This is a genomic window from Avibacterium sp. 20-129, assembly GCF_026226845.1.
Classification (GTDB): domain Bacteria; phylum Pseudomonadota; class Gammaproteobacteria; order Enterobacterales; family Pasteurellaceae; genus Avibacterium.
The window spans coordinates 1,153,432-1,211,102 of the sequence record NZ_JAKKOE010000001.1; the positions used below are offsets into that span (position 1 = coordinate 1,153,432).

Annotated in this window: 59 protein-coding genes and 1 pseudogene (1 of these 60 running past the window's edge); 16 read left to right on the plus strand and 44 right to left on the minus strand. The window is 41.5% G+C overall.

The annotated features are described in order from the left end of the window. Window positions 1–11: 11 nt before the first annotated feature. Window positions 12–767, minus strand: a complete 756-nt coding sequence (locus tag L5B90_RS05475; RefSeq protein WP_265762345.1) for a glycosyltransferase family 2 protein — start codon at window positions 765–767, stop codon at window positions 12–14. Window positions 768–850: 83 nt separating this feature from the next. Beyond that, on the minus strand, window positions 851–1,501 hold the full coding sequence (gene yczE, locus L5B90_RS05480) for a membrane protein YczE (RefSeq protein ID WP_250351016.1): 651 nt from the start codon (window positions 1,499–1,501) through the stop codon (window positions 851–853). Window positions 1,502–1,742: 241 nt separating this feature from the next. Here yczE and L5B90_RS05485 point away from each other — a divergent pair, with 241 nt between their 5' ends. From L5B90_RS05485 to dusA, 5 genes are all read left to right on the plus strand, one after another. After that, window positions 1,743–3,005: a NupC/NupG family nucleoside CNT transporter gene (locus L5B90_RS05485; RefSeq protein ID WP_250364006.1), complete on the plus strand. Its 1,263-nt coding sequence runs from the start codon at window positions 1,743–1,745 to the stop codon at window positions 3,003–3,005. 208 nt (window positions 3,006–3,213) lie between these two features. Next, the gene (gene deoB / locus L5B90_RS05490) at window positions 3,214–4,452 is read left to right on the plus strand and encodes a phosphopentomutase (protein WP_265762346.1); all 1,239 of its coding nucleotides are present in this window, start codon (window positions 3,214–3,216) and stop codon (window positions 4,450–4,452) included. Window positions 4,453–4,473: 21 nt separating this feature from the next. Further along, window positions 4,474–5,190, plus strand: a complete 717-nt coding sequence (gene deoD / locus L5B90_RS05495; protein WP_265762347.1) for a purine-nucleoside phosphorylase — start codon at window positions 4,474–4,476, stop codon at window positions 5,188–5,190. Between the two features lie 141 nt (window positions 5,191–5,331). Then, window positions 5,332–6,738, plus strand: a complete 1,407-nt coding sequence (locus L5B90_RS05500) for a chloride channel protein (protein ID WP_250364004.1) — start codon at window positions 5,332–5,334, stop codon at window positions 6,736–6,738. Beyond that, on the plus strand, window positions 6,738–7,736 hold the full coding sequence (gene dusA / locus L5B90_RS05505) for a tRNA dihydrouridine(20/20a) synthase DusA (RefSeq protein ID WP_265762348.1): 999 nt from the start codon (window positions 6,738–6,740) through the stop codon (window positions 7,734–7,736). Before L5B90_RS05500 ends, dusA begins: the two co-directional genes overlap by 1 nt. Before the next feature lie 99 nt (window positions 7,737–7,835). Here dusA and L5B90_RS05510 read toward each other — a convergent pair whose 3' ends face one another. From L5B90_RS05510 to L5B90_RS05640, 27 genes and pseudogenes are all read right to left on the minus strand, one after another. After that, window positions 7,836–8,735, minus strand: coding sequence for a pirin family protein (locus L5B90_RS05510; protein WP_265762349.1), 900 nt, complete (start codon window positions 8,733–8,735; stop codon window positions 7,836–7,838). A gap of 39 nt (window positions 8,736–8,774) precedes the next feature. After that, a complete protein-coding gene (locus L5B90_RS05515; RefSeq protein WP_250364001.1) occupies window positions 8,775–9,311 on the minus strand; it encodes an NADPH-dependent FMN reductase in 537 nt (178 codons plus the stop codon). Window positions 9,312–9,459: 148 nt separating this feature from the next. Next, window positions 9,460–13,353: a phosphoribosylformylglycinamidine synthase gene (gene purL, locus L5B90_RS05520; RefSeq protein WP_250364000.1), complete on the minus strand. Its 3,894-nt coding sequence runs from the start codon at window positions 13,351–13,353 to the stop codon at window positions 9,460–9,462. Window positions 13,354–13,558: 205 nt separating this feature from the next. Next, window positions 13,559–14,515 (minus strand): ABC transporter permease, encoded by a 957-nt coding sequence (locus tag L5B90_RS05525; protein ID WP_250351025.1) that lies wholly within the window; start codon window positions 14,513–14,515, stop codon window positions 13,559–13,561. A gap of 69 nt (window positions 14,516–14,584) precedes the next feature. Next, complete coding sequence (locus L5B90_RS05530; RefSeq protein ID WP_265762350.1) at window positions 14,585–16,093, minus strand: sugar ABC transporter ATP-binding protein; 1,509 nt, start codon at window positions 16,091–16,093, stop codon at window positions 14,585–14,587. Window positions 16,094–16,126: 33 nt separating this feature from the next. Further along, a pseudogene (locus tag L5B90_RS11610) lies at window positions 16,127–16,219 on the minus strand (ATPase); the annotation flags it as partial. Between the two features lie 223 nt (window positions 16,220–16,442). Then, window positions 16,443–17,378, minus strand: coding sequence for a substrate-binding domain-containing protein (locus L5B90_RS05540; RefSeq protein WP_250351028.1), 936 nt, complete (start codon window positions 17,376–17,378; stop codon window positions 16,443–16,445). Window positions 17,379–18,293: 915 nt separating this feature from the next. Further along, window positions 18,294–19,532 carry a beta-ketoacyl-ACP synthase gene (locus L5B90_RS05545; protein ID WP_265762351.1) on the minus strand — a complete coding sequence of 413 codons (1,239 nt, stop codon included), beginning with the start codon at window positions 19,530–19,532 and terminating at the stop codon, window positions 18,294–18,296. Between the two features lie 10 nt (window positions 19,533–19,542). After that, entirely contained in the window at window positions 19,543–20,271 is a 729-nt protein-coding gene (gene fabG, locus L5B90_RS05550) for a 3-oxoacyl-ACP reductase FabG (protein WP_250363995.1), read from the minus strand. Further along, complete coding sequence (locus L5B90_RS05555) at window positions 20,268–20,723, minus strand: ApeP family dehydratase (RefSeq protein WP_265762352.1); 456 nt, start codon at window positions 20,721–20,723, stop codon at window positions 20,268–20,270. Before L5B90_RS05555 ends, fabG begins: the two co-directional genes overlap by 4 nt. Then, on the minus strand, window positions 20,716–21,936 hold the full coding sequence (locus L5B90_RS05560; protein ID WP_265762353.1) for a beta-ketoacyl-ACP synthase: 1,221 nt from the start codon (window positions 21,934–21,936) through the stop codon (window positions 20,716–20,718). The genes L5B90_RS05555 and L5B90_RS05560 overlap by 8 nt, the downstream gene beginning before the upstream one ends. Before the next feature lie 8 nt (window positions 21,937–21,944). After that, window positions 21,945–22,493 carry a hypothetical protein gene (locus L5B90_RS05565; protein ID WP_265762354.1) on the minus strand — a complete coding sequence of 183 codons (549 nt, stop codon included), beginning with the start codon at window positions 22,491–22,493 and terminating at the stop codon, window positions 21,945–21,947. A 66-nt stretch (window positions 22,494–22,559) separates the two neighbouring features. After that, on the minus strand, window positions 22,560–23,798 hold the full coding sequence (locus tag L5B90_RS05570; protein ID WP_265762355.1) for an NAD(P)/FAD-dependent oxidoreductase: 1,239 nt from the start codon (window positions 23,796–23,798) through the stop codon (window positions 22,560–22,562). A 27-nt stretch (window positions 23,799–23,825) separates the two neighbouring features. Continuing rightward, the gene (locus tag L5B90_RS05575) at window positions 23,826–26,153 is read right to left on the minus strand and encodes an MMPL family transporter (protein ID WP_265762356.1); all 2,328 of its coding nucleotides are present in this window, start codon (window positions 26,151–26,153) and stop codon (window positions 23,826–23,828) included. A gap of 17 nt (window positions 26,154–26,170) precedes the next feature. After that, window positions 26,171–26,755, minus strand: coding sequence for an outer membrane lipoprotein carrier protein LolA (locus tag L5B90_RS05580; RefSeq protein ID WP_265762357.1), 585 nt, complete (start codon window positions 26,753–26,755; stop codon window positions 26,171–26,173). Window positions 26,756–26,769: 14 nt separating this feature from the next. After that, complete coding sequence (locus tag L5B90_RS05585) at window positions 26,770–27,216, minus strand: acyl-CoA thioesterase (RefSeq protein ID WP_250351037.1); 447 nt, start codon at window positions 27,214–27,216, stop codon at window positions 26,770–26,772. Beyond that, on the minus strand, window positions 27,213–28,145 hold the full coding sequence (locus tag L5B90_RS05590) for an LpxL/LpxP family acyltransferase (protein ID WP_265762358.1): 933 nt from the start codon (window positions 28,143–28,145) through the stop codon (window positions 27,213–27,215). The genes L5B90_RS05585 and L5B90_RS05590 overlap by 4 nt, the downstream gene beginning before the upstream one ends. After that, the gene (locus L5B90_RS05595; protein ID WP_265762359.1) at window positions 28,142–28,867 is read right to left on the minus strand and encodes a glycosyltransferase family 2 protein; all 726 of its coding nucleotides are present in this window, start codon (window positions 28,865–28,867) and stop codon (window positions 28,142–28,144) included. The genes L5B90_RS05590 and L5B90_RS05595 overlap by 4 nt, the downstream gene beginning before the upstream one ends. Beyond that, window positions 28,860–30,185, minus strand: coding sequence for an AMP-binding protein (locus tag L5B90_RS05600; protein ID WP_265762360.1), 1,326 nt, complete (start codon window positions 30,183–30,185; stop codon window positions 28,860–28,862). The genes L5B90_RS05595 and L5B90_RS05600 overlap by 8 nt, the downstream gene beginning before the upstream one ends. Continuing rightward, the gene (locus L5B90_RS05605) at window positions 30,175–30,738 is read right to left on the minus strand and encodes a hypothetical protein (protein WP_265762361.1); all 564 of its coding nucleotides are present in this window, start codon (window positions 30,736–30,738) and stop codon (window positions 30,175–30,177) included. The genes L5B90_RS05600 and L5B90_RS05605 overlap by 11 nt, the downstream gene beginning before the upstream one ends. A 4-nt stretch (window positions 30,739–30,742) precedes the next feature. Further along, complete coding sequence (locus L5B90_RS05610) at window positions 30,743–32,404, minus strand: AMP-binding protein (RefSeq protein WP_265762362.1); 1,662 nt, start codon at window positions 32,402–32,404, stop codon at window positions 30,743–30,745. After that, entirely contained in the window at window positions 32,397–32,675 is a 279-nt protein-coding gene (locus L5B90_RS05615; RefSeq protein ID WP_250351608.1) for an acyl carrier protein, read from the minus strand. The genes L5B90_RS05610 and L5B90_RS05615 overlap by 8 nt, the downstream gene beginning before the upstream one ends. A gap of 8 nt (window positions 32,676–32,683) precedes the next feature. Then, window positions 32,684–32,941: a phosphopantetheine-binding protein gene (locus tag L5B90_RS05620; protein WP_250351043.1), complete on the minus strand. Its 258-nt coding sequence runs from the start codon at window positions 32,939–32,941 to the stop codon at window positions 32,684–32,686. A gap of 13 nt (window positions 32,942–32,954) precedes the next feature. After that, entirely contained in the window at window positions 32,955–33,707 is a 753-nt protein-coding gene (locus L5B90_RS05625; RefSeq protein WP_250363984.1) for a lysophospholipid acyltransferase family protein, read from the minus strand. After that, window positions 33,692–34,444 carry a beta-ketoacyl synthase chain length factor gene (locus L5B90_RS05630; protein ID WP_250363983.1) on the minus strand — a complete coding sequence of 251 codons (753 nt, stop codon included), beginning with the start codon at window positions 34,442–34,444 and terminating at the stop codon, window positions 33,692–33,694. The genes L5B90_RS05625 and L5B90_RS05630 overlap by 16 nt, the downstream gene beginning before the upstream one ends. Before the next feature lie 6 nt (window positions 34,445–34,450). Beyond that, on the minus strand, window positions 34,451–34,846 hold the full coding sequence (locus L5B90_RS05635) for a hypothetical protein (RefSeq protein WP_250363982.1): 396 nt from the start codon (window positions 34,844–34,846) through the stop codon (window positions 34,451–34,453). Between the two features lie 63 nt (window positions 34,847–34,909). Next, complete coding sequence (locus L5B90_RS05640; RefSeq protein WP_250363981.1) at window positions 34,910–35,323, minus strand: hypothetical protein; 414 nt, start codon at window positions 35,321–35,323, stop codon at window positions 34,910–34,912. A 140-nt stretch (window positions 35,324–35,463) separates the two neighbouring features. Here L5B90_RS05640 and L5B90_RS05645 point away from each other — a divergent pair, with 140 nt between their 5' ends. The 4 genes from L5B90_RS05645 (at window position 35,464) to L5B90_RS05660 (ending at window position 38,507) form a co-directional block, all read left to right on the plus strand. Further along, window positions 35,464–35,889, plus strand: coding sequence for an excinuclease ABC subunit A (locus L5B90_RS05645; protein ID WP_250351047.1), 426 nt, complete (start codon window positions 35,464–35,466; stop codon window positions 35,887–35,889). A 137-nt stretch (window positions 35,890–36,026) separates the two neighbouring features. Further along, window positions 36,027–36,953, plus strand: coding sequence for a dialkylrecorsinol condensing enzyme (locus L5B90_RS05650; RefSeq protein ID WP_265762363.1), 927 nt, complete (start codon window positions 36,027–36,029; stop codon window positions 36,951–36,953). A 2-nt stretch (window positions 36,954–36,955) separates the two neighbouring features. Further along, window positions 36,956–38,119, plus strand: a complete 1,164-nt coding sequence (locus tag L5B90_RS05655; protein WP_265762553.1) for a beta-ketoacyl-ACP synthase III — start codon at window positions 36,956–36,958, stop codon at window positions 38,117–38,119. Then, a complete protein-coding gene (locus L5B90_RS05660) occupies window positions 38,106–38,507 on the plus strand; it encodes a hypothetical protein (RefSeq protein ID WP_250363979.1) in 402 nt (133 codons plus the stop codon). Before L5B90_RS05655 ends, L5B90_RS05660 begins: the two co-directional genes overlap by 14 nt. Before the next feature lie 20 nt (window positions 38,508–38,527). On the opposite strand, the gene L5B90_RS05665 is transcribed toward L5B90_RS05660, so the two are convergent. Continuing rightward, a complete protein-coding gene (locus L5B90_RS05665; protein ID WP_250363978.1) occupies window positions 38,528–39,064 on the minus strand; it encodes a hypothetical protein in 537 nt (178 codons plus the stop codon). Between the two features lie 97 nt (window positions 39,065–39,161). Between L5B90_RS05665 and L5B90_RS05670 the strand changes: the two genes are divergently transcribed. Genes L5B90_RS05670 through L5B90_RS05695 form a run of 6 tightly spaced genes read left to right on the plus strand, consistent with a single transcriptional unit; the run spans window position 39,162 to window position 44,111 of the window. After that, window positions 39,162–40,163, plus strand: a complete 1,002-nt coding sequence (locus tag L5B90_RS05670) for a BtrH N-terminal domain-containing protein (protein ID WP_250363977.1) — start codon at window positions 39,162–39,164, stop codon at window positions 40,161–40,163. A 7-nt stretch (window positions 40,164–40,170) separates the two neighbouring features. Continuing rightward, window positions 40,171–40,893, plus strand: a complete 723-nt coding sequence (locus L5B90_RS05675) for an ABC transporter ATP-binding protein (protein ID WP_250364530.1) — start codon at window positions 40,171–40,173, stop codon at window positions 40,891–40,893. After that, on the plus strand, window positions 40,887–42,131 hold the full coding sequence (locus L5B90_RS05680; protein ID WP_250363976.1) for an ABC transporter permease: 1,245 nt from the start codon (window positions 40,887–40,889) through the stop codon (window positions 42,129–42,131). Before L5B90_RS05675 ends, L5B90_RS05680 begins: the two co-directional genes overlap by 7 nt. Beyond that, window positions 42,131–42,415 carry an acyl carrier protein gene (locus L5B90_RS05685; RefSeq protein WP_250363975.1) on the plus strand — a complete coding sequence of 95 codons (285 nt, stop codon included), beginning with the start codon at window positions 42,131–42,133 and terminating at the stop codon, window positions 42,413–42,415. The genes L5B90_RS05680 and L5B90_RS05685 overlap by 1 nt, the downstream gene beginning before the upstream one ends. A gap of 2 nt (window positions 42,416–42,417) precedes the next feature. Further along, window positions 42,418–43,476: a beta-ketoacyl synthase N-terminal-like domain-containing protein gene (locus L5B90_RS05690; RefSeq protein ID WP_250363974.1), complete on the plus strand. Its 1,059-nt coding sequence runs from the start codon at window positions 42,418–42,420 to the stop codon at window positions 43,474–43,476. Window positions 43,477–43,481: 5 nt separating this feature from the next. After that, window positions 43,482–44,111 (plus strand): hypothetical protein, encoded by a 630-nt coding sequence (locus tag L5B90_RS05695; protein ID WP_250363973.1) that lies wholly within the window; start codon window positions 43,482–43,484, stop codon window positions 44,109–44,111. Window positions 44,112–44,217: 106 nt separating this feature from the next. On the opposite strand, the gene L5B90_RS05700 is transcribed toward L5B90_RS05695, so the two are convergent. Together L5B90_RS05700 and mobB are read right to left on the minus strand one after the other, a co-directional pair. Then, window positions 44,218–45,612, minus strand: a complete 1,395-nt coding sequence (locus L5B90_RS05700; RefSeq protein WP_250363972.1) for a DHA2 family efflux MFS transporter permease subunit — start codon at window positions 45,610–45,612, stop codon at window positions 44,218–44,220. Window positions 45,613–45,639: 27 nt separating this feature from the next. Beyond that, complete coding sequence (gene mobB, locus L5B90_RS05705; protein WP_250363971.1) at window positions 45,640–46,140, minus strand: molybdopterin-guanine dinucleotide biosynthesis protein MobB; 501 nt, start codon at window positions 46,138–46,140, stop codon at window positions 45,640–45,642. 126 nt (window positions 46,141–46,266) lie between these two features. Between mobB and pgtP the strand changes: the two genes are divergently transcribed. Further along, entirely contained in the window at window positions 46,267–47,592 is a 1,326-nt protein-coding gene (gene pgtP, locus L5B90_RS05710; protein ID WP_265762364.1) for a phosphoglycerate transporter protein PgtP, read from the plus strand. A 135-nt stretch (window positions 47,593–47,727) separates the two neighbouring features. Here pgtP and L5B90_RS05715 read toward each other — a convergent pair whose 3' ends face one another. From L5B90_RS05715 to L5B90_RS05770, 12 genes are all read right to left on the minus strand, one after another. Further along, window positions 47,728–48,162, minus strand: coding sequence for a SoxR reducing system RseC family protein (locus L5B90_RS05715; RefSeq protein ID WP_265762365.1), 435 nt, complete (start codon window positions 48,160–48,162; stop codon window positions 47,728–47,730). After that, window positions 48,163–49,122 (minus strand): sigma-E factor regulatory protein RseB, encoded by a 960-nt coding sequence (gene rseB, locus L5B90_RS05720; protein WP_265762554.1) that lies wholly within the window; start codon window positions 49,120–49,122, stop codon window positions 48,163–48,165. Window positions 49,123–49,195: 73 nt separating this feature from the next. Next, complete coding sequence (locus L5B90_RS05725) at window positions 49,196–49,771, minus strand: sigma-E factor negative regulatory protein (RefSeq protein ID WP_250364529.1); 576 nt, start codon at window positions 49,769–49,771, stop codon at window positions 49,196–49,198. A 32-nt stretch (window positions 49,772–49,803) separates the two neighbouring features. Beyond that, complete coding sequence (gene rpoE / locus L5B90_RS05730; RefSeq protein ID WP_250351063.1) at window positions 49,804–50,379, minus strand: RNA polymerase sigma factor RpoE; 576 nt, start codon at window positions 50,377–50,379, stop codon at window positions 49,804–49,806. A gap of 100 nt (window positions 50,380–50,479) precedes the next feature. Next, entirely contained in the window at window positions 50,480–50,728 is a 249-nt protein-coding gene (locus L5B90_RS05735) for an FAD assembly factor SdhE (protein ID WP_250351064.1), read from the minus strand. A gap of 236 nt (window positions 50,729–50,964) precedes the next feature. Then, window positions 50,965–52,653 (minus strand): fructose-specific PTS transporter subunit EIIC, encoded by a 1,689-nt coding sequence (locus tag L5B90_RS05740; protein WP_250363968.1) that lies wholly within the window; start codon window positions 52,651–52,653, stop codon window positions 50,965–50,967. Between the two features lie 4 nt (window positions 52,654–52,657). Then, the gene (gene fruK, locus L5B90_RS05745) at window positions 52,658–53,599 is read right to left on the minus strand and encodes a 1-phosphofructokinase (RefSeq protein WP_250363967.1); all 942 of its coding nucleotides are present in this window, start codon (window positions 53,597–53,599) and stop codon (window positions 52,658–52,660) included. Between the two features lie 11 nt (window positions 53,600–53,610). Beyond that, on the minus strand, window positions 53,611–55,143 hold the full coding sequence (gene fruB / locus L5B90_RS05750) for a fused PTS fructose transporter subunit IIA/HPr protein (RefSeq protein WP_265762366.1): 1,533 nt from the start codon (window positions 55,141–55,143) through the stop codon (window positions 53,611–53,613). Between the two features lie 199 nt (window positions 55,144–55,342). Then, window positions 55,343–55,867 carry a hypothetical protein gene (locus L5B90_RS05755; protein ID WP_265762367.1) on the minus strand — a complete coding sequence of 175 codons (525 nt, stop codon included), beginning with the start codon at window positions 55,865–55,867 and terminating at the stop codon, window positions 55,343–55,345. Between the two features lie 80 nt (window positions 55,868–55,947). Further along, window positions 55,948–56,553: a molybdenum cofactor guanylyltransferase MobA gene (gene mobA, locus L5B90_RS05760; RefSeq protein ID WP_265762368.1), complete on the minus strand. Its 606-nt coding sequence runs from the start codon at window positions 56,551–56,553 to the stop codon at window positions 55,948–55,950. Between the two features lie 129 nt (window positions 56,554–56,682). Further along, a complete protein-coding gene (locus L5B90_RS05765; protein ID WP_265762369.1) occupies window positions 56,683–56,958 on the minus strand; it encodes a PTS glucose/sucrose transporter subunit IIB in 276 nt (91 codons plus the stop codon). A 19-nt stretch (window positions 56,959–56,977) separates the two neighbouring features. Continuing rightward, a protein-coding gene (locus L5B90_RS05770) for an ABC transporter permease (protein WP_265762370.1) crosses the window boundary here: on the minus strand, window positions 56,978–57,671 show its 3' portion. The gene runs 242 nt beyond the window's last position; the window shows 694 of its 936 coding nt (coding positions 243–936); its start codon lies beyond the right edge, outside the window — the gene reads right to left on this strand; the stop codon is at window positions 56,978–56,980.

A 57,671-nucleotide genomic window follows, 5' to 3' on the forward strand; every position in this document is an offset into this window, starting at 1 on the left:
GCACTTGTCTTTTATTTATTTCTCATCCATAAATCTGCATATTTTACGAATGTAGAATGTGCAGAAAGCACTGCCAATAAAAATCCCTGTTTGCCGTCTAAAAAACCGGCTTTTACGAAATACATTTTGACAAAACACCCGATTGCGTGGGTAATACCTTGAAATAATGTGGCTTTTTTTCCTTGTTTTGCCCGTTGCTCTGCCCACGCATTGGCATAATTGGCTGATTTAACCAGATAATGATGTAAATTTTTATAAGGATAATGAAGTAAATTTCCCGTTAGTTTTTGCACTGTCGTATTTTCTGGGTAGATCACTTTTTCGTGAACCAAAGCATCGTTATAACCAGCATACTGGGTTTGATACAATCGCACAACATAATCGGGATACCAGCCTGAATGACGAATTAAACGCCCGAAAACTTCGCTGATACGTGGAATATCGTACACCACATTAGGCAAATTTTTCGCCACAGCTTGCTGAATTTGTTGTTTCAGCTCATCTGTAACACGCTCATCAGCATCTAACCATAACACATAATCAGAGATTACATATTGCTGTGCCAGTTGGCGTTGTTTGCCGAAGCCTTGCCAATCGCGATTCTCATAAAATTTAGCCCCATATTGCAGCGCGATTTCTTTGCTCTTATCGGTACTACCTGAGTCTAAAATGACAATCTCATCCACCCAATCTTTCACGCTTTCTAAACATTGTGCAAGATCTTGCTGTTCATTTTTTATAATCATTGCAACGCTGATTGTTGGCATAATTTCATCCTTATTCAATTACTTTTTTGCTAAGTGTAATAGATCTTCTCACAAAAGAAAAAGTATTCAAAAAAAGTACCGCACTATTTTTTTAACCTAAGACAATAACCAATGGTATTTAATGTTAATTGCACAATCCAGCCAATACTAAATGCAAAGAGTAACGTTCCAATTCCCACCGTTCCCCCAAGACAAAAGCCAATAGCACAAACAGTAATCTCTATTAGGGTTCTGACTATGCCTACTTTGCAATGCCATCGCTGACATAAGCCAACCATTAGTCCATCACGAGGGCCTGCCCCTTGATGACAAGTGAGATAAAATGCGGAAGCTACGCCAAATAAGAAAATACCTAGTAAGGCATAAGTAAAGCGAAGTAGCATAGAGTGAGGAACGGAAATAAAGTCCACCGTGATACCTAAAGACAAGGCAACCAATAAGGTATTTAACACCGTTCCTAAACCTGCGCGAAGTTTAAGTGGAAACCACATCAGCATAACAATGGCACTGATAATAAGTGATGCCCAGCCAACATTAAAGCCCGCTTGTAATGCCACCCCTTGCGAAAGCACAGTCCAAGGGGCTGAACCTAAATTTGCCAGTAAAAGTAAGCCTTCCCCCATACCTAAAATGGTTAAAGAAATAATCAACATTACTAGGGAATGATACTCAATTGACCAATGTTTTTTTGCTGTCCAAGGTGTGTGAGGAAGCACGTTAAATTGATTTTTCATAGATAAATTGATCATAAATTTGCACCGCACTTTGAGATATGATGATAAAGGAAATTTACCTAAATCCCAACTGCTTAATCTCTATAACATATAGCTAAAACGTTTAAGAAATTGTGCATTTTTACCGCAAAGCAATCGCTTGCCTTCACATTTTTGTACATTTTTGCAAGCATTTCGTTACAAAAAACAGTAAAATGCGTTTGCGTTTTTATCTCAATTTTACATTTAAGGAAATTCTAATATGAGTAGCTTAATAAGTGTGCTGGGCATTGTTGTACTTCTTGCTATTGCCGTTCTGTTATCAAGTAATCGCCGTGCAATTAGTTTGCGTACTGTCGGTGGGGCGTTGTTAATTCAAATTCTGATTGGTGCATTTATTCTTTATGTGCCAGTTGGACGTGATATTTTGCTTGCCTTATCCAATGGCGTAAGCAAAGTGATAAATTACGGGAATGAAGGGGTTAAATTTGTCTTCGGTGGTTTAGCAACTGATGCGTCATTTAAAGCTTTTGGTAATGACGGATTTATTTTTGCTATTCGTGTGTTACCGATTATTGTGTTCTTCTCTGCGTTGATTTCCTTACTTTATTACATTGGCGTAATGCAGTGGATTATTAAAATTATTGGTGGTGGCTTACAAAAAGCATTAGGCACTTCCAAAGCGGAATCAATGTCTGCTGCCGCAAACATCTTTGTTGGACAAACGGAAGCGCCTCTCGTCGTCAAACCCTATATCAGTAAAATGACTGAATCAGAATTATTTGCCGTGATGTGTGGTGGATTGGCGTCTATCGCAGGTTCAGTATTAGCTGGTTATGCCGGCTTAGGCGTGCCATTGCCATACTTAATCGCAGCATCCTTTATGGCTGCACCAGCTGGCTTATTGTTTGCAAAATTAATCGTGCCTCAAACAGAAAAATTCAATGATGACATTGAAAAAGTTGATTTAGAACAACCATCAAATATCCTTGATGCTGCCGCAGCAGGGGCGTCATCTGGTATGCAATTAGCAATGAATGTCGGCGCGATGTTAATTGCATTCGTTGCATTAATTGCCTTAGTAAATGGCTTATTAGGTGGCATTGGCGAATGGTTCGGTATGCCAGAACTTTCTCTTGGCTTAATTTTAGGTTGGATTTTCCGCCCATTAGCTTGGGTGATCGGTGTACCTTGGAACGAAGCGGGCATTGCAGGTCAAATGATCGGGATTAAATTAGCGGTGAACGAATTTGTTGGCTACTTAGAATTTGCCCCTTACCTTGCAGCGGATGCAGCGGTACAATTAAGCGATAAAACAAAAGCAATTATTACCTTCGCCCTTTGTGGTTTTGCAAATTTCAGTTCTATCGCGATCTTAATTGGAGGCTTAGGTGGAATGGCACCAAGTCGCCGTGGTGATATTGCACGTCTTGGTATTAAAGCGGTAATTGCAGGTTCATTAGCTAATCTGATGAGTGCAACCATAGCCGGTTTATTTATCGGTTTAAGTGGTGCGGCGCTGTAAAGTGCGGTAAAATTTGATCACATTTTTTCGATAACGCCACGACATTGTTCGTGGTGTTGTCATATTAAGGCAAAGAAAACGTTTGCTATCATTATGTTACAAGGAGATTAGGATTTCTCCAATAAGGAAGCAATGAGCATTTTCCACTTCCAAATAAAGCAAACATTCTGTCGCCCAAACACAGAGTTCAATAATTAAGGAGCTTAAAATGAAACGCGTATTTATAATGATGTTAGACTCTTTCGGTATCGGTTCAAGTGAAGATGCGGAAAAATTTGGCGATAAAGGCGCAAATACCTTAGGTCATATTGCACAACGCTGCGCCGAAGGGCTGGAAGACAAAAACGGGCGTAAAGGTTCACTTCATTTGCCTAATTTTGAAAAACTGGGCTTAGGCTTAGCCGCCAAAGAATCTTGCGGCGAATTGCCAGCCGGTTTTAATCCAAGCCCCGCGTTGATTGGCGGGTATGCTTATGCGAAAGAAATTTCATCAGGTAAAGACACCCCGTCAGGGCATTGGGAAATCGCAGGTGTGCCAGTATTATTCGATTGGGGCTATTTCCCCGATCACGAAAACAGCTTTCCACAGGTTTTATTAGATCGTATTGTCGAACGTGCGGGCTTAGAAGGTTACCTTGGCAACTGCCATTCATCCGGTACTGTGATTTTAGATCAACTGGGTGAAGAACATATGAAAACAGGTAAACCTATTTTCTATACCTCGGCAGATTCCGTCTTCCAAATTGCCTGCCACGAAGAAACCTACGGCTTAGACAAGCTATACGAATTATGCGAAATTGTGCGTGAAGAATTAGCCGATTACAACATTGGGCGTGTCATTGCTCGCCCGTTTGTTGGCAATAAAGCTGGCGAATTTTCTCGTACTGGTAACCGTAAAGACTACGCCATTGAGCCACCCGCGAAAACCGTATTACAGAAATTAGTCGAAGAAAAACAAGGGGATGTGATTTCTATCGGCAAAATCGCTGATATTTACGCTCATACGGGCATTACCGAAAAAGTCAAAGCCACAGGCTTGGCAGAATTATTTGATAAAACCCTTGTAGAAGTCAAAAGAGCAGGCGAAAATGCCATCGTTTTCACTAACTTTGTAAACTTTGATTCTGATTTTGGCCACCGCCGTGATGTCGCAGGTTATGCCGCTGCATTAGAATATTTCGACAGCCGTATCCCAGAACTATTAGCCTTAATGAATGAAGGTGATTTGCTTATTTTCACTGCCGACCACGGTTGCGATCCAACTTGGCACGGCACGGATCATACTCGTGAGCATATTCCCGTATTGCTTTACGGCTCACAAGTACCAAAAGCCTTTTTAGGCAAACGTGAAACCTTTGCTGATGTAGGGCAAACTATTGCCGACTATTTTGGCTTATCTCCAATGGATTACGGTAAATCAATCCTTAATTTCAACGACCAAGATTAATCAATAAAAGAGGACTTTATTATGACTCCACATATCAACGCCCCAGCAGGTGCTTTTGCTGATGTAGTATTAATGCCCGGCGATCCATTGCGTGCCAAATACATTGCGGAAACCTTCTTGGAAGATGCCAAAGAAGTTACCAATGTGCGTAATATGTTAGGCTACACAGGCTCTTACAAAGGGCGAAAAATTTCGGTAATGGGACACGGAATGGGGATTCCCTCTTGTTCCATTTACGCCAAAGAATTAATTACCGATTATGGTGTGAAAAAAATTATCCGCGTCGGGTCGTGCGGTGCAGTACGCGCTGATGTGAAACTACGCGATGTGATTATTGGATTAGGTGCTTGTACCGATTCAAAAGTCAATCGTATTCGTTTTAAAGATAATGACTTTGCTGCCATTGCCGACTTTGAAATGACCCAAGCTGCCGTACAAGCAGCAAAAAATAAAGGCATCAACGTGCGTGTGGGTAACCTTTATTCGGCTGATCTTTTCTATACCCCTGATGTTGAAATGTTTGATGTGATGGAAAAATACGGCATTTTAGGCGTAGAAATGGAAGCAGCGGGCATCTACGGTGTTGCGGCAGAATTTGGCGCAAAAGCCTTAACCATTTGTACGGTATCAGACCATATCCGTACCCACGAGCAAACGAGCGCGGAAGAACGCCAACTGACTTTCAATGAAATGATTGAAATTGCGTTAGAAAGTGTATTGCTTGGTGATCAGGCTTAATCCCTAATGAAATCACACCGTACGGGAAACTAAGTGCGGTGTTTTTTTAGCAATTTTTCATCTTATTGATCCTTGGCATATTTTGCATAAGAAAATATTGCTATAATTTCCCTCAATTCATTTTCATCTCTGCTAACAAAAATGTTAATGCGATTTACCCAAAAAATTCGTCATTTTATTCATCGAAAATTACGCCAAAGCTATCGCATTTCGCGTAAAACCATTGAATTTTCCTGTCTGTTAATCGGTGCAGCGTTGGTATCCTTATTCTCCCTTGGCTTTGCCAAATTTGCCGATTTAGCCTTACATTGGAATGCCCACTGGAGTGCCAAATATCCTTATGCAGTATGGATTGTGCTGCCTTTAGGACTGGCTTTTTTGGCGTGGTTTACCGCTAAATACACCCCTTATGTTTCGGGCAGTGGCATTCCACAAGTGATCGCTTCAATTGATATGCCGTATAGCGCCAATAAAAGTAAGCTCATTGCCTTTGGACAAACGCTGTGGAAAATCCCGCTCACCTTTTTAGCGATGTTATTTGGTGCATCAGTAGGGCGCGAAGGGCCTTCTGTACAAGTGGGCGCGGCGGTAATGTATGCGTGGGGCAACGTGTGTCGTCGCCACGGTTTGGCATTTAAAGGCTTAAATGCCAATGAATTAATGGCAACGGGTGCAGCAGGTGGACTGGCAGCAGCATTTAATGCCCCTCTGGCTGGGGTGATTTTTGCGATTGAAGAATTAGGGCGTGGCATTTTGCTCCGTTGGGAACGCCGTGTGCTACTTGGGGTACTCACCGCAGGGTTTATTTTGGTCGCCATTGAGGGCAATAACCCCTATTTTCCGAATTATCAAGGTGAAACTTCCGTGCCTTATATGTTCTTATGGGTTGCATTATGTGGCATAGTAAGTGGCATTTTAGGCGGTATTTTTGCTCGCTTATTAGCTAAAGGGGTGGCTGGCACTGCACCAGCTAAAATTCGCGGGTGGATTCGCCGTCACCCTATTTATACCGCCTTTATTTTAGGCTTAATCCTTGCGGGGCTTGGCACATTCACCCACGGACAAACTTATGGCACAGGCTATGAAGTGGTTACTCAAGCATTGAGTGGTGTCGAAATGGGGAGCGAAGTAGGCATAAGTAAACTATTCGCCACCGTTGCAACTTATTGGACAGGCACGGCTGGGGGGATTTTCACCCCATCATTAACCACGGGAGCGGGCATTGGCGCACAAATCTGGTCGCTTACAGGAGGCATTGTAGATCAACGTTTACTGGTTTTATTATGTATGGCGGCGTTCTTAGCTGGAGCAACACAATCCCCTGTTACAGCAAGCGTGGTAGTAATGGAAATGACATCCAGTGAACCCGTGCTATTTTGGCTCTTGATTTGTAGTCTTATCGCTTCTATCATTTCACGCCAGTTTAATGCGAAACCGTTCTATCATTTTGCCGCAGGGCGTTTCCGCCAGCGTATTCAAGAGCAGGCAAAACAAGCTGAGTTAAAGCAACAAGAACAGCCAAAATCCGTACAAGAAGAAAACAAATAATGACCCAACAAAAATCAACAAAAAACACACCGCACTTTTATCGTGGGCGATTTTCTGTTGCCCCAATGCTTGATTGGACAACGCGCCATTGCCGTTATTTCCATCGCCAATTCAGTCAGCACGCATTGCTTTATACGGAAATGATCACCACAGGTGCAATTATTCACGCCAAGTACGATCATTTGGAATTTGATCTGGCAGAAAACCCTGTGGCACTTCAACTTGGCGGGAGTGATCCCGAACAATTACAACATTGTGCAAAACTTGCCGCTGAGCGTGGTTATCAAGAAATTAATTTAAACGTGGGCTGCCCGTCTGATCGCGTGCAAAACGGAATGTTTGGTGCTTGCCTGATGGCGAAAGCAGATTTAGTCGCAGATTGTGTGCAGCGTATGCAGTCTGTGGTGGATATTCCTGTCACGGTAAAAACCCGTATTGGCATTGATGATCTTGATAGCTATGAATTTCTCTGTGATTTCGTGCAGAAAGTGATGCAAGCAGGCTGTCAAGAATTGATCGTCCACGCACGCAAAGCGTGGCTCAATGGATTAAGCCCGAAGGAAAATCGTGAAATTCCGCCCCTTGATTATGAGCGTGTTTATCAGCTAAAACGGGATTTTCCACAACTTTTAATCAGCATTAACGGCGGGATTAAAACCATTGAAGAAATGCAACAACATCTGCGTTATGTGGATGGCGTAATGGTTGGGCGTGAAGCTTATCAAAACCCGAGTTTATTAGGCTATATTGACCACGCCTTGTTTGATCCGCAATGCCCCATTATTCATCCAAAAGAGGCAGTGGAAAAAATGTTCCCCTATATCGAACAACAACTTGCGCAAGGCGTTCATCTTAATCACATCACCCGCCATATGCTTGGCGCATTCCAACATTGCAAAGGCGCTCGTCAATGGCGCAGACATCTCAGCGAAAACGCCCATAAAACAGGGGCAGGCATTGAAATCGTGGAACAGGCTTTAGCTTTTGTGGAAGCCTAATTGTGGGAGAAACTAAAATAGAAAAGTGCGGTGCTTTTTTCGCAACTTTTTATTGTAAAAGAAAGCCCTTTTTACAAAGGGCTTAAGCGTAACGTTCGTTTATTCCACTAATTTGGCAGGCATTTCAGGCGCAATTAAGCGGCGTAAGCGCGTACCTTCCAGATCGATATGTCCAAAACGCGAATGCCCATTATTCCAATCCTCCACAGCTTGACGCAAAGCCGCTTGACTATCTGCGACAAAATTCCACCACACTAAGGTTTTATGTGCGAGCGGTTCTCCCCCGAGTAACATAATATGGCTGCCCGCCTCCCCTTTGATGTTAAATTCGTGGGTTTGGCAATCCGTTAAACTAACCAGTTGATCTTGTTGGTAAATTTGCCCTTCAATCTCCACGTTGCCTTTCAGTACCAGAACGCCATATTCAAAGTTTGGTTGCTGTTCTATACGCACTGTTTGGGACTGTTGAAATTGAATATCTACGCCAACTAATGGGCTATATTGCTGTGTTGGTGCGGTTCTGCCTTGATAGCTACCGGTGGTCAAAATGTAATTTACGCCATTTTCCTGCCATTCAGGCAATTGAGGATAATGTTGAAAATTTGGCTCAATCTCTTGATCCATTGGAAGCGCAATCCAAAGCTGTACCGCGTGAAGTTGATGCACGCCTTCAGGGGTTTGTTCCGTATGGCTAATGCCACGCTGGCTACCAGTGCCAGCAGTCATTAAATTCACTTGTTTGGGCTTAATTAATTGACGATAACCAAGGCTATCTTGATGCCAAACTTCCCCTTCAAGCATCCACGTAAACGTCTGTAAATTGGTGTGTGGATGCGCACCGACTTGCAAGCCCGCATTATTATCGGTAAATTCTGATGGCCCTGCGTGATCAAGAAAACACCACGCCCCAATGGTACGCTTACCCGCTTGTGGTAACAAACGCGCCACAGGAATGCCACCGACATCTTTGGTTATTGCATTTAATTTATCTACGCTCATTTTCGTTCCTTATGCTTTAGTTTATTGCCTTATGTTGCCTTATGCTTTCGCCCATTGAATAAAAGTTTGTGCAAACTTACTTAAAAAAACCGCGGTGCGTTCATCTGCTACTTCCCCTTGTTCATTAAGCGCTTGCGTCGCACGGCTAAGAAAAACTTCTGGAGAAATCAGCACATTCGCACCAATACTTTGTAAACTTTGACGAATTTGCAGACCCGCATTAATCCCGCCATAAGCGCCCGGTGAGGCAGTAACAATAGCCACTTTCTTACCTTGCCATAAATTTTGTCCATAAGGTCGAGAAGCAATATCAATGATATTTTTCGTGGCGGCAGGCATTGCGCGATTATGTTCAGGGCTAACAATGAGTACTGCATCAGCCATTTTAATTTGCTCACGCACGCGATCATATTCTGCCACGCTTTCCTTATCGCGATCTTGTGTGTAAAGAGGCAAATCATCAATGCGTACTTCCTGCACCTTTACCTCAGCAGGAAACTGAGCAACGATGTAATTTGCAATACTTCGATTAATAGATTGTTTGCTTAAACTGCCAATAATCAGCGAAATGTTCATTATTATAACCTCAATACATTAGGGGAAATTTTCGCCAATTATAAATCTCCCCCTCCTCCCAAACAATCGGCATTTTAGAAATGATCTTTTTCCTGATAAGAAAAAGTGCGGTGAAAAATTACCGCACTTTGTTTTTTCCTATGCTTTCTTATTTTAACGCGACTCTTGCGTTTCTGAATAATCGCATCCACGCGCCGTCTTCTGTCCAATCTTCAGGATACCACGAATTGGAAACTGCGCGGTAAACTCGTTCTGGGTGTGGCATCATAATGGCGACACGTCCATTGCGGTTGGTGAGTGCGGTAATACCATCCACGGAACCATTTGGGTTGGCGGGGTATTGGGTGGTTGGGATTAGATCATTATCAATATATTGTGCAATAATCAAATTTTGTTCACGCAACATAGCAAGTTGCTGATCATTTTTGAACTCTACACGTCCCTCACCGTGAGAAACCGCGATTGGCATATGAGAACCAGCCATTCCGTTAAACCACAGTGAAGCCGTCTCATTGATGCGAACCATTGCGACGCGCGCTTCAAAACGTTCCGATTGGTTACGCACAAAACGTGGCCACGCTTCTGTTCCCGGGATAATTTCAGCTAAGTTAGCGAGCATTTGGCAACCATTACATACCCCGAGTGCAAGGGTATTTTCACGAGCAAAGAAAGTGGCAAATTGATCGCGAAGTGCGGTGTTAAATAGGATAGATTTTGCCCAGCCACCGCCTGCGCCTAACACATCACCGTAAGAGAAGCCACCACAAGCCACAAGCGCTTGGAAGTCTTTCAAATGATGGCGTTGATGTTGCAAATCGCTCATATGCACATCAATGGCATCAAAGCCTGCACGGTCAAAGGCAGCGGCCATTTCATAATGGCTGTTTACGCCTTGCTCACGTAAAATGGCAATACGTGGACGTACACCTTTGGCGATATAAGGTGCCGCAATGTCTTCATTCACATCATAAGTTAAAGACACGGAGAAGCCTTTGTCATTTGGATTTTTCTTCGCGGCAAATTCTTGGTCTGCACATTCTGGATTATCACGCAATGCCTGCATTTTGTGGGTCAATTCTGCCCAAATGCCACGCAATTCAGAACGGGTTTGTTTCAATAACACTTTCGTGCCACGCGTGATTTCAAATTGATTGTTTGCGGTTACCGTGCCAAGTTCTTTCAGTAGATACAGTACACCATTTTGCTCGAAAGCCTGACGAACAGCGGGCAAATCACTGTCTTTCACTTGGATCACCGCACCTAATTCTTCATTAAACAATACGGCAAGATCGTTATCGCCTAATGCACTAATATCTACGGATACGCCACAATGCCCTGCAAACGCCATTTCGGCAAGGGTGATAATTAAGCCGCCGTCTGAACGATCGTGGTAAGCCAGCAATTTTTGTTCATTCACAAGTTGTTGCATTGCATTGAAGAAGCCTTTCAGGCTTTCCACATTCACCACATCCGCTGGCTTATCACCTAATTGTTTATAAACCTGCGCCAATGCGGTTGCGCCTAAGCGATTTTTCCCTTCACCTAAATCAATCAAGAATAAACGGCTGCTGCCTTTGTCGGTGCGTAATTGTGGGGTGACGGTTTTGCGTACATCCTCCACCCGAGCAAACGCACTGATCACTAAAGAAAGGGGGGCGGTGACGGATTTTTGTTCACCATTTTCCTGCCAAGTAGTTTTCATTGACATTGAATCTTTCCCCACGGGAATGGTCAAGCCCAATTGCGGACAAAGTTCTTCTCCTACGGCTTTGACGGCTTCATAAAGCCCTGCATCTTCGCCCGTATGCCCTGCGGCAGACATCCAGTTAGCAGAAAGTTTAATGCGTTTAATATCGCCAATATCCGTTGCGGCAATATTGGTGAGGCTTTCTGCTACGGCTAAACGTGCAGAAGCAGCGAAATCTAACAATGCCACAGGGGCGCGTTCACCCATTGCCATTACTTCACCGTGATAGCTATCTAATGCCGTCGTCGTGACTGCGCAGTCTGCTACGGGGATTTGCCAAGGACCAACCATTTGATCGCGCGCTACCATACCTGTTACGGAGCGATCGCCAATGGTAATCAGGAAAGTTTTCTCAGCCACCACAGGTAAGCGTAATACACGGTGTAGCGCTTCTTTTAATTCAATAGTTGATTGATCAAGCGGTGGGTTATGCACTTGTTTAGACTCAATGTCGCGCGTCATTTTTGGCGTTTTGCCGAGCAACACGTTCATTGGTAAATCAATCGGATCATTATGGAAATGCTCATCGTGCAAGGTGAGATGTTCTTGTTCTGTGGCTTCACCAACCACAGCAAATGGCGCGCGTTCACGCTGACAGAGTTGTTCAAATAAGGCCAATTTATCTGGCGCAACAGCCAGCACATAGCGTTCTTGCGATTCGTTACACCAAATTTCTAACGGCGACATTCCTTTTTCATCACATAAAATATCACGCAATTCAAAGCGTCCGCCACGTCCGCCATCGTGAACTAACTCTGGCATTGCATTAGACAAGCCACCTGCGCCCACATCGTGAATAAACAGAATTGGATTGTCCTCACCCATTTGCCAACAGCGGTCGATCACTTCTTGGCAACGGCGTTCCATTTCAGGGTTATCACGCTGTACAGAAGCAAAATCCAAATCTTCTTTCGATTTGCCTGATGCCATTGAAGAGGCCGCACCACCGCCTAAGCCAATATTCATTGCAGGCCCACCAAGTACAATCAATTTTGCGCCCACAGGGATTTCACCTTTTTGCACGTGTTCTGCACGGATATTCCCGATACCACCTGCGAGCATAATAGGCTTGTGATAGCCACGCACTTCTTCGCCATTAAAGCTGTTTACTTTTTCTTCATAAGTACGGAAATAACCAAGCAAGGCTGGACGACCAAATTCATTATTAAATGCCGCACCACCTAAAGGCGCTTCTAGCATAATATCTAATGCTGAGGCGATTCGATCAGGTTTAGATAGCGCGGTTTCCCACGGTTGCTCAAAATTTGGAATGACCAGATTTGAAACAGAAAATCCCACTAATCCTGCTTTTGGTTTAGCGCCTCTTCCTGTTGCCCCTTCATCACGAATCTCGCCGCCAGATCCCGTTGCAGCCCCGGGGAAAGGGGAAATTGCCGTTGGGTGGTTATGGGTTTCGACTTTCATTAAAATATGCGCATCTTCATTATGATAACGGTATTGCCCATCTTGATCTGGGAAAAAGCGTCCAACTTTTGATCCTTTCATTACCGCGGCGTTATCTTTATACGCTGAAAGCACATAATCTGGGGTTTTCTCAAAGGTATTTTTGATCATTTTGAACAAGGATTTTTCTTGTTTTTCACCATCAATGATCCAATCGGCATTAAAAATTTTATGGCGACAATGCTCTGAATTGGCTTGCGCGAACATATAAAGTTCTACATCAGTCGGATTACGCCCAAGTGCGGTGAAATTTTCCACTAAATAATCAATTTCATCTTCTGCCAATGCCAACCCCAGAGACACATTTGCTTGCGCTAATGCATTACGCCCACCTGCCAAAATATCCACTCGGGTAAAGGGTTTTGGTTGCTGTTGCTGGAATAGCACTTCGGCTTCTTGTGGCGTGCGGATTACCGTTTCCATCATTCGGTCATAAATATGACTAACAAGCTGGGTTTGCTCTTGCTCATTTAAAGTACGTTCTAACTCAAAATAAAACGCTAATCCGCGCTCTAAGCGTAAAACTTTATTTAAACCGCAGTTGTGTGCAATATCAGTGGCCTTTGACGACCAAGAAGAAATCGTGCCAACACGAGGGATAACAATAAAACATTCCCCTTGTGGTTCGTGCTGTGCCAAGTTTGGACCATAATGTAATAATTGGGTTAATTCTTGCTCTTCAAGCGTATTCAATGCTTCACTGAGTTCCGCAAAATGTTGATATTCTGCATAGCAAGATTTCACTGGAAGTTGTGCTTGTTGAAAGCGTTGGACGAGTTGATTTAAACGGAAAGGCGAAAGGGCTGGAGAGCCACGAAAAATCTGCAACATAGACTTACCATTGGTTAGATTAATGAAAAACTTGGCTATTATAGAGGAATTTTTAGCAAAACGAAAACGTTTGCGTAAGTATGGTAATGGATAAAAGACGAATTCATTAAAAACGTGATGTTATGGATAAAAAAAGAGAAAAAAACGACCGCACTTTTGATTTAGGCAAAAGGCGGTTGTTAATTAGCTAAGGCAAGCGAGAAATTTAGCTCGCTTTTTTACGACGTTTTAAAGTATCGAGTAATACAGCAAAAACAATGATTAATCCTTTTACAATTTGTTGCCAGTAAGGATCGACTCCCAGCATATTTAAACCTTTGTTGGTTGTACCAATAATCAATGCTCCAATTACACACATTGGAATGCTGCCAAAGCCACCACTTAATGATACGCCGCCAATCACTGCTGCGGCGATTGCATCAAGTTCCCAAGCTAATCCGTAAGAAGGGTTACCCGCATAGGTTCGTGCTGCGAGTAATGCCCCCGCTAAACCAGATAATGCGCCCGCTAAGGTATAAACCCAAATTAAGGTTTTAGTGGTGTTGATTCCACAAATTTTTGCCGCATTAAGATTTCCGCCCACAGCATAAACGTGGCGTCCAAAAGTAGAACGACTGAGTAAAATATGTGATCCAATTACAATCAAAATATATAAAATAACTAACCCAGGTAAGCCAAATACATTTACATCAGCAATCCAAGTAAAGGCTTCAGAAGAGGCATCAATTGGGCGTCCATCTGAATATAATTGTGCCGCACCACGAGCAATAATCATCATACCTAAGGTGGCGATGAAGGGAGGAATTGCGCCTACTGCGGTTAATGTTCCATTAATTGCTCCGAGGAATGCGCCTAATGCTAATGAAATAGCGAAAGCGAGCATTGCAGCACTTACAGAATCACCGCCAGTCACTACTGAAGCTGAAACCACTGCGGTAAGCGCCACGACAGAACCAGAGGATAAATCAATCCCTGTTGTGATAATTGCAAAAGTTACTCCAATAGCAATGATTCCAAACATTGAAACCTGTTCGATAATACTCCAAACCGTACGAGCAGAGAAAAAACCATCAATTGAGAGAGAAAGGGCTAAAAATAGTCCAATTAAGATAAAAACCATTCCATAAGCATTTATGATTTTTTTGAAAGTCACATTTGACATAATATATACCTCATCTGTGTTTACCATTTTACTAGTTTGAATGAATGTTAGTCTGGTTTATAAATGTTGTTATGCACCAGATGCTAATTCTAAAACCCGTTCTTGCGTTAGTTCTTGATGTGGGATAATCCCAACTTGATGTCCTTCGTGCATTACCATAACACGATCGCTCATTGAAAGTAGCTCTAGCATATCTGATGTAATCATAATGATTGTTTTTCCTTGTTTGGATAACTCAACCATTAATTTATAGAGTTCTGCTTTAGCCCCCACATCAATACCTTTTGTTGGTTCATCAAGGATTAAAATATCAGGCTCAAGTAAAAGCCAACGGGCAAGTAACACTTTTTGCTGGTTTCCTCCTGATAGATTATTAGTAATGACTTCGACATTTGGCGCCTTAATTTTGAGCTTATCTTTTTGTTCATACGCCGTCTTTTGCGCTCGCGTTACTGATACCAAAAAATTTTCCAAATAAGGGGACATTTTCGGCATAATCATATTGTCAGTTATGCTTAAATTAAGAAATAATCCTGTCAATTTACGATCTTCTGTTACAAAACCAATTTTGTATTTCATCGCATCTAAGGGATTATGAATTTCAGCTTTTTCACCATGAATATAAATTTCGCCGCTATCCGCGGGTTTATAACCAAACAACCCTTCGACTATTTCAGAACGACCAGCCCCCACCAAACCAGCAATACCAAAAATTTCCCCTTTACGCACTTTGAAATTAATATCTTGATATTTTCCTACACGAGTAAAGTGTTTCACCTCAACAACAATTTCATCTGAAATCTCAAAACGTTCACGTTGGAACATTTCAGACATATCTCGTCCAACCATCATTGAGATAAGTTGATCTTTAGTGATCTCTGAAGTGGCTTTTGTACCAACGTATTGTCCGTCGCGAATTACGGTGATTTCGTCAGAAACTTTAAATACTTCGTCTAATTTATGTGAGATAAAAATAATGGCGATACCACGTTTTTTTACAATATCAATAATACGATAAAGTTGTTCTACCTCAGTTTCAGTTAATGCTGTTGTGGGTTCATCCATAATAATGACTTTGGCATCATTGGATACGGCTGTTGCAATTGCAACAAGTTGTGCTTTCGCAACAGAAACTTCAGACATTTTGACTGTAACATCCATTGGGACACCAAGATTATTAAGAATTTCTACCGCTCTTGCATTCATCTCTTTTTGATTAAGCAAAAAACGCCCTTTCGTAATTTCTCGCCCAAGATAGAAGTTATCGGCAATGGTCAAATTCGCAGCAGGTGAAATTTCTTGCGGCACCATTGTTAAACCACGTCGAATCGCATCAATCGGTCGGGTAGGTTTAAAGGGTTTATCATCTAAAATTAACTCGCTGCCCGCATCGGGGGTGTAAATGCCATAAAGCACTTTCATCAATGTCGATTTACCGGCGCCATTTTCACCCATTAAGGCGTGAATAGATCCTCTTTTTACTTTTAAATTAATTCCATCTAACGCTTTTACCCCAGGAAATGTTTTAGAAACGTTACGCATTTCTAAAATATAGGGAGATTTTGTTGCTGTACTCATACTTTACTCCTTCATATCAACTATTTATCAGAGCTATTCTTTATATTTATTGAGATATTGTGTTTTTTTATCAGGTGTAACTAATTCAAATGGAATCCATTTTATCGCGGGAACTTTTTCTCCTTTGGTCACTTTAATAAGTGGGGTATCAGACAAGCTATACATCGAAACGCCGATAGTGAAGGATTTGGCAAATAATGTCGGAATAAAGAAAATGCCAATAAATAGGAAGAATAGTTTTTTGAACATCACTTATACTCCAAAAATAATGTAAAAATGAACCGCACTTTGAGTTATCTCATTTATTAGTTGAAGGACAAAGCCAAAGCTCTGCCCTTCTGTATGAGTGTTATTTATATTTGGCTTGATATTCCTCTTTTTTATCAGGGGTAACTAATTCAAATGGAATCCATTTTATTGCAGGGACTTTTTCGCCTTTTGCTGCTAAATACGCAACTTCTGCTCCAGCTGCACCTTGCCCTTTAGCTGATTGATAAACCGTAGCATCTAGTCCTTTACCTAAATATTCCAATGCATCGGGCGTGGCATCCAAACCCACAATAAGAATATCTTCATCTTTTAGCCCCAGTTTACGTGCAGCAAGTAATGCACCGATTGCCATTTCATCATTGTTGCTCACCACAACATTAATATCTTTATTTGCTGCCAATACGTTTTCAGCAATGCTCAAACCTCTATCACGTTCCCATTTTCCTTCTTGCTCTGTCGCGATGTTAATATTTTTATGTTGTGCAAAAATATCTTTATTACCTTGAGTTCGCTTAGTTACTGCATCTTGCCCTAAAGGCCCTAATAAAATTAATGCATTGCCTGATTTGCCACCTAACGTATTCACAATAAAATCTGCTTGGATACGTCCCCCCTCAATCTCATCAGAACCGACGTAACTTGTAACATATTTCATATCTTCATCATTAGGTTTACGATTAACAATAATGAGTGGAATTTTTGCTTTTTGTGCTTTACGTCCAATAACCTTAACAATATTTGGATCTGTTGGTACAACAAGCAAAGCATCAACATTTTGATCGATAAACGTTTCCACATCATTTAGCAAACGAGCTGGATCGCCATTTGCATCGGATAATTTAATTTCCACATCATCGTGTTTCGCATCAAAATCACGAATTGAATCTTGTAAATATGTCTGCCATTTATCCGCGAAAGAATTCATTGGGGCACCAATCATAAGCTGCTTACTCATTACAACTTGAGATGTCAATAACAATCCGCCGCACAGCATTGCTAATAGTGTTTTTTTCATTCTTCTACTCCTATTTTAAAGGTTAGATTGATCACAAAGCTGAAATACCACTATATTGCACAAGGTTCCATTTTTGTGAATATAAATTTCAAATTTAGATAATTATGAAATAAATCATCTATTTTTATATATAGCATTAAGGGAAAAATGTCGCAATCATCAAGTTAAAAAATTGTGAATTAGATCGTGTTTTCGTATTTAGAAATAAAGAAAATGCATAAAAACTCACATTTTTTTCTGCCGTACTTATAAAAAATAGAAATCTAAGCATTTTTCTGTTATTTACATAATTTTAATCGCCAAAATCTGGTTTCTAACCTAAAATTTGATCTTCGCAACAAAATGAAATTTCACGCCCGAAAATAGAAGTTTTTGAAATTTAATTTTCAATGAAAAGGGTTATTTAGATGCCATCCACTTATTTAAAAAGAAATGAAAAAGAATGATGTGAGTATTTATGTCCTCTATACGATTTTTATAGCATTAGTTGCTATGTTAGTTCGATACCACACTAAAGAAGATGGTCTGGGTAACTCGAAGATTATTATTTTTCAGGACTTGATTAACCAACGCGTTCATCTCTGATTCAATGATGTTGAATCATCGTTCTAATGAACATAATGGCTATTCCCTCTCGCAATATAGTGTGAGTTTTCTTCAATGAGTAAAAGCAGGAAATTTAACGACTATTGCTGGCAAAATGGTAATGTTTGACTAATAACCACGATGAGAAACGCAGGTTTTTCCTAAGCATAAAAAGCGTTAAACCGTTGCTTAATCTTTTATTCATAGAGAAAAAAATTCGCAAAAATTCAACCGCACTTATTCTTTTGTATAAAAATAAAGTGCGGTTGAAAATCATTGAATTTTTTGTTGTACTACAGAAAATTCTATTTCTAAATATCCACTATATACTTAGTCTTCCGTCCAGCGCCTAAAAATGAGCGATGTATTTACCCCACCAAAGGCGAAGTTGTTATTCATTACATAGTCTGTGTGAATTTCTCTTGGAGCTTGACGAATGTAATCGAGATTGCCACAACGTGGATCGATATTATCTAGGTTGAGCGTTGGTGCAAACCAATTATCGCGCATCATTTCAATGGAAAACCAAGATTCTAATGCACCGCACGCGCCGAGCGTGTGTCCGAGATAGCTTTTTTGTGAACTGAGGGGAACATTGCCAAATAATGCGGCGGTGGCAAGGGTTTCAGCTATATCACCTTGTTCTGTGGCTGTTCCGTGTCCATTCACATAACCAATTTGCTCAGGGCATAATCCCGCATCTTGTAAAGCTAATTCCATACAGCGTTGCATTGTTTCTTTTTGTGGACGTGTAATATGACTGCCATCGCTGTTTGCGCCATACCCAACTACTTCCGCTAAAATCGTTGCGTTGCGTGCTTTGGCGTGTTCAAGTTCCTCTAATACTAAGATCCCTGCACCTTCGCCGATGACTAAGCCATCACGCTCTTGATCATAAGGACGTGGTGTTTGCTGTGGTTGGTTATTCCGGCGACTTGCGGCATAAAGAGAGTCAAACACATAGACTTGTGAAGGGCAAAACTCTTCACCGCCACCAGCTAACATCATTGGGATCATTCCATATTTGATCGCCTCATACGCATAACCAATACCTTGACTGCCTGATGAACAGGCGCTTGATGTCGGGATAATACGTCCACTTAAGCCAAAGAAAATACCGATATTTGCCGCGGTAGTATGAGGCATCATTCGTACATAAGTATTGGCATTACTGGTGTTGGGATAACCTGCCATCATTAAACCGAGATCTTGTATGTCTTTGGTGCTGCCTGATGATGAGCCACTTGCCACACCCATATTGCCATTGAGGACGCAAGGATCAAGTTCACCATTTTGCAATAACCCCGCATTTGTTAGCGCCATTTCAGCAGCATCAACACAAAGCTGCGCCACTCTGCCCATACTGCGTAATTGCTTACGATTCCAATGCTCAGGTGGGGTATAGTGGTTAATAGGCGCACCAAGACGAGATTCTATTTCCCCATCTAGCTTGCCCCAATCCATTGTTTGCACTGCATTTTTTTGTTTCGCAAAAGCCTGTTTAATGCTTGCCCAATCACGTCCAAATGCGGTAATACCGCCGATACCTGTTACCACAACGCGTTTCATTATTTTTTCCTTAGCATAATCCGCCATTCACGGCGATAACTTGACGAGTAATATAGCCTGCTTTTTCGTTCATTAAGAAATCAACGGCGTGTGCCACCTCTTCTGGTTCCCCCATTCTTGCTGCGGGAATCGCTTTGAGAATCTCTTCAACAGGCACATTTTCATCTAAAATTTCTGTATTGATTAATCCGGGAGCCACACAATTTACCGTGATTTTACGTTTTGCTAATTCCACCGCAAGCGCTTTTGCCGCACCAATAATACCTGCTTTTGAGGCACTATAATTGACTTGACCACGATTTCCTATTAAACCAGAAACAGACGTGATACATACAATTCGCCCAGCTTTTCGACGGCGAATCATTGGCATCATAATGGGGTGAAGAACATTGTAAAAGCCATCTAAATTCGTGCGTAACACAATATCCCAATCTTCATCCGTTAAAGCAGGAAAAGCATTATCTCGGGTTAATCCCGCATTCAGTACCACCCCGTAGTAAGCACCAAATTGTTCTACATCTGCCAGTAATTTTCGTGCGGTATTATCACGATCACTCACATCAAATTGCAAAATACGGGCATTTCGCCCCATCGCACGAATTTGTTCAGCAACGGTTTCCGCTTCCGTAAGTCGGCTACGGCAATGCAACACAATATCAAACCCCGATTGCGCCAGTTGTAATGCAATGGCTTTGCCAATACCACGACTAGAACCTGTAATTAATACGCTATCTGTCATACTTTTCTCTCTTTTGGTGGACGCAATACATTCAGCGTTCCTTCAATAATCAGTTCATTTGTATTTTTATTTCGCAGTTGGCAGTCAAACACGCCAAAACCGGTATCATCTTCAAGGGAGCGATGAACACGAATTTCTAATGTACTACCAATAGGAATAGCCTGTTGATAAATATGCAATTTTCTTGTTCCAAGCCAATAACCTAAGCCAATAGGTTGCCCTGCTCGAACGCATTTACACCCCGCCCAAGCAGCAATGCCCTGCGCCATAATTTCTGCCCCGACAAAACTGGCTAACTTGCCGTTTTTTAGCAAAATATGATCCGCTCTCACTTGTGCTTGTGCCACCAGAAAATCTTCCCCAACTTCATCAAGTTGTTGTAATAGCACCATTTCGCCACTATGCGGTAACAGTGGCGCAATATTGGTAATTGGGCAGGTTAAATCAAACATCGCATTCTCCTAAAATGAGTACAGTATTATTACCGCCAAAAGCAAACGAACTACTTGCCCCAATCCGTTTTGCCCGTTGCCAACGACTATTTGTGTCGGTAATTGCAACCTTAGGTAAAGTAGGATCTGGCTCACCGTCCCATAATTGGGGTGGCAATTTCCCTTCTGGATTGAAATCAGGATGAATCATTCCCCATAAAATGGCGGCCTCCACAGCACCTGCTGCGCCTAATGTATGTCCTGTGTATGGTTTTGTTGTAGTGCAAGGGGTATGTTCACCAAACACATTATGCACAGCGAGAATTTCCATTTGATCATTATGAATAGTGCCTGTACCGTGCAAATTGATCCATCCGATTTCATCTGCCACAAGCTGACTATTTGCTAAAGCCGCACGAAATGCGGCAATTGCGCCTTCGCCTTCTGGATGGGGTGAAGACATATGATAAGCATCACTGCTTGCCCCATAGCCAAGTAATTCTACTGATTGTCCGAAAGGCTGTTTAGATAGCACAAACATTGCCGCTCCTTCACCAATATTAATGCCTTTACGGTTTGCAGAAAGTGGATTCGTCTGGCTATCGGATAATACCGATAAGGATTGAAAGCCTTTGATCGTTAAAGGGGATAACGTATCCACGCCGCCACAAATCACCGCATCACACAGATTATTTTTCAATAATCGTGCCGCACTCATCAAGGCTCTCGCGCCAGAAGTACAAGCAGTAGAAATGCCATAACATAATCCACTCAAACCATATTGCCACGCCACAAAATCTGCGGGAGCAGAGAAATATTGTTGCTGCTGTTTGAAAAGCACACGAGACCAATCTTGATGTTCCGCCGCTTGCTTAAACAGCTCAATATTTTCATCTACTCCTGTGGTAGAGGTACCAACCACGACTGCAATGCGATGTTTACCGAACGTCTGAATAGCTTGCTCAATCTGCGTTTCCAGCTGTGCCAAACAATGCCACAACAATTGATTATTACGGCTACGATGCGCTGCTGGAACAGTCTTTGGGAACGGGCGAAATGGCACATTCACCGCGCCATACATTCGTGCATTATCTAGCAATCCATTTTCACTAAATGGTGTATCACACAAACTTAATGTAGAAGGTGCACCAGATAATAACGTTGAAATATGGGCAGCCAGCCCTTCACCTAAACTACTGACCACCGCAGGTTGCGATAAATACAATTTACTCACATTATTCCTTAATTTAGTAAAGTTACACGCCAATGGCTATTGTCGGTTAAATCAATTTTCCACACGGGAGATTGCCCTTCAATCGACCAAACAGGCTTATGATTAATAAAATAAACTTGTCGCTTACCTTGCATTTCCATTCTGCTAAATGGAAAAAGCGGGAAATCTGGATATAACGCCGTTGCTATCGCAGAAAACAACCATTTTGCCTGCGGGTTTGGCATAACAAAGCCATCATTTTGCCAACCTTGTGGCGTTAAAATCACCCTTGCCAAAGGCGCACCAAGGGGATCGGTTTGCACCCAACGCCATTGTCTAGGTTGATATTGTAAGGCAAGTAAACTTTGTTGCTGAGAGCGATGTTGCTCGTCTTGCCGTTCAATCTTAAATAATTGGCTACTTGGCGTATTGGTTGGGAAATTTTGCGCTTGTGGTAAACTTTGGCAGCCCATCACGCCACAGAATACAACAGCAATAAACCAAGCTCGCCATTGACTTATTCTTTTTATCATCATATTAAGTGCGGTTGTTTTTTTTACTTTTTTCGATTGTAGCATTTCTTTTTAGATCAATGAACAGGGATAAAATTCTCAAAAATCGCACCGCACTTTATTTCCTCTTTTTTATTTATCTTGGCTCGCTGTGCCACAAAACTCAGCCAACGCGGCAAGGCGTTGTGTAGATTTTGCCACAAATGGATTCGCACTATCCCACGCATACCCAGCTAAAATGGAAGAAATCATACGACGAATTTCGGGCTGTGGATCTTTCGCATACACCACATCTTGAAATGAGCCGTCATACCAACCATTCACATAAGTGCGAAATGCATCTACACCAAGCATTAGCGGATCGGCAAATTCTTTTTGCCAGTCCACAATATCACCGTTGACTTGTCGCACGATCAAAGGGACAGCAAGATGTGCGGAATGCAATGCGATCGTAACCCCTGATGAAAAAACAGGATCTAAAAATTCCGCCGCATTCCCTAATAAAGCAAAGCGCTCTCCGTGCAAGGTTTTTACATTCGCAGAATAACCTTGAATATGACGATAAGGGAAATCATTATCCCACACGGCATTTTTTAATATGCGTTTTAGCATTGGGCATTCTAATGCAAATTTTTTTAACACCTGTTCGTCATCGCCTTCAAGGGTCTCAGGCAAACCAACCACACCAATAGAACAACGATTATCGGCAAAAGGAATAAGCCATAACCATACATCTCGGTGTTCTGGATGAGTCGTAATAAGAATTTTGTTTCGATCAAACTCAGGATCATCAATATTGTCATCAATATGGGTGAAACGCGCCACACGCGCTGGCAAGTGTGAAGGTAACTCCAAATCTAATAAGCGTGGCAATACGCGCCCGTAACCACTTGCATCAAGAACAAATTTCGCGTTCAAATTGTAGCTTTCGCCTTTATCGTTACGCACCTGTAATTGCACGCCATCATTTTGTGTTTCAAAAGCTAATACTTCATTGCCAAAACGGACATCAACGCCACGTTTTGCCACTTCATCAATTAAAATTTTATCGAAAATCCCCCGTCTGACTTGGAAAGTTGTACCAGCCCCAGCGGTAAATTTATCGGTAAAATCAAAATAAGTATAACGATTGCCCCAAGTGAAAGCAGCGCCGTTTTTAAATTGGAAACTCGGTTCGCGATTTACTGCCTCAAGCAATTCAGCTTCACGCAAAATTTCCATACAATAAGGTAGTAAGCTTTCACCAATGACAAAACGGGGAAAATATTGCTTCTCTAATACACATACCGATACCCCTTGTTTCGCTAATAATGCAGCCGCCACGGAACCTGAAGGGCCTGCACCAATAATCGCGACATCATATTGACTCATTTTTTGCTCCCTAAAAAGTCATTGTTATTATTTACGATACATCATAAATGCGATACTCACCGCACAGATCACACCAATACTCACGCTCAACCCAAACAATGCCACAGCGGGCGTATGGCTTAGGGTGAGCAAGCCAAAAGAAATTAGCGTCGTACTTGCAGCAAGTACAATAGCAAATTGCTTATGGGCATTTAACCCAGAAACACTTTGCAAATATGCAACATAATCCACAGCAATAGCAGAAACCAACAACATTCCAAACATTGCAAACAAGCTGATGGGTAAACCAAGCCAACCGAAAATACCCAAGGTGGTAAGCACCGCAAAAACGGGGACAAATAACATTTTTCCACTCGCTTTGGCACCGAAATAACGCCACAACAATAAACCTGCTAAGACAAAGGAAAGTAATTTTAGCCACACGGCTTGATTACGAGTTTGCTGGAAAGCTTGGTTTAAGTGGCTACGCTTGTCTTGCCAGAAAATATCGTGATGATTAGCAAGTTGTGATAAGGCTTGGTGGTCGCCTTTATTAACAGGGATAATCGCGGCTTTTTGTCCAGCTATCTGCCCTAAATACAAACTTTGCCACCCCTGTCCTAATGGCGTATTCAATGCCGCTTGCAAAGAAAGCGCTGGTTGATGAACTAATTCTTTCAGTTGTTGTTGCACAATTTCAGCAGGAACCCCCATTGCACTGAGTGGTGCATAATCCTGTGATGATAAGTGTTGCAATTGTTGTGCGAAAATACGTTGTTGTTTTTCACTCATTAGCCACTGGCTTAAAGATTGATAACTTTCTAGCTGCTGTTGCTGTTTGGCTTGTTCTAATTGACGATCAAGTGCGGTGATTTTTTCGAGTAATTTTTCGTCATTTTCCGCTAAAACTAAAAAATATTGCCCACTTAATTGCATTCTTGTTAATTCACCAATTTTTTGTGCTTGGCTAACTAAATTCGGTGATAATGCCACCCACTGACGAATATCATCTTGCCACTTAGATTGGACAATTCCTCCCGCAACAAAGAGGGCGAATATGCCTATCAAGGCTTTTCGGTAAAGCAAAAACATTTGAAAAAAGCGCCGCACTTGATAAAAAGCGTATAACAACTTTGTTGGGCGTTTATTCTGATAATGGCGAAAAAAATCGGGTAATAAAAGTTGCGTAAACAGCACGGCTGCCAGTAACGCCGCCGCTGAAAATAAGGCGGTTTGCTGTAATATAGGCAATGAAGTAAAACCAAGCAACGCATAACCTAGCAACGTGACCAATAAACTCACACTAAAGGTAAGGTGTAGTTTTTGCATTGCTTGCTTTGCTTGCCAACGGTGAGAAAGCAATGAGCCAGAAAGCCAATGCAATGGAAAATCAATCAATACGCCAATTAAACTTGTGCCAATGACGAGGGTTAAAATATGCACTTGCCCAAACCAAGCAAGGGTTATGACCACTCCCACTAACACACCTGCCACAATAGGTAAAAATAACCATAACACTTGTAGCGAGCGAAATACCACCAGCAACAGCGTTAAGGTTAAGCCCACCCCAAAGCCACTCATTAATTGGCTTTCTCGCTCTGCACTTTGCTTGGCTTGCAAGGCAAATAGGCTTGCGCCTGTGATATTCATTTCTGCCCCTTGTGAGTGCGCAAGTTGCTGATTTTGTTCAATCAGTTGTAGCAATGCTAAAGGGGGAGTAAGCCAGTTTTGAGGGGTTAATTCCCCTTGTAATAATATCCAGCTTTTTCCCTGCCCATTCACGCTAAGCACACCACTTTCTGCTTGCCATTGTACATTACTCTGTGGCTGTGCTTGTGCAAGCGTAAATCGTCCAAAACCGAGCCAATCTTGATCCAACGGCAATATACTTTGTGCTGCAAAAGGATTGCTCATTTGCTGCGCATATTGCTGGAAATATTGATGAGGTTGCTGAATTAATTGAGTGCGAATATGGGCGGGTAACGTGGCAAAAGCGAGGGTTTTCACTGCTTGGCGAAGTATATTAAGATCAGGCTGGAACTCACTGTTCACCTGACGAAATAAACCACTCTGACGCCAACGTTGAGCAATTTCCCGTGAAAGTTGAATCCCATTATCAAGCGAGCTTGCACCAATCAGTGCAATGATTTTCCCATTTAACCGCTGTTCTTGCTGTTTATCAACTTGCTGTTGTATGGTTTGCCATTGCTGATCTTCTGGCAATAATGCTTGTAAATCAGTTTGCAGCCAATTACCACGCAAAATAAATATCACCAGTGTAATTATGCAAAACACCAAGCTCATTACATACGCAATACGAATTGCCATAGAAAAAAGTGCGGTGGAAAATTTTGATGTTTTGACTGACTGCGACATTTTAGGTACTCATTTTTCTATTCTAGTGCTTGTTTCACCGCGGATGATAATGGCTGATTAAGCTGAATATGCTGAAAGTAAATTTTTGTGCTATCACCTTGTACTTCATTCAGTTGCATTGCCGTTACGCTCTGATTTCCCTGTACAATAATTGAAGTAAAGATCTGTTTCATTAAGAGCGAATTTGGCGTAAGTTGCAATGTCCATTGTTTGGCATTACCACTTAATGCAAAATCAAAATGGCTTTTTAGCCCCGACAAATCCCCCGATAACAAGCCTAAAAACAGACGAATTTGTTGCGATTGCGCCATATTTCCGTTAGCAACCCAATCTTGCCCATTCCATTGTGCAATACCCTGTGGGGTAATCCGTAATTCTGTGTGAAAAGGCTGTGTCATTTGCCACAGCAAGCCTTTTTCTGCCACTAATGTAAAGTTTCCTTTAGTTTCAATAGGTTGTGGCAATGCTTTAAGAAAACGCTGCTGTACAAAATCTCCTTGTACGGTATGACTTTGCTGAAGTTGAGCGATAAGATCTTGCTCAGAAAACGCCCAAAGAGGTAAACTGACTATCCATAATAATAACGCAAAATATTTTTTCATCTTTCCTATTCCAATTAAGCGAGAGGTTGAAAGCCTTTATATGCCTCAAACGCCTTTCGCCAATTTTCCGTTGCTTCTAATTGCATCTCGCCCGTTTTAGCATCCACCACCACTTGTGTCGTACTGGCTACGGTGAGTTTTTTGCCTGTTTGTAAATCGCTAATTACATAGTCGATGCGTAGGCAAGTATCGTATTCCAATACCGAAAGGGTAACACGAATTTTTTGGCGAAAAAGTGCCGGACGAACGTATTTCACATTCAGTTGCACAATGGGCCAACCATAGCCGTCAGCACGAATATGATCGTAAGTGTAACCAATCTCTTCTAACAATGCACAACGTGCCATTTCAAAATATTTGATGTAATGCCCGTGCCACATAATATGTGCGGAATCCACATCAAAAAATGGGATCTCGTAATCAGATTGATGTTGGCAATAAATATGTTTTTTTGTTTTCATTTTTGTTCGTCATTCCAAAAATCGTAAAAATTGAACCATTGCAATGGCTGTTCTCGGCACGCTTGCGCCAAGACATCAGCATATTGTTGCATTGCCTGCTGAATGTGTTGCTGACGGGCAATACCTCGTCCTGAAATAGCTGAGCTGAATCGGCGAAGTTTTAATTGATAACGCTCTTGCGACTTCACACAAAACACCGTATTCAGTGGTGCTTTGAGCAATGCCGAAAGCAACCAAGCCCCCTGCGGAAAATCGGCTGACTTGCCAAGAAAATTGACTTTTTCGGTTTTATCACCACGCACCGGAATCCGATCAGCGGCAATAGCAATCCATTCACCTCGCTCTAACCGTTGGTGCAATTCAAACATTTTTTGTGCATCTAAATCCATTACCTGAATAACGGGAAGGGCTTTAGCGCCGGCTTTTTCTAAAGCTTGATTGAATGCCTCAGCGTGATGACTATGCACTAATACATTCAGCACAAAATTAGGGTGATGTCCACTATCTACTAACGCGCGACAAATTTCAATATTACCAAAATGGGAACACAATAAAATTTGCCCGCGGTTTTGATGATCAATATCGTGATAAAGATTGTCCGCATCATCAATGTGCAAATCACGATAATGAATTTTATTTTGCCACACCGCAAAGCGATCGGTAATCGCGACACCAAAGGTTAAAAACTGGCGAAAAACCGCCCAACGAGGTAACCGCGTGTCAGGAAAAGTTTGGCACAAACGTTGCTGATATTCCGCAATATATTGGCGGGCTTTCTTTGATGTAACAAAAAAATAGCTCACCACGACAAAGGTAGCAATGCGGATCGCCCACAAAGGCAGATATGCCACAATCAAGCGTGTTAAGTTGAGAAAGAAACGCGTTCCACGCTCCTGCTGTTTTGCCCAATGTTTATCTGATTGGCTCATAATGGCTTGCCTTGTATCATTCGACATACCATCTGCCAAAAAAGTTTGGTGTGCATTTTGCTGATTTTCCAATTATCCGCAAAAGCTCGAAAATGAGATGTGCCATTCTTATCATAACGAACGGGGGTATCCACCCATACCATTGGGATTTGATACCAGTGCGCTTTGACAATAATTTCAATATCAAAATCCATACGATCGCCAATTTTTTCCTGCTTCAATAAATTGATCATTGCTTCCACAGGATAGAGCCGAAAACCACACATTCCATCTAAAATATCGCGTGAATGGGTGTGGATAGCATTCCAAAAATCGGTAATTTTTCTACCATATAAACGAGCCTTAGGTGCATCCTCACCATAGATTGGATGCCCACAAATAAGTGCGGTGGGATTTTCAGCACTTTTTTGCAAAAAGATTGCCACATCAGAAAGCTGATGCTGTCCATCTGCATCGACTTGTACGGCATAGGCAAAACCCTGTTCCCACGCTAATTGAAATCCCACTTTCATTGCCGCCCCTTTTCCCCCATTTTGTGGGCAAAAATGGACTTGAATACCCTCTTGCTGAGCAAGCGTATGCAGTACGGTTTTATGAGAATCGGTTGAGCCATCGTCAATAATCAACACGGGCAAATCAAGTTGGCGTAGCTGATTTGCAACAGCGCTAACCGTGGTTGAATGATTGTAATGAGGGATAAGCGCAATTACCTGTTTATTCATTAGCGAATTCCTCTTGCTGGCTAAGAAAAGCTTGCTCGAAATCAGCGTTTAAAATTTTTGATTGACTATTGCGTGGCAATTTGTCGGTAAAACGCCAAAAACGGGGTAAGCCTGCCGCTTCTTGATTTTGACTCAGGTGTTGGCGCAGTGAATGAATCACCGCGTTACGCCCTTGAGTGCGGTAAACTTTCAATCCTTCTTCCGTTAACGCGACCCAAGCCGCAGGACGAGCCTGATTTGGGTGCTTTGCCACAAAGCAATCAATGACCCAAGAATGCTGCTGCAAGGCTTGTTCTATATTGACCAGAGAAATACGTTTGTCCCCCAGTTTTACAATGCGGTCCGCGCGTCCTAACAGTAAAAAGCGCTCGCCGTGCATTTGTACCATATCAGCCATAATTTCTGGTTTATCAAGCCAAGGCGAATTAACCCAAAGCGTTTCATTTTCTGTTAATCCCACCTCTGTTACCACTGTCGGTGTCCATAACGTCTCTTGTTCTCGAAAAGCGATTGCACCAGTTTCAGTACTACCGTAACATTCGATCATTCGGCAACCTAGCATATCGTGGATACGTTGTGCGGTCTCTGAAGGCAAAGGAGAACCTGCTGAAATGACAGCACGAATACCGCAACGAGCCAGTTTGGTGTCTTTTAAATTAAGGTGAGTAAGCAATGCGGGGCTACTCACCCACAATACATTCTCTGCTTGTAAACTTTCGCTCATCAAATATTCAGGATAATGGTATTGCAAACGAGCGATAGACCAACCAAGATAGAGCGGTAAGAAAATACGGTAGGATAAACCATAATGATGTTGCGCGGAGACACTTGATACCACATAAAGTGGTCTATCCGCTGAAAACTTGATAGTATCAGCAATAGCTTGTGCTTCCTGCCACATTTTTTTGGCTGTTTTGATCAAAACTTTTGGTTCACCACTACTACCTGAGGTTTTAATCCAAATTTCGCTTTGACAATCAGGATCAATTAACGGTTGCGCGAGGGTTTCTGCTTCTACCTGTTGTTCTAAACCGAAGGTCGCAACACGCTCATTATCCATCAGCATTGCATTTTCTCGTGCAAGCCATTGTTGGTTTTCTGCTAATAAATTAGGTGGCAATAACACGCGCACTTTTGCCTGAAAACACGCCAACAACACGCACGCCATCTGTGCGGCATCATCAAGCCATAAGCCTAAGCTACGCACCTGTTGCTGTTGTAATTGCTGACTAATTTGCCAAGCTCGTAAGGTAAAATCTTGCTTTGACCAAGGCGGATTTAAGGTAATATCCTTGATTGCTGAAAAATTAATTTGCATGATATTTTTTTACTCGTTGTCGAATGATCCATTCAATGCCCATAATCAAGCCAATGAATACATAGGAAATCACCCCTGAATATAATGCCCAATAATCATAATATTGTCCCAATATGAGTGCAGTCGTCACCCCAATATTAATAATAAAAACAATGCACCACACTTGGGTTACGGTTCGGGTGTAACGCACACCTTTATCGGTTAAATTTGGCTCTTGTAAGCGCGCTAAACGTTCAACAAAAGTCTGCGATTGCCATAAACTGCTTGCAAACAATAGCAACATTAATCCATTAATAATCACTGGATACCAAAACATTCCTACTAAAGCACGCGTGCCGGCAATCACCGCTAAAATTAACGCTAAGCAAAAGGAAAAATAACGCTGCGTTGATGGGGGTTGTTGCCATCCTTTCACCGCCCATAAGAGTGCCATTACCCACGGTAGATAATATAAAATGGGGCTATCTGCCCCCTGCCACCAAAAAAAAATGGGAAAAGCCACCGCACTTATTGCAAGAAATAAGGTGATAAGAACGGAAGTGAAGGCTTTCATTATATTATTCCGTTAAAATTGCCACGCCACTACAGCAAGTTTCTTCTGCTACCTTGAGTTGGAAAGCCATTCGTCGCTTTTCAGGTTGCCAAGTAAGCGAAAGTTCAAACTCATCATTTGGACGTAAAAAATGCTGGAACTTCAAACGATCAATGCTCGAAAACGTTGGGGAATACCCTAAAAAATCCTGCATTTTTTCGCTGATCCATTGTAATTCGATCACGCCCGGCACTAAGGGAAATTCAGCAAAATGATCTTTTAAGAAACGCAATTCCAACGGCACTTTGCCTTTTATCACATACTGATTCTGATCACACGCTGGCGCTGACCAAATGGGATCAAGCACGGTTTCCACACAAACCTGATTAAAGGCTAATTTATTAATTTTCGATTGACTATTGCGGGGTAATTTATCAGTAAAACGCCAAAAACGTGGAATAGCTGACTTATCTTGATTTGCTGCTACGGCTTGTTTCAGTTGTGCAATGACTGCACGACGGCCTTGTTCACGAAAGGCGTTAATACCCACTTCCGTCAATCCTACCCAAGCGGCTAAACGATTTTGTTCTGGATGACGTGCAATATAACAATCCTCCACAAAAGGATGCTGCAATAACTGACGTTCAATACTCACTAAAGATGTGCGTTTATCGCCGATTTTTACAATGCGATCACAGCGTCCGAGTAAACGAAAACCCGAGCCTTCAAATTCTACGACATCTGCCGTTTGCTCACGCCCAAAAATCCAATCGGCTTCAATCCACAAGGCATCTTGTTCATCTTGTCCGAGCTGGCTCTTTGGCAACCGTTGCCAAAGATGAATATCATCACGGATAGCAATAGGCCCTGTTTCCGTACTACCATAAATTTCCACCACAGGGGCGTGAATTGCCGTACGAATTTGCGTTGATACGTCATCAGCCAATGCACCGCCTGAAGAAACCACACCTTGCAAACTTTCTGGCATAGCCATTTTATCCCAAGCAATACTTGATAACATCGCAGGACTGCTCACTAACACCGCATTTTCTGATTGGTTAAGTGCCGACTTAATACATTCAGGATAAAACAGTTGCTTACGCCCTATTTGCCACCCTAACACTAAAGCCATCATAATATGCACGGTTAACCCATAAACGTGCTGAATGCTTACGGTGCTAATTGCACGCCACTGATTATCTGCAGGAAACGGTAAAGCATCGGCTAACACTTGCGCACTTCGCCACATTTGTTGAGCCGTTTTGACAATGGTCTTTGCTTCTCCTGTACTGCCAGAGGTTTTCAGCCAAATTTCCGTTTGTGCATTACGATCAAAGTGCGGTGCAAATTTTTCTTCTTTTGGAATAACCCTATCCTGACCAAACGCATCAAAGGATACTTTTGAAGGCAGTGTTGCCTCGTTATCACATAACCAAAACTGCGCGTGCTGAGCAACCCATTCAAGGCTTTCTTTAGTTAAATTAGGCGGAAAAAGTACGCGTACATCAGCCTGCCACGCGGCAAGTAAGGTACAGGCAAGATTGGCGCCATCTTCTAGCCAAACAGCGATAGATTTCACGTTTTGCTGTTTGAAAGCTTCTGCCATTTGTAACGCTTTATAAGCAAAGTCGCCATAACGCCAATCAGGTTGTGTAGCGATAAGGCTGTGTTCCGTATAATTAGGCATTCTGTGAATCGTCTGTGGCTTGTTGGGTTTGTTGGCTCATTTTTAACACGGCTTGCACCACATCATTTACGGTACGCACATTGCGAAAATCTTCAGGTTTCACTTTGTATCCCGTGTTACGTTTGATGTAATCAATTAAATCAATGGCATCAATGCTATCAATTTCCAGATCTTCATAAAGATGGGTTTCTGGTGTGATCTTATTTGGATCAATTTCAAAGAGAGAAACCAAAGCCTCAGAGAGTAAGCCCTGAATTTGTTGTTCTGTCATCATCGTTATTAACCTTGTTGTGAACGAATAAAGGCGGCTAAAGTATTAACATTCGTGAAGTGATCGCGTAACGCGTGCTGTTCACTATCTAATTGTAAATTAAAGGCTTTTTGTACAGCTAAACCGAGTTCAAGTGCATCAACGGAATCTAAACCTAAGCCCTCATCACTGAAAAGCAATGTTTCATTTTCAATATCTTCTGGGCTGATGTCTTCTAATGCTAAACTTTCGATAATGATATTTTTAAGTTGTTGTTCTAATTCCATTTTATTTATCCTTTTATTGAGTTTGAGAATTAAAATAATCGTTTAAATATTGTGTTAGGCGACGTGCCGCCAAAGGTAAAGGCTTTTCAGCAAGCCAAATTTGTGGATCGATATCATCGCCCACAGAAAGCGTATAAGTAATGCGCGTTTTAGGAAGTTGATACCAAGGTTGCCCTTTCTTGAAATTCAGTGGACGCATTTTTATCACTACCGGCGTAATAATTTTCGCACTGCGTAAACCAATTGATACCGCACCACGGTTCAGTTTTACCACGCCATCCCAACCGGTTCTTGTTCCTTCAGGGAAAAGCAAAATTGCTTGTTCTTTCAGCACGTTATCACATTGTTCTAACAGCTCAAGAGATTCCGTATTCGGCAAAAATCCACAAGCCAGAATTTGATTTCGCATTGTGGGGTTGTGTAATAAATCTTGTTTTACAATGCAATTTAACTCTGGCGTTTTCGCTAAAGTAAGCACGACATCAAGTAAAGAAGGATGATTAGCGATCACTAATTGTCCCGCACGTCCTAATTTTTCAAACCCCTGATAGGTTACTTCTAGCACACCACTCCAAACGCAAAAGCGAATAAAATAATACCAAATTTTCCCAACAAAACGACGCACTTTTAATTGTGTGGCTAAATTTTGTGGGCGACGTGCATAAGGGTATAGAATCAACTGCAATAATGTTCCTGCAACGCCCCAAAAAGCGAAACCTATGGCGGTAGCAAGAAAACGGCGTAACCAATCTACTTTTTCTGCCATAACCAAACCTCTCCACGGGAGCTTAACGTTTGCCACTGAGATTGGTCTAAATATTGTTGCTGCACCCAAAATAACGCATTGTCACCACACTTTTGTGCGGGTTCAACGCCTTCCTCAGCACGATGTAAGCTAAGTTGGTATTGATCGCCTTTTTCTACGACTAAGGCTAACGCATAACCAAAAGGCTGACGAACCACAGGTTGTGCATTATATTGTTCCGCCAATGGCGATTCTGCGACGACGACAAGCACTCGTTGTTGTCCTTCTTGCAACAATAAGTAAGCTTCAAGTAATGCGACTTCTAAATTATCTTGTTGTGCCATAATTGCCGTGGTTTCTGCTTTTACTTGGCGCATTTCTGACCATTGTCCAACCAACGCATTATGCACAGATAAATTAAAGGATGTGGGTGAAATATCACCTTCGCTTAAAAGACTATGCCACAGAGCAAAATTGCGATTAATTTCACTATTCGCAGAAGCATAAACCACGGGGATATTAGGCTGTTCTTCCATAAGATCCCACGCTGCTTCAAAAAATAAGCGCGCCAATTCACTTAAACGTCGCCGTTTTAATGGGGGTAAAAAGGCTAACTTAGGAGCAAAAGGTTGCCATAAGTGGCTATTTTGCCTCCAATGTTGTTCGCCTAATTGCCAATCTTGGGGGGAAAGCTCACGGTTAGTCACCACTTTCCATCCTCTTAGCGAAAAATTAAACTGACAAATTGCGGTGTTCATTGATTATTATCTAAATAATGTGTTAATCATTACATCAGTTTGGCTTTGTAAATCCAGCTTCACTCGATTTTGGCGCTTGTTATACGCAACAAGACCAACAATTCGATTATTTTGCTCAACAGTCAAACGAGCTCGCCCAATAATAGTCTGGTTATTACGCAAGCTCACTCTTAAAATGGAACTACAGTTTGCTAATTCATTTGGTTTAGCAAAATATGCACGAATTCCACGCTTTTGCAAACTCGCCAAAATAGCATTAGAAAAACCCACGGGTGCGTGTGTCAAATCTGCGGCTACACACAATGGCTGTTTTAGCAATGGCACAGGAACTGGTACGGGATCTGCTGACATACAACCAGTTAAAACGAACGCTAATGAGCTTATTGCAAGCAATTTTTTCATCGTCACATCCTTTAAATATCTCAGTAAGAAACTCAGCAAATTTACGATTAAGAATAGGGAATATTATTGAAATAATTCGTTAATCATTAAATCGGTTTGACCTTGTAAACCCACTTCTTTTACACGCTCCGCTTCATCACCGCCTCTTCTATAAGTAACAAAGCCAAGCACTTGCTTATCTTGTTGAACTTTTAAACTCGCACGGGCAATAATGGCACGGTTACCACGAACATTCGCTTTTAAAATAGATTCGCAACTTGCTAACTCATTGAATTTAACAAAGCGTGCTTTAATACCACGTTTTTTTAAGCTCGCTAAAATTGCGTCAGAAAAATCTTCAGGTGCTTTTCGCAAATCTGCGGTAACGCATAATGGCTGTTTAAGACTCGCTAATTGCACAGGTTGCGAATCCTTAATCCCTGCTGCACACCCTACTAAAGTGACGGCACAGAAACAAATTGAGAATAATTTTTTCATTATAAAAACCTAACCATTTATTAATAAAAAATATTGTGGAAGTTTACCTTAATTTACGCTAAATTACCAAACACAAAGCAACCGTTTACATAAGATCAAATTAAGGTATTTAATCTATCTAATAAAAACAAGGAAAAATTATGAAACATTCAGTAAAATTTGCCATTGCTTTCACCACACTCTTACTTGCTGCTTGCGCACCAAGAGATACCACTCATTATTACTCCATTCAGGAAGCGTTGAATTCCCCTGAAGCGAAAGAGGTATTAGATCCCAAAATTAAACTCTATTTCGGCAGACCTGCACCGGGTTCGACCGTAAAAGCAGGTATGGTCAGTAATCGTAAAACAAATGCAGCAAATAAAAGTGATGAGAAATCTTGCCAATGGGCGTTCCTAACCGTAGTGAAACAATTCCAAGATACGGCAAAAAAACATCGTGCCACGAAAGTGGGCAATATCATCAGCTTCTATAAGAAAAACCCTTATCGCAGCACAACGCAATATGAATGTCACGCAGGAAATCTAATGAGCGGTGTTGCCTTGAAAGGCGATATTGTTCGCTAATTCATTTCATTAAGTGCGGTCAAAAATTGGGAAATTTTACACCGCACTTGATATTTTATCTGGCTTGACAAGCACATTATCAAATTTATAATTTTGCGCCGAATTTTATCGGTGTATGCTTTGTAGTACTTAACTTTATGGTCACGCATTCAGCTAAACATATTCTTGTCGTTTCTTATTCGCAAACAGGGCAACTTTCTCGCTTAGTGGAAAGTTTTCTACAACCAATACGCACTCAACAAGACATTTCAATTGAAGAATATCAGGTGAAACCGCAACAGGATTATATTTTTCCGTGGAAATTTATCCCATTTTTTAATACCTTTCCTGAAAGTGTTCACTTACAACCTGCGCCCATTGAAACACCAACACTGCAACGTAGGCAATATGATTTAGTCATTATTGCATATAGTGTTTGGTTTCTTTCTCCATCTCAACCGATTACCGCGTTCTTACAAAGTGAACAAGCTAGAGACGTCTTGAATAACACGCCTGTCGTTACCTTAATCGGCTGCCGTAATATGTGGTTAATGGCGCAAGAAAAAGTCAAAGCATTATTAAATCAAGCTGGCGCAATACTAGTTGGTAATATCGTTAAAACGGATCAATCTAACGCGTGGGCAAGTTTTATCACCACGCCATTATGGCTGTTTACAGGTAAAAAGCGTCCTTATAAGTGGTTACCTAGCGCGGGCATTAGTGAAGAAAATATTGCCGATATGCAGCGATTTGGTGGCAAACTTGCAGAAAAGTTAGCGGAAAATGTCTCTCTTCATCAACCCCTGTTTCAGAATATGGGCGCAGTGCAAATTGATGAGAAACTGATGATGAGTGAAAAAGTCGGACACCGTAGCTTTTATTTATGGGGTAAGCTATTACTTAAGTGCGGTCAAATTTCACCACGTTTGCGCCAAGCTGTGTTATATGTTTATATTGCTTTTTTAGTCTTATTAATTATTACCGTCGTGCCAATTTCCGCTCTCATTAAGCGTTTATTAAAACCATTATTAAAAGAAAAACTTGAGCGCCAAAAACGCTATTTTGCTGCCCCATCTGGAGAATAATGATGTCGCAACTTTCTGAGGTTTATATTAATTCAGTGGCAAGTTTTTTGCCAAATAATCCTGTTACCAATGATCAAATGGAAGCCGTATTAGGAATGGTCGGTGATGTTCCTTCCCGTGTTCGCAATATGATTTTACGCTCAAATGCGATTCGCACGCGTTATTACGCCATTGACCCACAAACACGGCAAGCCACGCACAGCAGCACAGAACTTGCAGTCTGTGCTATTGAAAAATTAGTGGCGCAAGGCGTGGATATAAATCAGCTTGACTGTTTAGCCTGTGGCACCTCTTATCCGGATCAAATTATGCCGGGACAAGGGGTAATGGTTCACGGCTTAATTTCCAATGCGCCAGCTTGCGAAGTGCTAACTACCGCAGGCGTTTGCGTGGCGGGAATGGCAGCGATGAAACACGCCTATAATGGAATTCGCACAAGGGAACATCAAAATGCGATTGCGGTGGCATCTGAAGCCGCCTCAGCAGTAATGCGTAGCGAAAATTTTCGTCCTGAGATTAATCAAAAACAACTTGATAATGCAAAGCCTGAAATTGGCTTTGAAAAAGATTTTTTACGCTGGATGCTTTCAGACGGCGCAGGAGCAGCACAACTAAGCCATCGCCCAAATCCAACAGGCATTAGTTTTAAAATTCATTGGATTGATCTCGTCTCTTACGCCAATGAAATGCCTGTGTGTATGTACGCAGGCGCAGAAATCGACAATGGCAAGTTTGTTAGTTGGAAGACGGTGGATAGCCAATATCGCGACACACATAGCCTAATGGCAATTAAACAAGATGTAAAATTGCTCAACGAAAATATTGTGAAATATACCGTCGAAAAAGCCTTAATTCGCTTAATTGACAAATATCAACTCCGTGCTGAAAATATTGATTATTTCTTACCGCACTATTCTTCGGGCTTTTTTCGTAACAAATTATCGGAAGGTTTACAACGTATTCAGTTTGATATTCCACAAGAAAAATGGTTTACCAACCTTGCCGAAAAAGGAAACACGGGATCGGCGTCTATTTACATTATTTTAGAAGAATTTATGCGCACTTTCCCACTCAAAAATGGTCAGAAAGTGTTATGTTATATCCCCGAGAGCGGTCGTTTTTCCTCTTGTTTTATGTTGCTTGAGGTGGTGAATGGATCTGAATGACATTCCACAAGATGATAGCCGCATTTTCCGTGGACAGAAAAAGATCATCTACGCCACCCAAAATGGGCATTATCAAGCTAGCACAAGCACAGGCTGGCAAACGGAAGAATTTGCTACTCAGCAAGCCGTGGAAGCCCTTAAGCAACAAACAGAACAAGCCTTACAGGCGGTTAAAAACGGGCAAAAATCAGTGTTGTACTATTTAATGTATAAATATCGTTTTGATGAACAATCCCTCGCCCAAGCCACCGGCTTTTGGCAATGGCAAATAAAACGGCATTTTAGGCCTGAGGTTTGGAATAATCTACCAATTAAAAAATTAGCAAAGTATGCAGAAACATTTGGGATTAGCATAAATAACATTTGGGCATTACCAGAGGACATCTGATAACACCCAAATATGATTAATTATTTCTTAGAACGTTTTTTCATCATTTCGTTAAATGCTTCAACAAATTGGTTTACGTTATCTGATGCGGTAACGATACGAGAACGAGTATGACGTTGAGAGCCAGAGAAGAAAAATTTATCACTTTCTCCTTTGTTAAAGATTTTCTTGGTGAAAATTTGGTTAGAATTTTGATCAGTTACAGTATATTCAATTTCCATTGTTCCAGGAAATCTTCTCATACTCCAAGCTGCTTGATTTGCCTGTAATATATGTGCGTGGATTTTATAATAGCCTTTTCCGTTTGGTGTGAAAATATTTGCGTTGTTTAATGCTGTCTTTAGGCTACCATAAACTAGCTTATCAATGCCAACAGCTGTAGCTTGTCGTGCAAGTCGATCATTCATATCAACTTCAACCGTATAATCTTGTTTTACCAACGGTTGAGCATTAGGCTCTGTTTTATTTAATAATGAAGGGTCTGCTTGCAAAGTCATACAACCAGTTAAAATTAATGTTGATAAAAATAATATTCCTGACATAAATAATTTTTTCATAACGAGAAAACTCCTTAAAGATGATGTAATATAAAATAAGAGAAATTATTATACATTTTAAATAGTAAAAAATCCGTGTTATAAATCAATTTTACAAATGAACAATAACTTTTCCCACCAACACACTGCCCATTGCGAAAGTGGCGTGATGTCCACCTTACTCAAATCGCAAGGGGTTAATTTCAATGAAGCGATGGTATTTGGCTTGGCATCGGCATTGACCTTTGTTTATATTCCACTCATCAAAATTAGCGGAATGCCGTTAATTTCTTATCGAATGCCACCGGGGGTAATGCTTAAAAAAGTGTCAAAAGTATTAAAAGGAAAACTTGCGTTAAAACGATTTCGTTCACCACAACAAGGGCAACAAGCCTTGGATAAGGCTTTAGCGCAAGGAAAGCTGGTGGGGTTGCAAACTTCAGTGTTTTGGCTGCCTTATTTTCCGCCCGAAATGCGTTTTCATTTTAATGCACATAATTTGTTAGTTTATGGCAAACAGGAGAATGAATATTTAATTAGCGATCCTGTCTTTGAGCAAGTACAGCGCTGTGCGGCACAAGATTTACAACGCGCCCGTTTCGCAAAAGGCGCATTAGCGGCAAAAGGGTTAATGTATTATTGGAAAACTTCGCCAAATTTGACCGCACTTGATCTACCCGCCATATTGCGAAAAGTGATTCGCAAAAATGCCAAACAAATGCTCGCACCGCTTTGGTTTGTTGGTGTGCGCGGAATGTTTTCTCTTGCAAAACAAATCGAAAAATTTGCTCACAGCAAACAAAGTGAAAAATACAAAAAACTCTTCCTTGGTCACATCGTGCGAATGCAAGAAGAAATTGGCACAGGTGGCGCGGGCTTTCGCTATATTTATGCCTACTTCCTAGAGCAAGCGGCAGAAATCTGCCAAGAGCCAAAATTCAAACAAGCCTCACAACAAATGACAGAAATTGGTGATCAATGGCGACAATTTGCCAGCCTTTGCGTGAAGCAATGCCGGCAGCCAACAGCACAAGGCTATCAAGATTTAGCAGAAAGATTACGTCAGATTGCTCAGCAAGAGCGTCAATTATGGCAACAATTAGCTCAATCCAAAGGATAATTCTATGATGTTGCAAATTGAAAATCTTTATCATCGTTATCCACAAAGCCAAGAATTCGCTTTACAAAACATTCAGTTGGATATTTCTCAAGGACAAGCAATCGGTTTGCTTGGTCCTAACGGCGCTGGGAAGACAACATTGATGTCTTTACTTTGTGGATTGCTGGCGGTGCAGCAAGGACAGATTTATTTTGAGGGTGTACCATTTCACAAATTGAGCAAACAACAGCGTCATCAACTTTCTTTGGTGCCACAGGATTTTGCATTTTATCCTTTATTAACGGTATGGGAAAATTTAAAATTTTTCGCCGCACTTTATCATATCAATGATAAAAACTGGCTCATTGAATTATTAGAAAAAGTCGGGCTAACTTCTTATAAATCTAAATTAGCAAAACATTTATCAGGCGGATTAAAACGCCGCTTAAATTTTGCTATTGGTTTAATTAATCGTCCAAAGGTGATTTTTTTAGATGAAATCACCGTAGGTATTGATCCTCAATCCCGCCAATTTATTTTAAATTCCGTAGCAGAATTAACTCAGCAAGGCATCACGGTAATTTACACGTCGCATTATCTGCAAGAAATTGAACAACTATGCGATCAATTAGTTTTACTCAATGAAGGTAAACTCATTTATCAAGGAGAAATAAAGGGAATGCTTGCTGAAGGGCAAAGTCTTGAGCATTTTTATTTGGATTTTTTACAACAAGCGGGGAACAAATGCTAATTGCTGCAATGTTCAAAGAATTACGCCTATTAAGCCGCGATCTGCACGGTGTGGCAGTGTTATTTATTATGCCGATTTTATTTATGTTGATTATGTCAGCCGCACTCAGCAGTGAAAATGAACTAGGTAATCGTGGCGAAATTTTGCTGCTTGGTACGCCAAATGATCCCCTAAATGACGGATTTTTTACCACACTACAACAAGAGGAATTGCTCGTAAAACAAGGAAATATCGCTCAATTAGAGGTATATCAACAAGATTTACTACAAGAAAAATTTGCGTTGATTGTAGTAAATCCCAATCAAGATAAAAATGCACTAAAAGAAGAACAGCCTTTACAACTTTGGCTTAATCCCAGTGTGGATCGGGCGTGGTTGCTTGGCGTTAAAGGCATCCTGCAAAAGCATTACAGCCAGCAACGACTTGAGCGTTATTCCAAAGATAATCACATTGTATTGAAACACAATCAACGCAATCCAGTAAAACGCATTCAGCAAGAAGTCAATCAAGCATTAGATAAAAAATTCGATGAAATTAATACTTATTTAGCACAAGAGCGCTGGCAAGAAATTTATCTTAATCGCCAAGGGAAAACGGTCAATCAGCCCAATGCTGTGCAGCATAGCGTGCCTGCGTGGTTAATTTTTGGGATGTTTTTTATTATGATCCCCCTTTCCAACGTAATGGCGATGGAGCGACAAACCAACACGCTCACGCGTTTACGTTTAGCAAGAGCCTCAAGTCTGAGGCTGATTTTAGCAAAATTAGTGCCGTATTTTTTGATCAATCAATGCCAATTTATTGGAATGATTGCCTTAGGCTATTGGGTGCTACCAATGCTTGCTATGCCTGCGTTTAGCTTAAATGGTGAATGGTGGTATTATGCGGTGCTGTCGGCTGCGGTAAGCCTTTCTGCGCTAGGCTATGGTTTATTAATTAGTGTGATTGCACGCACAACTGAACAGGCTGTGGTGCTAGGAGGCGGTGGCATTATCATTATGGCTGCCATTGGTGGCATTATGGTGCCAACTTATGTAATGCCTGATATGATGCAAGAAATCGCCCAATTTTCACCAATGGGTTGGGCATTAACAGCATTTCAGCAACTATTATTAAATCAGGCTACGTTAATGCAAATTCAGCCTGAACTTTGGCTTTTAACGGGTTTTGGTGCTGTGATGCTCTTCATCGCCGTGCTGATTTACGCCCATCAACTCAAAACACAAGCGAGATTTTAATGAGCTATATTTTTACTCTCAGCCAACCTGAGCTAGAACAACAACTGAAAAACTTGATCGTGCAAGAAAGCGATAAAATGGACATCGATCCCAGCGCGATCAGCGATGATGAGCCATTATTTGGTGAACAAAGCCGTATCCAGTTAGACTCTCTAGATGCACTACAAATTGCGGTGGCACTACAAGCTCACTTTAAAGTGAGGTTAAATGGCGACCGAATGGTGCGTAAACATATGATGAATATTCGTGATTTAGCCCACTTTATCCGTCACCAACATTCTTAACAATGCCGAAAGTCTATCTCACCGCAGCGAGCCAACAAAATGCACAAACTGCTAAGCTTAATCCTTGGCAGCAATCTTCAATGCTTGGGCAAAGCCAGCATTTGCCTTATTTTCGTGCTTTTGAGCAACCCTTGCTGAATTTCGATCAACTTTGCACTTATTTAGAACAGCATATTGACAAGGTATTAACGCAACGCGGTTGGCAAGCCGATACACTGCAAAATACCCCCATTCTTTTAGGCTCAACGGCGTATTTAATGAGTGATTGCGAATTTCGTTGGCATAATAATCAGCCTTTACCGCAAGAATACAGCCTAGCGCTTATCGCAGAACGTTTAAAAACACGCTATCAAACGCCTGTTTTCAGCGTTGCGACCTCTTGCACTTCCTCTGCACAAGCAATGGGCTATGCTTATCAAATGATTGAGCAAGGGCAATGTCAGCGTGCTTTGGTGGTTGGTTTTGAAATGTTTAACCGCTTAACCTTTGAACATTTCAATGCAATGCACTTATTGGCAGACGATTTGCCCTATCAACCTTTTGAACAGCATAATGGTATTATTTTAGGGGAAGGAATCGCTTGCGTGGCATTGGAAAATCAACCAAATCCAGAGAAAAAGCTAGAAATTTCTGCCATCAGCACGATTACGGATCACCATAATCTAACCAATAGCTCCGCAGAGGTATTGACTCAACTGATTGCAAATTGTTTGCATAAAGCAGGATTACAATCTCATCAACTAGCTGGCATTAAAGTTCACGCAGTGGGCGGAAACAGCGATGAAATGGAAATCGCGTTTTTGCAACAACAGTTTCCGAGCATTCCTTGCTTATTAGCCAAACCGTACCTTGGACATAGTTTAGGTGCAAGTGGTGCAATGGAAACTGCGTGGCTTTGGCAACAATTACAGCAAGATAAAACAAATTACTTAACCATCCCCCCACAAGGGGCAATAGAAAAGCAAACGCAACCGCTTTCTACGGGCTATTATTTGAACTACTTTTTAGGCTTTGGTGGCAGTAATATTGCTTGGATTCTTCACTGGCAAGGAAAAGAGTAAGTAAAATGAAATCAAATCGTTATTTAAAACAACAAAGCCAGTTTATTACACAAGGGCAAAGTGAGGCAGAACTCCGCCAGCAGCTCAAAGCCTTTGGTGTAGATGCACGTCGTTTAAGCAAATTTACCCAACTTTGTTTACTCGGGGCATTACCACTGAAGCCTTATATCACGCCAAATACCGCAATTTATTTGGCTTCGCCTTTTAATTCACCAAGCAAATTTAACAAATTATTCCACCAGCTTATGGAACAAGACTTGCCTAGCCCACTGGATTTTATGGCAAATCTCAATAACGCGACGGTTTTTCAGCTTTCACAACATTTTCAAACAACGGGCAATAGCCTTTTCTTAATTACCTCGCAAGAGGATGTGGATCATCCATTACAGCTTGCGCAATTAGCATTAAGAAGCGATTCCGTCGATCAGGTGTTAGTCGGTTGGGCAATTGAATCACCAACAATGGAATGGGAAGGAAGCTGTTGGTGGTTACTCAGTAATGTCGCAGGGGAAAATGCCTTATCATCAAGTGCGGTGCAAAATTCGCCAAATTTTTCTACTTCACACCATTCTCTACCAGAAAATCATTATTTGCATTTTGCATTGAATGGGCAGAATTTCGATCTAGATACATAAAAGCACAATATCAAAAAGTGCGGTGGAAAATTCACAAAAATCCTACCGCACTTTTATTTTGCTCTCTCAAGTCTCAACATCAGCAAGTGGTGATCTCGTATTAACATTATTTTTTTCTTATCTGCAAATTCTCGCCATCTTGTTTTCTTAAGCCAGAAAGAATGAGTATGAGAATGAAACCAAATAAACTGGACGTTAAGAAAGTGAAGCTAAATGCTTGTTGTAACTGTTCGGCATTTTCACCCAGTACATTGCGATACACATTTAACATCACCGAAGAAACGGCAATGCCAATGCCAATCCCGACTTGCTGAATCACACTAAGCATTGTTGAACCGGCACTGGCATTACTGTCCGATAAGTCGCCGATGGTTAAGGTATTAATCGCAGTAAAACTGACCGACATACATCCGCCGTATGCCAATAAAATCAACACCATTTGCCAAATTGGGGTATGCCGTTGTAATAAGCTCATTGCGGCAATCACCAAAGTCATCACAATGGCGGTGCTGATTAGGGTTTTCTTATAACCAAAACGAGAAAGAATACCGCGAATAAGCGGTTTAAACGCCATTGAGCTAACCGCAATAGGCACCATTAACCAGCCAGCGGCTTCCGCACTATAATGGAATACCACTTGTAGCATAAGAGGTAATAAAAACGGCACGCCCGAACCACAAAGGCGGATAAATAAATTCGCAATAAAACCTAAGCGGAAGGTGCGAATGTGGAATAAGGAAAGCGGCATTAATGGGTTGTGAACTCGTTTGGCATAAAGATAATAACTGGCGAGAAATAATATCCCCACAATCAATACCAAAAAAGCAATCCAAGTTGCGGTGAAATGCTCTGCCACTAAATCTAGCCCTAAGGTCAAGCCTACAAGTCCACCGGCAAACAGCATAAATCCCGCTTTATCTAAACGCCCCACTTGCCCTTTCATATTTGGCATATAACTGCCTGCAAGGAAAATCCCAGCTAGCCCGATAGGAATATTAATTAAGAAAATCCAATGCCACGTCATATAGGTAACGATTAAGCCACCTAACACGGGACCAAGGATTGGTCCAATTAGCCCCGCCATCGCCATAATATTCCACGCATTTAATAGCTGATTTTTCGGTACAGAACGGATGATCGCCAAGCGAGCAACAGGCATCATTAACGCGCCACCCGCCCCTTGCAAAATACGGGCAAAAATCAATTGTGGCAGAGAGTGCGATAAGGCACACACCACCGATCCCAAAACAAAAATACCAATGGCAGAACGAAAAACCTTCCGCGTACCAAATTTATCCGCTGCCCAACCACTTAATAGAATAAACAAGGCAACAGTTAAGGCATAACTAATGATTGCCAACTGCATATTCAGTGGCGATTCATTTAGACTGCGAGAAATCGTCGGTAACGCTGTATTCAAAATCGTCGCATCAAGGGTTTGCATAAAAAAGGCGACAGCGGCAATCCACGCCAAGCCCGTATAATTTTTCGTTTCTGTCATAAAAATTCTGCGATTTTGCACCGCACTTTATTTTATTTGTTGTTGATACCAATGAAAAATAAATGCGGCAATGTGATCAATCTGATTAATATCCAAACGTGGCACAGCACAGCTTAAAGGGTAATCCGTTGCAAGCGCAATGACTTTCTCATCAATCTCTGGCAAGGCTTTCTCCATGGCTTGACGATGCAATAAAATCTTTGCAATCGGTTCGTGCTTAAAGCCTTCCACCAAAATGAGATCCGTCAATTGCGGATCAAATTGCCCTGCCAAATAAGCTAAATTCACTGGCTGTGGTGTTTCTGTCATCAACGCCCACCGCCTATCACAAGCCATTATCACTTGGCTTGCGCCCGCTTCTTTCATTCGCCAGCTATCCTTGCCTTCCTTGTCCACTTGTGCATTATGATGACTGTGCTTAATCACTGCCACGCGCAGCCCAAGATCGGCAAGCTGAGGCAAAAGTTTTTCCAATAAAGTGGTTTTTCCACTACCGCTGTATCCGGTTATGCCAAGCATTGAACGCATTTTGTCCTCTATTTGAGAGTTAATTCAACAATTAAATTTAATAATGAACTTTTTGTGAAGAATATCACAGATTAATTTATTCAAATACTTAATAATACGCTCAATTTCACAAAATTGGAGGATCTTATGCTTGGATTTTTAAAAGCCTCACCCCCTACTACACGTATCACAGATAAAGCTATCATTGATCGGGATTATCGTCGATTACGTTGGCAAGTCTTTTTTGGAGTGTTTATTGGCTATGCTGCCTATTATTTAATTCGCAAGAATTTCTCTCTTGCCATTCCGCATTTAATCGAAGAATATGGCTATACCAAAGCTCAGCTGGGTACAGTTTCTTTTGCACTTGCTGTGGCTTATGGTTTTAGTAAATTTATTATGGGTAATGTGTCAGATCGCAGTAACCCAAAATATTTTATTACTATTGGTTTAGTTGCTTCTGCGATGGTGAGTATGATCTTCGGTTTAGTGCCGGGGGTACTTTCTTCACTTTCTGCGATGATTGTACTTAGTGCTTTAAATGGTTGGTTTCAAGGTATGGGTTATCCACCCGGTGCAAAAACAATGACCAACTGGTTTTCTACCTCAGAGCGCGGAAGTTGGTGGAGTTGGTGGAATGTTTCTCATAACATTGGTGGTGGCTTAATTGGTCCACTGGCGATTTTAGGTTTATACCTTTTTGGTGCGTGGCAAGCGCTCTTTTATCTTCCTGCAACCATCGCGATCTTGCTTAGTGTTGTAATGTTTTTCTTAATGCGTGATACGCCTGAATCACAAGGATTACCACCCATTGAAGAATACAAAGGGGGAAAAGCGCAACAAGTTGAATCAGCCCATACTTTAACTGGTAAGGAAATTTTCTTTAAATATATCATTAATAACAAATTCTTATGGGCAATTACGATTGCTAATGTATTTGTTTATTTTATTCGTTACGGGATTATTGACTGGGCGCCAACGTACTTGAAAGAAGTCAAACACTTCACGTTTGATAAACAAAGCTGGGCATACTTCCTTTATGAATATGCGGGTATTCCCGGAATGTTAGTAAGTGGTTATTTAAGTGATAAAGTCTTTAAAGGACACCGCGCTCCGCCGATGCTAATGTTTTTAGTAGGGGTATTAATTGCGATTTTCGTCTATTGGAAAAATCCAGCAGGCAACCCAATGATAGATAATATCTGTTTAATCGCGATTGGCTTCCTCATTTATGGTCCTGTTATGATGATTGGCTTACAAGCGGCTGATTTAGTTCCTCGTGTGGCAACAGGTACAGCGACAGGGCTTACTGGATTATTTGGTTATCTACTTGGTTCTGCCAGTGCAGGAACAGTATTAGGTGCCGTAGTGGATAACTTTGGCTGGGACGGCGGGTTCTATATACTTATCGCCTCAAGTATTCTTGCCTTTATTTTTATCTCGTTCACTTTATTTAGAAAAGTAGAAAGTTAAGCCGTCTTCTGTAAAAACGCCTTATATCGCAAAATATAAGGCGTTTTGTTTGATTTAATTAATAAAGTGAGGTTAAAAATATTGATCTTTTTATCGCATAACGCGGCTTGCTAATTCTATTTCCTTACAAAAATACTACTTAATTACACGCAAAAAGATCGGGCGGTAGCTGGTTTTTTTTTGCCAAGATTTCGACACAAGATGAACAATAATAAAGGCAAGTGCGGTGCAAAAAATGATAAAAATGCCTTGTGGCAGTTCGGTTCGCCAAAGGGTATCTGCAATCAAGGCGGAAAGCACTAAGATAATGAGTGGAAAAAAATAGACAAGCAAGCTTGAGTGTATTAAGGAACGTTCACTTAACCCAATTTCTATAATTTGTCCGATATTGAGGGGGGTGATGGTTTCTACTTCAAAAATATGCGTTGTACCTACGCCATTTAACTCTGCGAGTGCTGCCGAGCCACAGGCTGATTTAGCCGTACAACTTCCACAAGCGCTTTGAGATTGGCATTTCACTTGTGCAATACCTGATTGGTAAGAGATCACCACCGCACGTTCTGTTAGCATTTATTTCACCTTAATATCTTGTACGATACGTTTTGCGGTAGAAATTGGTAGCTGTCCAACTAAAGTAAATTCGTTATCGCCAAAGGTTTCGCTATAAAACGTTCTTGTGCCATTCCACCAGCCGTTTTTTTCTTCATTTGGCAAAATAGAGGCTGAACGGTAAAGGGTAAAGGAAAACAATCCATCGCTATAAAGCTGTGCTTCAATGCGTTCTTCACCATTCATTTCCACGCTGCGATTAATCAGCTTAAACCCATTTGGCAACCAACTTGGCTGCCAGTTAAATGCGTCATTGCTTGGTTGGAAAGTAGTTTTGTCATTAAGCAGTGCAGGAAAGCCCATATGATTGATCACATTGAGCAAATCATCAAATTGTTCGCTTTGATACAAATTCACTACGCGGAATTGCTCTAACAGGTTATTTTCTCGGTCTAACACATCACTGCGTAACAACAGATGGCTTTGTTCGTCAATAAACACCACATATTGATAACGAAAATCATCTTTTGGCACGATACGAATCGTTTTTACCACGCGATCTGCCACGCGGTTACGTCCAATATAGATGAAATCATAATGTTGCTTCAACGCATCAAGATTACTCCACAGAATCGCAGGTAAACTGTCCACAATATGATTCGCGTTAATTGAGAACGGCGAATAATTTGGTTGGAAATAGCTCACCACATTATCACGTTGCACAATTTGCTGAGGCATTCCATCTAAGGTAAGTAATTGAGCATAGGTTTTGCCATTATAATGAATATGGCTATAACGCAAGGAGGCCATATTCGGTGTGGTTTGCACAAAGGCCATTTCATAACTCAGGCGACTGCCTGCCTGTTGCATTTCGTCTAACAATTGGCTGGGCTGTACCGTATCGCTTTCTGAAGCCCATACGAGATTTGCAGAAAATAGCACTAAGGAAAGTGCGGTAAGTTTTTTGATCGTTTTTAACATCATTATTCACACATAGGATACAAACAAATTCACCACCAAAAATGGTGGTGAACAACCTAAACTTCATTCATTATTATTTCTGATTTTGCAAATTTAATCTATCTGCATAAATACGTTTTTGCAATTCATAACTTTGTAGCATTGAATCAATGCGTTTATTTTTTTGTTCAATTTGTTCTGGTGTAATCACTGATTGGGCTGGGGCATTATAACTCACTTCTTGCACCGAATTATTAAATGGTAAGGTTTGTAACACAGGTGTATCCTGACCTTCTTTCGCATTGTTTGCCATAAAACTCTGCACACCCATTACTGCCACCAAACATACCCCAGCTGCCACGGCGAATTGCGTCATCGGCATAAACCACGCTTTCAGTTTTTGGCTAAATGGAGATTGCTTAATTTCTTCTGGCATTGGTTGTGAAATTTTAGGTTCTGCCACAATCATTTCTTCTTGCTCGATTAATTCGGCCATTTTGTTGGTAAAATCTTGCCCGAGCAATACGTCGCTTTCTTGGCGTATGACGGAACGAATCAGATGAAAGTTGCCCCAAGATTTTTGTAAATCTTGATCTTGACAAAGTGCCTCGGTAAATTCCGCGCTTAATTGTTCTCCGTCAATATAGGCTGAAAGTTGTTCTTTTTGCATCATAAACTCCAAGATTAATCAATTTACTTTAGTTAGTGCTGAAGTAAAGGTTGAATTTTATTTTCGATAATTTCCCTTGCTCGAAAAATTCGTGAGCGTACCGTTCCTACTGGGCAATTCATAATATCGGCAATTTCTTCATAACTTAATCCTTCTAACTCACGCAAGGTGATGGCGGTTTTTAAGTCTTCCTGCATACTATGAATGGTATCAAAAATAATCTTCTTCAATTCACCAGATAACATCTGATTTTCGGGGGTATCTACGTCCCGTAAATTCGTTCCCACATCATAGGATTCTGCTTCATCTGCCAAAATATCTTCATTTGGCGGGCGACGCCCTTGTGCGGTTAAATAATTTTTTGCCGTATTTACGGCGATACGATATAGCCAAGTGTAGAAAGCACTATCACCACGGAATAATTCAATTGAGCGGTATGCTTTAATGAATGATTCTTGTACAACATCAGGAATATCATTCGGCGATACATAACGGGTTAATAACCCTGCTACCTTATTCTGATAACGCGATACCAACAAATTGAATGCTTTCTTATCTCCCTGCTGTACCCTTTCTACCAAAGCCTGATCTGTTAGCTGTTCAGCCATATAACCTCTTATATACCTCTAACAAGCCTTGATATACAAGACAGCAAGCTCGTGTTCTCTTAGAGGCGTAAAAATTGTAAAAGTTCAAAATATTTATAAATTAATGTGATAATTTTTCTTGTATATAGGAAACCATTTGCTGTAATTCAAGATCTGGCGCAGGTTTTCGATTAAAAAACCACGAAAAAAGTTGCAAATCTGTTGCTGAAAGTAAACGAACAAAGGTGGCTTTTTGTTGCTCATCAAGGTCATCAAAATGCTGTTGGAAAAACGGCATTATGACCTTATCTAATTCAAGCATTCCACGCCGACAATCCCATTCAAGGCGAAATTTATTATATTTTTCCATATTTGTTTCCTTCTTGAACCGAATAATGGGGGGGATTATAGCGGAATTTGATTAGCGATGTGGGAATAATTTTGTTTTTTCTTAAGTGTGTTGCTCTGTTTTGCAATAAGCTGACATCGGCTTGATTTGTTGTATTCTTCGTATTCTTGCCTCAAATGACTTTGTTTTATTTAATGCTTAAATAGTGATAAAAAACCCGACATTTATGTCGGGTTTTGGTGATTAACAAAGTGCGGTTATTTTTCCGCAAGTTTTGGTTTAATCACCGAATAGATGACCCCTGTTACAATAGCGCCAATTGCGATAGCAGCAAGATACATTAATGGTTGCGTAACAAATGGGATCACAAATAATCCACCGTGTGGTGCTTGTAAGCCAATGGATAAACCTAAAGACATCGCGCCTGCCACAGCCCCCCCAATAATACTTGATACAATCACACGTACAGGATCGGCGGCAACGAATGGCAATGCCCCTTCAGAGATAAAACAAAGCCCTAACACAAAGGAAGCTTTACCAGCATCACGTTGATTGGCGGTGAATTTTTTGCGTGCGAGTAACGTGGCAATCGCCATTCCAATTGGGGGTACCATACCCGCTGCCATCACTGCTGCCATTGGGGTGTAAACGCCAGAAGCGATTAAACCTGTACCAAAAGTATAAGCCGCTTTGTTCACTGGACCGCCCATATCCACGCACATCATCGCACCAAGTACCGCACCTAAAAGCAACGCATTGCTTTGTCCCATTGTGTTGAGCCATTCTACCAAGGCATCCATTAAGCCTTTAACTGGTGGGTTGATAAGATAAATCATCACTAAGCCCACAATGGCAGAGCCAAGCAATGGTAAAATTAAAATCGGTTTTAATGAACTTAAACTGGCTGGTAATTGAATCGCGGAATTTAAGCCTTTCACCACATAACCTGCGAGCAAGCCAGCAATGATTCCGCCTAAAATCCCTGCGCCTGCTGTGGTGGCGAGCATACCGCCAATTAAGCCGACAGCTAACCCCGGACGATCCGCAATAGAAAACGCCACATAACCAGCAAATACGGCAATCATCAAATGGAATGCAGCGCCACCGCCAATATCCATTAAGGCTTTTGGTAAGCCGCCTGCAATATTTGGATCTTTAAATGCCTCAATCCCAAACATAAAGGAAATGGCGATCAGCAAACCACCTGCCACCACTAATGGCAACATATGGGAAACCCCAGTCATCAAGTGTTTGTACAGCCCTTTACGTTCGCCACGGCTTTCTTCGCTGCTTTGTACTTTCGCTGTACTTGCACCAGTATAAATTTTTGCCTCTTTAAACGCTTTTTCAAATTCTTGTGCGGTTTTCTTTAATGCAAGTCCCGTGGAAGTACGATACATCGGCTTGCCTTCAAATTTGCTTAAATCCACATCAATATCGGCTGCGATAAAAACTAAATCGGCATTTTCCACATCTTCAGGAGAGATAATATTACTTGAACCCACCTGCCCACGGGTTTCTACCTTCACATTCCAGCCTTGCTTTTTAGCATATTCAGCAATCGCTTCCGCAGACATAAAGGTATGCGCCACACCTGTTGGGCAAGCGGTTACCGCCACAATATTTTTGGTTTTATTGGAAAAATCTGGCGAAATTTGCACCGCACTTTGTGTTTCGTGTGGGGTATAGTCTACTGCCTCAGCCATCGCTTGAGTTAAGATGGTTTCAGGGGCATTAAAGGCATTTTCTGCGTCTGCCACAAAAACCTTTTTACCTTGTAAGCGATGGTCATTCGGCATTCCACCTAACGCAATCACTAAATCTGCTTGATTGGCATCTGCCACCACTTCATTGCTTTGTTGTTTTGCTGCTACGGCAAGCACCTGTTTAATCAAAAAGGCTTTGGCATTGCCTAATTGTGTTGAGGTAGTTAAAAATATCTTCATCGTTTTATCCTTTAATCACTGAAATTTGTACTTTCTCTAAGATTGGTGTTAATAATGTAGGATCGCTCACGCCAACATTGCTTTGCGATACTGCAAAAGCTGACACGGCACTAGCAAAGGCAAGGGTGTCTTGCTGTGAAAGGGATTGACTCAAGCCATAAATCAATCCCGCTACCATTGAATCGCCTGCCCCTACGGTGCTAACCACCTGTTCGCATTTCGGTGGTTTCGCTTGGATTACACCTTGTTCACTCAGCCACAGCGCGCCTTCTGCGCCCATTGAAATAATCACATTGGCAATGCCTTGTGCGCGCAATTTTTCTGCTGCACTGATAATTTCTTCAAGATTTGGCAAAGAATGCCCCACCCACGCTTCAAGCTCACGATGATTTGGTTTGACTAGCCAAGGATTGGCAGATAAGCCTGCAGTGAGTGCCGCATTACTGCTGTCTAAGACCACTTTTATGCCCGCTTGTTGTAGCTGTTTGAGCCACTGAGCAAAATCCGTTGGACTGACACCACGCGGCAAACTGCCACACACGGCAACAATGTCAAAATCTTTGCATAACAATAAGGATTGTTGAACGAAATCTTGCCAATCTTGTGGTGAAATTTCATAACCGAGGAAATTCAGATCGGTAACATCGGCTTCGGTTTCGGTGATTTTCACGTTAATACGGGTTTTGCCTGCTACACGCTGAAAGCGATCTTCTAAGCCGAGTTCTGCAAACATTGTGTTGAAATCGCCTTGATTATCACGACCAAGGAAACCACTCACCGCCACGTCAATGCCTAAATCTTTCAGCACTTTGGCGACATTGATACCTTTACCAGCAGGAAATAAGCCTAAGGTTTCCACTGTATTGACTTCGCCAAGCTCAATACGTTTTAACCTTCCCACTAAATCATAAGCGGTATTTAATGTAATTGTTGCCACTTTTGCCATTACGAATACCTCTACTCACCTAAACCCGCTTCAATTGCCGCGCCAATGCCGGCAAGGGCTTGTTGTGCTTCTTCACCCGTTGCCACAAAACGTAAACGATGCCCTTTCACCACGCCAAGTGCCACCACTTTCATTAAGCTTTTGGCACTCACTAATTGGCTATCGCGATCGACATTTTGCACCGCCACCGACGCGTTATATTTTTTCACTTCATTGACTAACACCGCAGCAGGACGTGCGTGCAAACCGTGTTCGTTGCGTACCACAAAAACCGCTTCAACACTTTCACTCGGATCGTGATTTTCAAGTGCGGTGCTTTTTTCTGGCATTTTTTCGTTATTCGTGGTGCTTTCACCTACCACTTCAATCTGATCAGGCTCTTTTGGTGATAAAGAAGACACTTCTTCGCCTAATCCCTCTGCGATCGCTTTTCCAATGGATTCAATGGCGTGTTTAGCATCTTCGCCCACCGCACGGAAACGCAAACGATGCCCAAAGGTTGCGCCCAGTGCAACAATTTTCATCAAACTTTTTGCACTGATTGCCTCACCGCCTCGGGTAAGATTTTCTACTGTAATTTTTGAGGCGAATTTTTTCACTTCATTCACTAATACCGCCGAAGGGCGTGCGTGCAAGCCGTGCTCATTACGCACGGTAAATGTACCAATCACTGTACCCGCATTTTCGCTATTTGTATTGGCTGGGGCTGGGCTTGCAACGCTGACTTCACCGCCATTAAGTGCGGTCAAAATTTGGTTAGCATTTCCGTTTAATAACGTTTGTTGTACGGAATTTTCTAGCAAGCGTGCAAGTAGCTCATCAATTTGTTCATTCACACAAGCCACGGTTAGCACCCCTTTCACCTCTTTATGATTATGCTGAAAGGCTTGCTTTGCACGGCTGAACGTAAGGGCGTTTTTCTCGTTACCTTGCACCGAATCGGTGAGCCATAAACCGCCCCCTAATGGCAATGCCGGGGAAGCAATGACTTCTGCCACAAACTGATTATTCACCGCCCCTTGCTGTTGCAATTTACCTGCGTTCATCGCAATTAAGGTAAGCAAGCTTTCTGTCTCCACCTCAAGACTGACATCTTCACTTTTCACTTGCAAAGTTTCTTCACCCATTAAAATGGCACGGAATTTTTCCACTTCTTGCAATGTAGCTAATTTTGCCGCTTTTTCTTCATCACCTAACACTTGGGTAAGCTGGCGGAGTAGCGTTAAATGTTCATCGGAACGTGCGGCAATCCCGATCACAACATACGCCTTGTTACCCTCGCCCCATTCAATCCCTTGTGGAAATTGGAACACTTGCACGCCTGTTTGTTTCACCATTGGGCGCGTTTCTAGCGTGCCGTGCGGAATGGCAATACCATTGCCCAAAAAAGTGGACGTTTGTGTTTCACGCGCTAGCATTCCCGCTAAATATCCCGCTTCCACATTGCCCGCTTGCTCTAACGCTTGCGCGACTAATTCAATGGCTTGCTGTTTATTTTCGGCTTGTGCCGATAAATGAATATTGTTTTCTGATAAGTTAAGCATTTTCCCTCCAGAATATGAGATTTAAAGACCAAATGGGGGTTGTAATACGGCTGACTTCTTCACACCCCAATTTGCCAATCATTTTTTATTAATAACTTGCTGAACACTTGCTAAATATGTTGCTGAATATTCAGCAAAAACCTTTCAGCTTACATCAAAAAAGAAAAGGTTACTGATGAATTATCAGTAACCTTACAGATTATTTCCCGGTACAAATTTTCAACACTTGATCGCTGCCTTCCGCGATATAGCCTTCATCTAAGGAACGTGTTTGCCCTTTTTGTAAATCCAGCATCGCATCATAAATACCTTGCGTTGCACTTGGTTTATTAATGTGTGCCCAACAGTCTTTACTTAAACGATTAAAATTATTCTGTAATTCAGAGGCAAACACCACACCGCTATAATAAGCATAAATTTGGCTATCCACGCCATTGCCTTGATATAATTTTGCTTTAATTTGATCAATCGGAATTAAAATACGGTTTAAATACCAATCGTTCGCACCACTCGCAAAGGAATTCACATCATAATCTTTATTTACGCGCCCTGAATAGGTTTGTACCGTTGCCGCATAAGCCGCTGCATAGGATTTTTGATCGATTTTCTCTTTATCTAAATCAATCACCTTTTTCTCGTTATCCATAAAAGGGATGTAAGAAGTCATTGATGAACAAGCAACTAAAAAAGCACTTAGTAGAGAAATTGAAATAATTTTAAACATAACTTATCCGTTTTGGTTAATCAGATTTTGCTTATTATACTGATTATAATGTGAATAAAAAGCCAAATTTCGGTGATTTTTTACCGCACTTTGCTTTCTAAATCTGCCAAGGTATTAAAGTTTTGGAATGCCGCTTTTTGTTCACTGAAATCGACAGCAATCGCCCCATTTTGTCGCATAAACTGCAACATTCGTCGTTCACCTTTTTGCAAATAGTCCGCAAGTTTCTCAGCAAGTGTTGTCGAAACCAAGCAAAAGGTAGGGTGTTCTCGTTCACCGTCAGTGGCATAAGTGAGCAAAACGGGGGAATTTTCTCCCGCACTTCGAGAATGGGGTAATGAGCGCAAAATAGGTTGCTGTAATTTTTCTAGTAAATTCAAGGGTAAAAACGGACAATCGCAAGGCACAAACAGCACAAAATCTGAATGGGATAATCTTAAGCTGGTTAAAATGCCACTCAAAGGTCCTTGAAAATCTGCCAATTCATCAGCAAATACGGGCAAACCACTTTGACGATACAGGGCTTGATTGCGATTTGCGTTAATCGCAATGTCATTCAGTTGGGGCGTTAAACGCTGATAACAATGCAAAAATAGGGGCTGACCTTGTAGCAACTGCAAGCCTTTATCCGCCCCTCCCATACGCCTTGCTTTACCGCCTGCAAGAATCACCGCGCTGATTTTCATTTCCCCTCACTTTTGTTTTCCACCTTATCAAACACCCTCATTCTACTTGATAACCCCGTAAATAAAAAAGTGCGGTGGAAAAAAGTGTGAATTTTTCTACCGCAGTTTTCCGATGTAATAATAGATTGGTTATAATATTTTCATAATTTGTGCTATTTGATCTGCACTTTTCCCTAAAATGATTTGTAGCTGATTTTCTCCTATTCGAATATTACCTTTTGACCCTAAATCAGATAATTTTTCCTCATTGACTTTAGAAAAGTCAGCAATATTAAGACGCAGCCTTGTGATACAAGCATTAATATCTATTAAATTATCTTTTCCCCCTAATGCATTTAATAAATTTTTAGCTTGTTCTTCTAAGTAGGGGGAAATTTTCTCATTATCTTTTTTAGAAAAAAACATCACTACCTCACATATATTTTTAACTTTGTTGTCTAGTCTTAAGGCTTTCTAATAATACTGCAAGAATAATAATTCCGCCTTTTACCACTTGTTGATGATAACCTGGGATATTTAACAAATTCATTAGGTTAGAAATAATACTTAAGATTAATACCCCAATTATTGTATTAGTTACCGTACCTTTTCCACCAGATAAACTTGCTCCGCCAACAACAACTGCAGCAATAGCATCAAGTTCAAATCCAATTCCGAATACAGGTGAACCTACTCCTGTTCTCGTTGTAGCAAGCACGCCAGCTAAAGCACAAGCAACACCGCAAATGACATAAACGAGAAATTTATAACGTTCAACTTGAATTCCAGCAAAGCGAGTCGCAATTTCATTACTTCCGATAGATATAATTAAGCGTCCAAATACGGTCTTTTTATATACAAATAATGCACCTAAAAAGCAGATTAATAATACATAAAAAGGTAAAGGTAAGCCTAAAAAATAACCGGTCCCAAAATCAGTGAACGCATCATTTTCTACGAAAATTGGTTGACCTTTGGATACAATTAATCCTAACCCTCGTGCGACAGTCATCATAGCAAGAGTCGCAACGAAAGGAGCTACTTTGAAATAAGAAATTAATCCCCCAGCTGTCGCTCCTATTACTGCTCCCACTAATAAAGCAATAAATGTGCCTCCCCAAATACCATAATTTGGCATT

Excerpts from the sequence above, each read along its gene's own strand:
- L5B90_RS05755 (WP_265762367.1), bottom strand. The coding sequence starts at position 55,867 with ATGTTTAAAATTATTTCAATTTCTCTACTAAGTGCTTTTTTAGTTGCT.
- L5B90_RS05475 (WP_265762345.1), bottom strand. The coding sequence starts at position 767 with ATGCCAACAATCAGCGTTGCAATGATTATAAAAAATGAACAGCAAGAT.
- L5B90_RS05695 (WP_250363973.1), top strand. The coding sequence starts at position 43,482 with ATGAAATCAAATCGTTATTTAAAACAACAAAGCCAGTTTATTACACAA.
- L5B90_RS05735 (WP_250351064.1), bottom strand. The coding sequence starts at position 50,728 with ATGGAAAAATATAATAAATTTCGCCTTGAATGGGATTGTCGGCGTGGA.
- L5B90_RS05585 (WP_250351037.1), bottom strand. The coding sequence starts at position 27,216 with ATGAAAACAAAAAAACATATTTATTGCCAACATCAATCTGATTACGAG.
- L5B90_RS05660 (WP_250363979.1), top strand. The coding sequence starts at position 38,106 with ATGGATCTGAATGACATTCCACAAGATGATAGCCGCATTTTCCGTGGA.
- L5B90_RS05665 (WP_250363978.1), bottom strand. The coding sequence starts at position 39,064 with ATGAAAAAATTATTTATGTCAGGAATATTATTTTTATCAACATTAATT.
- L5B90_RS05670 (WP_250363977.1), top strand. The coding sequence starts at position 39,162 with ATGAACAATAACTTTTCCCACCAACACACTGCCCATTGCGAAAGTGGC.
- L5B90_RS05575 (WP_265762356.1), bottom strand. The coding sequence starts at position 26,153 with ATGTCGCAGTCAGTCAAAACATCAAAATTTTCCACCGCACTTTTTTCT.
- L5B90_RS05740 (WP_250363968.1), bottom strand. The coding sequence starts at position 52,653 with ATGAAGATATTTTTAACTACCTCAACACAATTAGGCAATGCCAAAGCC.
- L5B90_RS05580 (WP_265762357.1), bottom strand. The coding sequence starts at position 26,755 with ATGAAAAAATATTTTGCGTTATTATTATGGATAGTCAGTTTACCTCTT.
- L5B90_RS05635 (WP_250363982.1), bottom strand. The coding sequence starts at position 34,846 with ATGAAAAAATTGCTTGCAATAAGCTCATTAGCGTTCGTTTTAACTGGT.
- pgtP (WP_265762364.1), top strand. The coding sequence starts at position 46,267 with ATGCTTGGATTTTTAAAAGCCTCACCCCCTACTACACGTATCACAGAT.
- L5B90_RS05685 (WP_250363975.1), top strand. The coding sequence starts at position 42,131 with ATGAGCTATATTTTTACTCTCAGCCAACCTGAGCTAGAACAACAACTG.
- L5B90_RS05620 (WP_250351043.1), bottom strand. The coding sequence starts at position 32,941 with ATGGAATTAGAACAACAACTTAAAAATATCATTATCGAAAGTTTAGCA.
- L5B90_RS05515 (WP_250364001.1), bottom strand. The coding sequence starts at position 9,311 with ATGAACATTTCGCTGATTATTGGCAGTTTAAGCAAACAATCTATTAAT.
- mobA (WP_265762368.1), bottom strand. The coding sequence starts at position 56,553 with ATGAAAATCAGCGCGGTGATTCTTGCAGGCGGTAAAGCAAGGCGTATG.
- yczE (WP_250351016.1), bottom strand. The coding sequence starts at position 1,501 with ATGAAAAATCAATTTAACGTGCTTCCTCACACACCTTGGACAGCAAAA.
- L5B90_RS05555 (WP_265762352.1), bottom strand. The coding sequence starts at position 20,723 with ATGTTTGATTTAACCTGCCCAATTACCAATATTGCGCCACTGTTACCG.
- L5B90_RS05485 (WP_250364006.1), top strand. The coding sequence starts at position 1,743 with ATGAGTAGCTTAATAAGTGTGCTGGGCATTGTTGTACTTCTTGCTATT.
- L5B90_RS05565 (WP_265762354.1), bottom strand. The coding sequence starts at position 22,493 with ATGCTACAATCGAAAAAAGTAAAAAAAACAACCGCACTTAATATGATG.
- L5B90_RS05525 (WP_250351025.1), bottom strand. The coding sequence starts at position 14,515 with ATGTCAAATGTGACTTTCAAAAAAATCATAAATGCTTATGGAATGGTT.
- L5B90_RS05510 (WP_265762349.1), bottom strand. The coding sequence starts at position 8,735 with ATGAGCGTAGATAAATTAAATGCAATAACCAAAGATGTCGGTGGCATT.
- fruB (WP_265762366.1), bottom strand. The coding sequence starts at position 55,143 with ATGCTTAACTTATCAGAAAACAATATTCATTTATCGGCACAAGCCGAA.
- mobB (WP_250363971.1), bottom strand. The coding sequence starts at position 46,140 with ATGCGTTCAATGCTTGGCATAACCGGATACAGCGGTAGTGGAAAAACC.
- L5B90_RS05530 (WP_265762350.1), bottom strand. The coding sequence starts at position 16,093 with ATGAGTACAGCAACAAAATCTCCCTATATTTTAGAAATGCGTAACGTT.
- L5B90_RS05590 (WP_265762358.1), bottom strand. The coding sequence starts at position 28,145 with ATGAGCCAATCAGATAAACATTGGGCAAAACAGCAGGAGCGTGGAACG.
- L5B90_RS05600 (WP_265762360.1), bottom strand. The coding sequence starts at position 30,185 with ATGCAAATTAATTTTTCAGCAATCAAGGATATTACCTTAAATCCGCCT.
- L5B90_RS05500 (WP_250364004.1), top strand. The coding sequence starts at position 5,332 with ATGTTAATGCGATTTACCCAAAAAATTCGTCATTTTATTCATCGAAAA.
- L5B90_RS05655 (WP_265762553.1), top strand. The coding sequence starts at position 36,956 with ATGTCGCAACTTTCTGAGGTTTATATTAATTCAGTGGCAAGTTTTTTG.
- rseB (WP_265762554.1), bottom strand. The coding sequence starts at position 49,122 with ATGTTAAAAACGATCAAAAAACTTACCGCACTTTCCTTAGTGCTATTT.
- L5B90_RS05680 (WP_250363976.1), top strand. The coding sequence starts at position 40,887 with ATGCTAATTGCTGCAATGTTCAAAGAATTACGCCTATTAAGCCGCGAT.
- L5B90_RS05615 (WP_250351608.1), bottom strand. The coding sequence starts at position 32,675 with ATGACAGAACAACAAATTCAGGGCTTACTCTCTGAGGCTTTGGTTTCT.
- L5B90_RS05645 (WP_250351047.1), top strand. The coding sequence starts at position 35,464 with ATGAAACATTCAGTAAAATTTGCCATTGCTTTCACCACACTCTTACTT.
- L5B90_RS05545 (WP_265762351.1), bottom strand. The coding sequence starts at position 19,532 with ATGAAACGCGTTGTGGTAACAGGTATCGGCGGTATTACCGCATTTGGA.
- L5B90_RS05610 (WP_265762362.1), bottom strand. The coding sequence starts at position 32,404 with ATGCCTAATTATACGGAACACAGCCTTATCGCTACACAACCTGATTGG.
- L5B90_RS05725 (WP_250364529.1), bottom strand. The coding sequence starts at position 49,771 with ATGCAAAAAGAACAACTTTCAGCCTATATTGACGGAGAACAATTAAGC.
- fabG (WP_250363995.1), bottom strand. The coding sequence starts at position 20,271 with ATGACAGATAGCGTATTAATTACAGGTTCTAGTCGTGGTATTGGCAAA.
- L5B90_RS05675 (WP_250364530.1), top strand. The coding sequence starts at position 40,171 with ATGTTGCAAATTGAAAATCTTTATCATCGTTATCCACAAAGCCAAGAA.
- L5B90_RS05700 (WP_250363972.1), bottom strand. The coding sequence starts at position 45,612 with ATGACAGAAACGAAAAATTATACGGGCTTGGCGTGGATTGCCGCTGTC.
- rpoE (WP_250351063.1), bottom strand. The coding sequence starts at position 50,379 with ATGGCTGAACAGCTAACAGATCAGGCTTTGGTAGAAAGGGTACAGCAG.
- L5B90_RS05570 (WP_265762355.1), bottom strand. The coding sequence starts at position 23,798 with ATGAGTCAATATGATGTCGCGATTATTGGTGCAGGCCCTTCAGGTTCC.
- deoD (WP_265762347.1), top strand. The coding sequence starts at position 4,474 with ATGACTCCACATATCAACGCCCCAGCAGGTGCTTTTGCTGATGTAGTA.
- deoB (WP_265762346.1), top strand. The coding sequence starts at position 3,214 with ATGAAACGCGTATTTATAATGATGTTAGACTCTTTCGGTATCGGTTCA.
- L5B90_RS05650 (WP_265762363.1), top strand. The coding sequence starts at position 36,027 with ATGGTCACGCATTCAGCTAAACATATTCTTGTCGTTTCTTATTCGCAA.
- dusA (WP_265762348.1), top strand. The coding sequence starts at position 6,738 with ATGACCCAACAAAAATCAACAAAAAACACACCGCACTTTTATCGTGGG.
- L5B90_RS05690 (WP_250363974.1), top strand. The coding sequence starts at position 42,418 with ATGCCGAAAGTCTATCTCACCGCAGCGAGCCAACAAAATGCACAAACT.
- L5B90_RS05540 (WP_250351028.1), bottom strand. The coding sequence starts at position 17,378 with ATGAAAAAAACACTATTAGCAATGCTGTGCGGCGGATTGTTATTGACA.
- L5B90_RS05640 (WP_250363981.1), bottom strand. The coding sequence starts at position 35,323 with ATGAAAAAATTATTCTCAATTTGTTTCTGTGCCGTCACTTTAGTAGGG.
- L5B90_RS05625 (WP_250363984.1), bottom strand. The coding sequence starts at position 33,707 with ATGGCAGAAAAAGTAGATTGGTTACGCCGTTTTCTTGCTACCGCCATA.
- fruK (WP_250363967.1), bottom strand. The coding sequence starts at position 53,599 with ATGGCAAAAGTGGCAACAATTACATTAAATACCGCTTATGATTTAGTG.
- L5B90_RS05765 (WP_265762369.1), bottom strand. The coding sequence starts at position 56,958 with ATGTTTTTTTCTAAAAAAGATAATGAGAAAATTTCCCCCTACTTAGAA.
- L5B90_RS05715 (WP_265762365.1), bottom strand. The coding sequence starts at position 48,162 with ATGCTAACAGAACGTGCGGTGGTGATCTCTTACCAATCAGGTATTGCA.
- L5B90_RS05605 (WP_265762361.1), bottom strand. The coding sequence starts at position 30,738 with ATGAAAGCCTTCACTTCCGTTCTTATCACCTTATTTCTTGCAATAAGT.
- L5B90_RS05630 (WP_250363983.1), bottom strand. The coding sequence starts at position 34,444 with ATGAACACCGCAATTTGTCAGTTTAATTTTTCGCTAAGAGGATGGAAA.
- L5B90_RS05595 (WP_265762359.1), bottom strand. The coding sequence starts at position 28,867 with ATGAATAAACAGGTAATTGCGCTTATCCCTCATTACAATCATTCAACC.
- purL (WP_250364000.1), bottom strand. The coding sequence starts at position 13,353 with ATGTTGCAGATTTTTCGTGGCTCTCCAGCCCTTTCGCCTTTCCGTTTA.